Annotated in this window: 30 protein-coding genes; 20 read left to right on the top strand and 10 right to left on the bottom strand. The window is 49.7% G+C overall.

Features of this window, described 5'->3' with window-relative positions; all coding sequences use genetic code 11:
• The first annotated feature begins 1,189 nt into the window (after positions 1-1,189).
• From ACU52_RS11815 to ACU52_RS11805, 3 genes are all read left to right on the top strand, one after another.
• Positions 1,190-2,719: a hypothetical protein gene (locus ACU52_RS11815; RefSeq protein WP_147630862.1), complete on the top strand. Its 1,530-nt coding sequence runs from the start codon at positions 1,190-1,192 to the stop codon at positions 2,717-2,719.
• 201 nt (positions 2,720-2,920) lie between these two features.
• Positions 2,921-4,855 (top strand): Omp28-related outer membrane protein, encoded by a 1,935-nt coding sequence (locus ACU52_RS11810; RefSeq protein ID WP_053398924.1) that lies wholly within the window; start codon positions 2,921-2,923, stop codon positions 4,853-4,855.
• Positions 4,856-5,649: 794 nt separating this feature from the next.
• On the top strand, positions 5,650-7,977 hold the full coding sequence (locus tag ACU52_RS11805; RefSeq protein WP_082335273.1) for a T9SS type A sorting domain-containing protein: 2,328 nt from the start codon (positions 5,650-5,652) through the stop codon (positions 7,975-7,977).
• A 405-nt stretch (positions 7,978-8,382) separates the two neighbouring features.
• On the opposite strand, the gene ACU52_RS11800 is transcribed toward ACU52_RS11805, so the two are convergent.
• Positions 8,383-10,146 carry a tetratricopeptide repeat protein gene (locus ACU52_RS11800; protein ID WP_162207772.1) on the bottom strand — a complete coding sequence of 588 codons (1,764 nt, stop codon included), beginning with the start codon at positions 10,144-10,146 and terminating at the stop codon, positions 8,383-8,385.
• Positions 10,147-10,725: 579 nt separating this feature from the next.
• On the opposite strand from ACU52_RS11800, the gene ychF reads away from it, so the two are divergent.
• The 3 genes from ychF to ACU52_RS11785 all read left to right on the top strand — a co-directional run bounded on the left by ychF (position 10,726) and on the right by ACU52_RS11785 (position 14,361).
• Positions 10,726-11,826, top strand: a complete 1,101-nt coding sequence (gene ychF, locus ACU52_RS11795; protein WP_021962971.1) for a redox-regulated ATPase YchF — start codon at positions 10,726-10,728, stop codon at positions 11,824-11,826.
• Between the two features lie 229 nt (positions 11,827-12,055).
• Positions 12,056-12,904, top strand: a complete 849-nt coding sequence (lgt, locus tag ACU52_RS11790; RefSeq protein ID WP_053398921.1) for a prolipoprotein diacylglyceryl transferase — start codon at positions 12,056-12,058, stop codon at positions 12,902-12,904.
• 134 nt (positions 12,905-13,038) lie between these two features.
• On the top strand, positions 13,039-14,361 hold the full coding sequence (locus ACU52_RS11785; RefSeq protein WP_053398920.1) for a Fic family protein: 1,323 nt from the start codon (positions 13,039-13,041) through the stop codon (positions 14,359-14,361).
• 284 nt (positions 14,362-14,645) lie between these two features.
• Here the strand turns inward: ACU52_RS11785 and ACU52_RS11780 are convergent, their stop codons facing one another.
• The 5 genes from ACU52_RS11780 to ACU52_RS11760 all read right to left on the bottom strand — a co-directional run bounded on the left by ACU52_RS11780 (position 14,646) and on the right by ACU52_RS11760 (position 23,212).
• Positions 14,646-15,131 (bottom strand): GNAT family N-acetyltransferase, encoded by a 486-nt coding sequence (locus ACU52_RS11780; RefSeq protein WP_053398927.1) that lies wholly within the window; start codon positions 15,129-15,131, stop codon positions 14,646-14,648.
• A gap of 186 nt (positions 15,132-15,317) precedes the next feature.
• Positions 15,318-17,180, bottom strand: a complete 1,863-nt coding sequence (locus ACU52_RS11775) for a leucine-rich repeat domain-containing protein (RefSeq protein WP_082335271.1) — start codon at positions 17,178-17,180, stop codon at positions 15,318-15,320.
• A gap of 438 nt (positions 17,181-17,618) precedes the next feature.
• On the bottom strand, positions 17,619-18,956 hold the full coding sequence (locus ACU52_RS11770) for a cytidylate kinase family protein (protein ID WP_053398918.1): 1,338 nt from the start codon (positions 18,954-18,956) through the stop codon (positions 17,619-17,621).
• A 596-nt stretch (positions 18,957-19,552) separates the two neighbouring features.
• A complete protein-coding gene (gene mutS / locus ACU52_RS11765; protein WP_053398917.1) occupies positions 19,553-22,180 on the bottom strand; it encodes a DNA mismatch repair protein MutS in 2,628 nt (875 codons plus the stop codon).
• 216 nt (positions 22,181-22,396) lie between these two features.
• Positions 22,397-23,212, bottom strand: a complete 816-nt coding sequence (locus tag ACU52_RS11760; protein ID WP_147630860.1) for a hypothetical protein — start codon at positions 23,210-23,212, stop codon at positions 22,397-22,399.
• A gap of 407 nt (positions 23,213-23,619) precedes the next feature.
• Between ACU52_RS11760 and ACU52_RS11755 the strand changes: the two genes are divergently transcribed.
• Positions 23,620-24,045: a hypothetical protein gene (locus ACU52_RS11755; RefSeq protein ID WP_053398915.1), complete on the top strand. Its 426-nt coding sequence runs from the start codon at positions 23,620-23,622 to the stop codon at positions 24,043-24,045.
• A 61-nt stretch (positions 24,046-24,106) separates the two neighbouring features.
• Complete coding sequence (locus tag ACU52_RS11750; protein WP_053398914.1) at positions 24,107-24,556, top strand: D-Ala-D-Ala carboxypeptidase family metallohydrolase; 450 nt, start codon at positions 24,107-24,109, stop codon at positions 24,554-24,556.
• A 405-nt stretch (positions 24,557-24,961) separates the two neighbouring features.
• Here ACU52_RS11750 and ACU52_RS11745 read toward each other — a convergent pair whose 3' ends face one another.
• Entirely contained in the window at positions 24,962-25,744 is a 783-nt protein-coding gene (locus ACU52_RS11745) for a phosphatase PAP2 family protein (protein ID WP_053398913.1), read from the bottom strand.
• 355 nt (positions 25,745-26,099) lie between these two features.
• Between ACU52_RS11745 and ACU52_RS11740 the strand changes: the two genes are divergently transcribed.
• The 12 genes from ACU52_RS11740 to ACU52_RS11685 all read left to right on the top strand — a co-directional run bounded on the left by ACU52_RS11740 (position 26,100) and on the right by ACU52_RS11685 (position 40,406).
• Positions 26,100-26,336 carry a hypothetical protein gene (locus tag ACU52_RS11740; protein ID WP_147630859.1) on the top strand — a complete coding sequence of 79 codons (237 nt, stop codon included), beginning with the start codon at positions 26,100-26,102 and terminating at the stop codon, positions 26,334-26,336.
• A complete protein-coding gene (locus tag ACU52_RS11735; RefSeq protein WP_053398911.1) occupies positions 26,320-26,766 on the top strand; it encodes an HU family DNA-binding protein in 447 nt (148 codons plus the stop codon). The genes ACU52_RS11740 and ACU52_RS11735 overlap by 17 nt, the downstream gene beginning before the upstream one ends.
• A gap of 273 nt (positions 26,767-27,039) precedes the next feature.
• A complete protein-coding gene (locus tag ACU52_RS15170) occupies positions 27,040-27,141 on the top strand; it encodes a smalltalk protein (RefSeq protein WP_021855817.1) in 102 nt (33 codons plus the stop codon).
• Positions 27,142-27,485: 344 nt separating this feature from the next.
• Positions 27,486-28,592, top strand: a complete 1,107-nt coding sequence (locus ACU52_RS11730; RefSeq protein ID WP_053398910.1) for a BACON domain-containing protein — start codon at positions 27,486-27,488, stop codon at positions 28,590-28,592.
• Positions 28,593-28,863: 271 nt separating this feature from the next.
• Positions 28,864-30,669 carry an RNA-binding domain-containing protein gene (locus ACU52_RS11725; protein WP_053398909.1) on the top strand — a complete coding sequence of 602 codons (1,806 nt, stop codon included), beginning with the start codon at positions 28,864-28,866 and terminating at the stop codon, positions 30,667-30,669.
• 21 nt (positions 30,670-30,690) lie between these two features.
• A complete protein-coding gene (leuS, locus tag ACU52_RS11720; RefSeq protein ID WP_053398908.1) occupies positions 30,691-33,546 on the top strand; it encodes a leucine--tRNA ligase in 2,856 nt (951 codons plus the stop codon).
• A gap of 193 nt (positions 33,547-33,739) precedes the next feature.
• Complete coding sequence (locus ACU52_RS11715) at positions 33,740-34,684, top strand: YitT family protein (RefSeq protein ID WP_021855820.1); 945 nt, start codon at positions 33,740-33,742, stop codon at positions 34,682-34,684.
• Positions 34,685-34,730: 46 nt separating this feature from the next.
• Positions 34,731-35,330, top strand: a complete 600-nt coding sequence (locus ACU52_RS11710; RefSeq protein ID WP_021855821.1) for a non-canonical purine NTP diphosphatase — start codon at positions 34,731-34,733, stop codon at positions 35,328-35,330.
• Between the two features lie 170 nt (positions 35,331-35,500).
• Positions 35,501-37,624, top strand: a complete 2,124-nt coding sequence (porZ, locus tag ACU52_RS11700) for a type IX secretion system anionic LPS delivery protein PorZ (protein ID WP_239684921.1) — start codon at positions 35,501-35,503, stop codon at positions 37,622-37,624.
• 75 nt (positions 37,625-37,699) lie between these two features.
• On the top strand, positions 37,700-38,410 hold the full coding sequence (locus tag ACU52_RS11695) for a glycosyltransferase family 2 protein (RefSeq protein ID WP_053398905.1): 711 nt from the start codon (positions 37,700-37,702) through the stop codon (positions 38,408-38,410).
• Positions 38,407-39,318 (top strand): glycosyltransferase family 2 protein, encoded by a 912-nt coding sequence (locus tag ACU52_RS11690; RefSeq protein ID WP_053398904.1) that lies wholly within the window; start codon positions 38,407-38,409, stop codon positions 39,316-39,318. Before ACU52_RS11695 ends, ACU52_RS11690 begins: the two co-directional genes overlap by 4 nt.
• Positions 39,315-40,406 carry a glycosyltransferase family 4 protein gene (locus ACU52_RS11685; protein ID WP_053398903.1) on the top strand — a complete coding sequence of 364 codons (1,092 nt, stop codon included), beginning with the start codon at positions 39,315-39,317 and terminating at the stop codon, positions 40,404-40,406. Before ACU52_RS11690 ends, ACU52_RS11685 begins: the two co-directional genes overlap by 4 nt.
• A 204-nt stretch (positions 40,407-40,610) precedes the next feature.
• Here the strand turns inward: ACU52_RS11685 and ACU52_RS11680 are convergent, their stop codons facing one another.
• From ACU52_RS11680 to ACU52_RS11665, 3 genes are all read right to left on the bottom strand, one after another.
• Positions 40,611-41,741 (bottom strand): glycosyltransferase, encoded by a 1,131-nt coding sequence (locus ACU52_RS11680; protein WP_147630858.1) that lies wholly within the window; start codon positions 41,739-41,741, stop codon positions 40,611-40,613.
• Positions 41,742-41,946: 205 nt separating this feature from the next.
• Positions 41,947-42,936 (bottom strand): quinolinate synthase NadA, encoded by a 990-nt coding sequence (nadA, locus tag ACU52_RS11675; protein ID WP_053398926.1) that lies wholly within the window; start codon positions 42,934-42,936, stop codon positions 41,947-41,949.
• Between the two features lie 786 nt (positions 42,937-43,722).
• Positions 43,723-45,216: an oligosaccharide flippase family protein gene (locus ACU52_RS11665; RefSeq protein ID WP_053398900.1), complete on the bottom strand. Its 1,494-nt coding sequence runs from the start codon at positions 45,214-45,216 to the stop codon at positions 43,723-43,725.
• Positions 45,217-45,254: the final 38 nt, after the last annotated feature.

Genomic DNA, 45,254 nt, shown 5'->3' with positions numbered 1-45,254 from the left:
TATACATCATGCTATCGTTGAATAGAAAAAGGAAGATAGCGGATTGAAAATCCTGATACTTATTTCCGGCGGAGCGCAGATCCGCCGGCACATTTGCATTGTAGATTTATATAGTTGATTGCTAAATGTGTAGACATTGAATGGCTGAGTCAGCGCCAACAAGTTGGCCGGAACAACAAGACTATTGTTCTGTCGGATATGCACGAGTTGTTGAGCAAAGCGAAAAATTCGACAGCATAGAATATAAGAACCGAAGGTCAGCGCAGCTAATTTGTGATCCGAAAAGCATTCCGATTTTTTCCATAATCAGCCTGCACCGAGATCCGAAAAACATTCAGATTTGTTTTCTACACATCTATCTGCATCATGCTATAGTTGAATAGAAAAAGGAAGATAGCGGATTGAAAATCCTGATATTTATTTCCGGCGGAGCGCAGATCCGCCGGCACATTTGCATTGTAGATTTATATCGTTGGCTGACAAAGGTGGAGACATTGGACGGCTGAGTTAACACCAACAAGTTGGACAGAAACAACAAGGCTATTGTTCTGTCGGATATGCTATCCGACAGCATAGAATATAAGGATCTGTGATCCGAAAAACATTCCTTCTTAATTCAAACTATTAACCTGCTGTTTGCCGATAAAAAACGGGCCACTTTCGATGCAAAAGTGGGCCGTTTACGACTCGAAAACGATAGGTTAACAGTCTGAAAGCAGCAGACAAGGTTTTGCTTACTGTTTATGTCGCACGACGCCATACCGAGACTGCACGTTAAGCAAAGCAGGGCGTTTTGCTTACAGATTTTTGCCATAAATCTGTCCCGCGGCTTTTCCATGCCGGCAGCAACCTACAAAAAGCGAACGCGTAACAGCTGGCGCTGCCATCTCAAACATCAGCGCGACAATATGAATTTTATCGCCCACATCATGCATGATTCAGGCTAAAAACATGATTTTAGACATAAAAACAGGCATAAATCAAGAAAAATCGAGGATTGTCAGGGCTTTGTCAGGGTAGAAAAGCTTGGAAGTGATATGTGAATTAAATAATTTTGCGATGTGAATAACGCCTGAATCAAAATCGGGCAACACAACAAAACAATGAAATTTATACAAAAAAACACCCATAGTCCGGATAGGGTAAAAATCAGTAACAAACCTACATGAACCTTAAAAAAAGAACGATTATGAAGAAATTATTATTCCTAGCAATGACGATGCTGAGCACATGTTTCATGTCAGCACAGATAATGAAGGAAATTCCAGGATTACGCTATCACGCAATGAGCGAGAACGGCAAATGGATGTTATCCGTAGATAATGGCTACATAGGAATACTAAATACTGAGACCGACGAACTGCAGGAATACTGCGACGGAGTAACAGGCTACACCCTCGGAATGGGCAACATGGTAACCAATGACGGATTTTTAGTTGGTAATATTGACGGCGCGCCTTCAATATTAGACATTGAGAAAAAAGAATGGAAACAGCTACCTGTAAAAAAAGGCGACACATATTCATCAGCCAACGCCATAACAAACTCACGGAAATATATAGTGGGATACATTGGCAACAGCAACGGATTCGGAAATACTACTATTGAACCCGTTATATGGACAATGAACAGCGACGGTACATATGCAGATTACGAAAAATTGCCTTATCCGGAGAAAGACTTCACTGGAGTTGCACCACAATACATTCTGCCAAACTGCATTTCAGAAGACGGCACTGTAATCGGTGCGCAGCTTGTAAGACAAGACAACGAATGTCTGCCGATGATATACAAAAAAGCTGAAGACGGCACATGGACCTATGAAGTGTATGACAAAGGCTTATGCGAAGAGGGTACAGAATTTCCTGAGTTTCCGACAGAAGAACCTATCGTACCAAGTTATTACGATTATTTGAGCCAAGAAGAAGCCGGAGCATACAAACAGGACTCAACAGAATACGCCGACTCGTTGTGGGCCTACACCATTGGCGAATCAACCCAAAGGCCGACATATTATCCCGACCCAAAATATTACATGACAGAAGAAAACCTTAATATGTATAACGAAGCATGGGATAGCTATTTGACACTTAGCGATGAATATTCACAAAAACTCATGAACTTCCGAAGCTTCTACTACGAACATGTAACACCTAACTTCTACACAATGAATGGTGTATGGCTGTCAACAAACGGAAAATATTATGCCACGACTTGTAAGAAAGGATGGGAAGGGACTATTGGAGACGCAGCACTGCTGACAGTTGGCAAAACTTCTGAACTATATGACTATAAAGACGGTTTGTCAGGCTACTGTGTAACCAATGACGGAGACTTCTTCGTATCCGACGCTGGCACGGCATATGTCTATCCTGCCAACAGCAAAGAAAAAGTTACTCTAATTGACTGGCTTAGGTCCAAAGGTGAAACAGAAGCTGCCGACTGGCTATCTGACAAAGAAACTGGTATAGCTATATGCAGTGGCGACGGTCGTGTAATATCAGGATATTTTGGTGCGGCAGGCATATACGACAGTTGGTTGATCAAGCTCGACGGAACGCCTACAGGCATAACCGGCATTGAGCAGGATGGCAACAGCCACGTTAAGGCATACGACATGCAGGGACGCATCGTGGCAGAAGGCGAGTACAACGAGGTAAGAAACAATCTGAAAAGGGGTATATATATTATCAACGGCCGAAAGGTTGTAGTAAAATGAGAGTAGAAGAGCATGCGCCGCAGCAAAATTACAGCTGCGGTGCATGTCTGTAAACATCTGATTATCAGGGGATAAACATTATTTAACATCATTGTCCACCTTTTTATCCCCTATTTTATGCACCAAAAGTCAATAAAGAATGCTATCTTTGGAAGTCTGAAACGGCAAATTATCAAAATCATTAACCATAATCATCACGTTATGAGAAAAACATTTTTTACACTGATTGCACTGCTGCTGTCGCTCACGACAGTCAACGCACAGATGCTCACACCAGACGGAAGCATCACAGTAACAAGACAACACACAGCCGTAATTAACAAGCACATGGCTCCGGCAATGGGTCCCAACCGCATAGCGATGGACGCAGACGAGAGAATAATGGGCTACTATGACTCAGACGAGATGGGCACAAACGCCCTCGGACTGAACGGCAGCGGCCAGTTTAAAGCCGGCGTTGAGTTCACCAAGGCACAGATAGGCCACTTCGTTGGCGGACAGATAACCAAAGTGCGCTTCGCTCTCGGCGAGCTCATCGGAGCATCTAAAGTAAGCGTATACAAGGTTGCGCTCGAAAGCGGTGAGATGACACTCATGTCGGAAGAGGCCGTAGCCAGCACCCAGAAGGGATGGAACGACGTTACGCTCACAACACCTGTAGCCGTAGAAGACGGTGTGGACTATCTCATCTGCTACGACTTCACATCAGTGCCTGGAAAATATCCGCTGGTAGTAGACCAGGACGTAAACCCGGGCGGAGCTGTTGACGGCGGATGCCTCATGTACGGAAACCTCGGAGAGGGCGGCGAAGGATGGTACAACTTCGGCACACAGTACGGCAACTTCTGCATACAGGCCGTTGTTAAGGGCGGAAGCTTCCCCGACGAAGACATCACCATAAGCTCATTCACATCATCAAAATTCGTGCAGGCAGGACAGAATATAGCCTACAGCTACAGAATAAAGAACAACGGAAACAACATCCCGTCTGCATACACCATCGACGTGATGCTTGACAACAACGTGATAGCTACAGCCGAAACACCCGTTGCGCTGACAAACAGCCCGCAGACCGTGAACGGCAACGCCACAATACCTGCAGACGCTGCATCAGGCAAGCACACACTGGCCGTTAAGGTGACAAAGATAAACGGACAGGCTCCTACAGAGTACACCGAGGACGACATTGCCGGCATGGACGTCAGCGTATATGCCGAAAGCATGCTGAGACAGAAGAACCTCGTTGAGCAGTTCACTTCAACAAAATGTACATACTGCCCGCTGGCAGACCCCGTTCTCCAGAAGCTTTCAGACATGCGCGGCGACATCATCATCGTGGCACACCACAACAAGATACCTGCAGCCGGCGACCCGATGATCTGCGACGATGCACTTGCCATATCAGACATGTTCAACATGAGCGGCAACCCGTCAGGAATGTTCAACAGATACTATGAGCCCAGCATGGAGCTGAACGCTGATCAGACACTGACTCTCGGACTCGGATACAACTCACAGTATGTAGACCTGGCTGCCGAGATGCTCAATCAGGTGGTTGAAAACTCTAACAGCGTGCCGGCATTCGCAAACATCAACATCAAGACTGAATACAACGAAAGCACAAGAGAACTGAGCGTTGAGGTTTACGGTAGTGGCGTCAGCGAGTTTAAAGACTACGTAGGCGAAGACGCAGCTCTGTCAGTGTTCCTCACAGAAGACGGCATACAGGCAGCCCAGACAGGCGGCAGCAGAGACGAAATACACGACAACGTTATGCGCAAGGCTTTGTCAGATGCATTCGGCAGCGCCATCAACTGGGACGGCAACACATACAGCAACAAGTACACTATCACTCTCGACAGCTCATGGAAGCCCGAAAACATGCACGTAGTGGCATTCATCAACCGTCCGGTAACAGATAATTCAGCCATGAGCGACGTATGGATCAACAACGCCGAGACATGTAAGCTTGGCGAAAGCATCACAGCCGGCATCGAAGCCCCGATAACAGACAAGGGCACTGGCGTAGAGGTTGAGCGCTACACTGTAGACGGCCGCAAGATAAGCAAGCCTGTGAAGGGTCTGAACATCGTAAAGATGTCTGACGGCAGAACAATAAAAGTTATCGTTAAGTAATTTTCTTCAAAAGCACATCAGGCAGCTGACGGGACAAAAGCCTCAGGCAGCTGCCGCCATAACAAAGCCCCCTATGCGCACAACGCGGCGCATAGGGGCTTTGTCATATAATAGCGTCAGCAGAGCCGTCAGGCTGCATAATGCAGGCATCAGATCATGAGTCTTGCCGCAGCACGCAGACTGCCTTCAGCAGCTACGGGAGGCGCTTTCTGTACGTCTTCACTCTAACAAGATATCAAAAGGTACGATGCTCTATCCCAAGCCACGTTAGGATTCATTTATATTGAACGTATAGCCCTTTATACAATCATAACAAAAAATAATAGAAAACATATAAACTGACGAAAACAAAAATCTTCTTTCTAAATTAAATCATACGCTGACCAACTTTCTCCAAATTCACAGAGTAAAACTATTTTTGATGTTAATACAAATCATCAGATATCCTTCCATAGGAACAGACATAGCCAATAACACACCATAAAACAGGAGAAGAATGGCACAAAACCCGCAAATCCAAAATATTCTACATAAAACCAAGCATAAATGACTCCTCATAGATAGATAAGCAGCAAAGAGAATCAAAAAATAACAAAAACACATGTTTTTCTATAAAAAAGCCACATTTAAACATGAAAACAGCCTAAAATAAGAAAAAATCATAAGTTGTCAGGGCTTTGTCAGGGTAGAAAAACTTGACATTTATGCTTGATTTCGATAATTTTGCGGTGTAAATCATGATTTAACATATGTATTAAACAAGAAGAGTATTAACCCTTTAATAATTACGAACTATGAAAAAGCAAGTACTTTTCGCTGCAGTTGCAACATTATTAGCTTCTGCCCCGTCGTTTGCTCAGATTAAAATGCAAAAAAACAACTTCACACCGTTAAGCATTTCCAACGACGGAACAGTAAGCGGAACCTACGGACAGGCCATGCCATATTATTTATGGTCATCACAGGACGGAAACATGACAGAGATCGGTAGTACTTCAAACGGCCCCGGATCATCAGGAAACGGAATAATATCTGCTGACGGAAATTATGTTTCCGGTATAGTCAGAACAACTATAAAACCTATAACAGAACTTCAACGAAAGTCATATGTAGATAAATACACATTTACGGATATCGTAAACATAAACGGAGGATACATTGCCGTTGGCAAAACCGAAGACAATAAGGGTATTGTCATCAGAAACACAGGATTCAATACAAGATGGAATCCTACTAATATGGATTCACCTATAAATACAATATGTTTCCTTAACGATTATGTTGGAATAATTGCAGGTGACAACGGATTTTATCAAACTACTATTAGCTCTGGCTCATGGTGGGCTGATGAATATGAGCATCCGGGCAAGGACGACGATGTAGACAAGTTTGTGGCTGTAGACTTCAGCGGCGAGTTCTATGGTGCAGCAGCAGCAGTTCTGGCTGACGGCAGCGGAGCGCTTTACTATTCGGAGAATGGCGCAGAGACGTGGAGCGCGGCTACAGGCTGGGAAGGACATCCCACAGCTATATGCCATGCATCAGACAAGAAGTTCTACATGGTTACCGAGGAGGGACGCATATACACATCTGAAGGCGCAGGCGAATGGACACAGTGCGGCGACCTTGGCAAGGCGCTAAAGGCTGTAAGTTTCGCTGACACGGAGAAAGGAATAGTAGTAGGCGACAATATCATAGCCGTAACAACAGACGGCGGAACCACATGGACTGAAATTGAAGCCTATGCAAGCGGCACATGGCTCTCTGCCGTATGGAACGGCGACGATGTCTACGTGACAGGCAAGGGCGAGGCCATAATATATTCAGCCGACAACGGCAAGACATGGGAGCAGATAAACACTGACCTGGCCGACACTGAAGGAACAGTAAACAGCATCATATATAACGGTAAAGAATTATATACATGCGGTACTTCGAGCACATTCTATTTCCGTCAGTCAGAGGCTACGGAAACACAAATCCGCGAAATGGCACGCTATGACAGAAACGCCGACGAATGGACTCCTCTCGGTTTTTTCTCACCAATGGGTGAAAGTGGAAGTAGTGGATATTGTGTATCTGGAGACGGAAAAAGTGTTGGAGGAAACGCTTACGTAATAAGAAATGCTGACTCGTTCAAATTCAAAAACGTAGCAGCCGCTGCAGTATGGAACGAAGAAGACGGCAAACTGATTGAATTGCCCGGACTATATCAGGAAAAAGCATCAAACGCACGTGTTGATGCACTGAACGCAGACGGCACAGTAGCCGTAGGCTATCAGGACATTGACGGCATGTGGACATCATCTGTATGGAAGAAGGAAAACGGAGTTTGGGGTGACGGCATTATATTGTTCAAGGACAAGGAAGTCGGCCTTGCTGACTACAAGAACATAATGCAGATGTGCTCATGCGTTTCTCCCAACGGCAAATGGGTTGGCGGATATGGCAATGATGCTTCATATTACGAGACAGCTGAAGATCAAAAAATGGCAGAACCTTATATCTGGAGCGAAGAAACAGGCGTGATGAGATTAGGTATACTCGAAAACACACCGGCTAAAGAGGGTTATTATGGTTATGTAAGCAGCATATCTAACGACGGATCGATGGCCTTCGGTACGTTCCAGACCACAATGCCCGGCATAGAGATATGGGGTGTGCCGTTCATCTGGACCAAAGAAGACGGCATGCGCGACCTCAACGACTGGATAACAGAGAAATATAACACAGACTTAGAGGGGTATAGAATTTACGGAGTTTCAGATTTATCTGATAACGGACAATATCTGCTTTGTTATATCCGCAAGGACTATGATTTCGGCGCTTGTGTCATCGACCTTAATGCTGAAGGCACAGACATCAGCCTCGGCGAGACAGCAGCCGACAACAGCGTGAGGATATATCCTAACCCGGTATCAGACATGATACACATCGACCTCAACTCGGCAGAAAACGTGAAGATTAGCCTCTACGGACTGACGGGCAACGTGGTCAAGACAGCTGCAGAGAGCGGCACAACAGCCACAATGAACGTAACCGACGTGCCCGAGGGCATGTATATCCTCGTGGTAGATAACGGAAAGAACAAGACAGTAAGAAAAATGCACATCACTCACTGATTAGTGTGCCGTGCTTAATCTGAATCACGTATGGGCACGGCATTATTGAATGGGGCGCCGGCATGACATAACTGTTGTGAAACATCAAGGCCGGCGCCCCGTCTTTTTATGACACGGCTTCATAGCATAAAAAATATTATCTTAACAGCCGTCACCGCCACAAAGATGCACAGCCTGCAGGCAGCTATCCCGGCAAGGCATTTACCCCTGAATGTTTAACCCCATACGCCACACCGGGAAAATATTTGCCGGACACTTCTGCCATACCTACAGTCACACATAAAGACACCGGCAGCCGGCAGCATGCGCATCGGAGTGACGCGTGGCGGCTGTTGATATGATGATGCCGGGGTTGGATAAAGAATAAGGATAAATATATATCAGGCATCCTATTGCCCATATATATCATGACGCGCTGTCTTGCCCGTCGTCAATTATCGACTGCAGATATCCGCGTATCGACACGTCGCTGCCGAGGCTTATCTTCTTTCTTAGCCTGTTGCGGCTCTTCTCTACCGACTCAACCTCGCGGAACGTTATCTGCGATATCTCCTTCGAGGTCAGTCCCATGTATATGTAGGCACACAGGCGGCAGTCGTTCAGCGTAAGGTTAGGGTGAGCCTCCTTGAGCTTGGCGTCGAAGAGCGGCGACACCTCGTTGAAGTATGTCTTGAAGCCCTCGTTGAGCCTATTGGCGGTCTGCTGGCGCAGCTTCAGCGATATGCCGTTGACGCGCTTGCGCGTGTCTTCCTCGGCTATGTCCTTGCTCAGCTCGGCCAGCTCCTCGCAGATGTTCTTGTGCAGATTGTCTATCGACGAAAGGTCTATCGAGAATGTCGTCAGCTCGCGGCTCTTCTTTCCTATTTCGCTCTCCATTCTCTTTTTCTCCCATTCGTGCTCTTTCTGCTCAAGCATCCTCAGCTTCTTTTCCTGCTCGAGTATTATAGCGCTCTGCCTCTGCTCGTTCTTGCGTTTCTTTATGCTGACAACCACGAGCACCGACAGCAACACGGCCACGAGTATGGTGGCCACAACTATTATCATACTGTTGCGCAGCTTGATGTTGGCAAAATCATACTTCATCTTCAGCTCCATGTTGTCGTTGCGCAGCTGTGCTATGTCATACCATGTCATCATCTGGAAGAGCTGCCTCTTCTGGTTGTCAAAGTTGAGCGAGTCGTTGAGTTTCATGCTCTCCTGCAGGCATCTCGACGCCCTTTCGTAATAGTTGAGCTTCATGTAGAGAGTGGCTATCTCCTTGAGATACTTGCCCTTTATGGCGTCCGACTGCTTCGGCATCACCTTCTCCTCGATATATTCAATCTCGCTGAGAGCCTTATGCTTCTGCCCCATGGCTATATAAAGCTGCACGAAGTTGAGCCTTATCATCAGCTCTGACACCATAAATTTTTCGCCCGGCAGCGTCTTCTCTGCCATCATAAGAGCCTTCTCAGCCTCTTTATATTTACCCATCTCGGTGAGTAGTCCGCCCTTGTTGATATAAACGCGCGACAGCAAATCTCTGTTGCCGGCGGCACACTGTATCGCACTGTCGAGGCAGGCAATGGCCGTGGGCATGTCCTTCTGTCCGCAGTAGACCAGCGCCATGTTGTTATACAGTATGCTGCTTGCCCCTGCCAGGCTCTTCAGACTTATCAGCATCCTCAGAGCCTTGGCATAGTCACCCGTATCATAATATAATTGTGCCTGATTAGTATATATCTGCGACAATAGATTCCTAAAACCGTACTTACGGGCTATGGCAGAACCCCGGTCGAACATCTTGCGGCCTTCCTCATGAAATCCGAGCATCGTGTAGCCTATTCCGGCCGAGTTGGCATACTTTGCCATTATCAGGAAGTCGGTCTTCTTTGAAGCCGTCTTCTTCACCTCGTTGAACACCATCCTGGCAAAGAGCACCTCAGCCAGAAAGTCGCCCTTCTCGGTGAACATCATGCACATTGGATAATAGCTTGCTGCCAGCTGCGCAGGCTTCAGCGAGTCGGCATTGCTGCGGTTAATCTTGTTGATCTCGTTCATATAAAATTTGCTGGATGGAGTATTCTGCACATACTCTTTCAGATATGCCGTCCACCGCTCCTTCAGCGCATTCTTTTCTGCCCTGCCTGCCACCGCAGGACACACACACGACAACAGCAATGCTGCCACAGCGGCGCGTAGAGCCACGCAACGCACACCGCGGCATGCCGCAGAGCAACATTCAATGACACAGGCTAAAAGGAAAGGCAGACATAAGGCAGGTCTGCCGTATTGGGTATACATCAAGCGCATAACAGATAAAATTAATTTCAGCGGCAAAACATCACTCAGAAATACCGCCCATGTCAGCATCACGCTGCATGACGGCAGGCCATGGCGTAAGACTTGTATGCATAGAGAGCCGCAATACTCGAAGCATAATATCAGACAAGGCCGGTTTCAAAGGTACGAATTATTAATCAAAACGTGGCCACTTTATCCGCTATTTTTGTCTTTTTGCCGTAAATTAAGCCCTATCCTGCCGCCTTAACAAGGCCTTAACGACGTATGACATTGCGCCGTACGGCGTATGCTTTTTCTGCCTGTGCGGCGGGCCATGCCGGAGATAATGCAGCCAGAACGGCGGCAACATAAAGCCGGAGGCAGACAGCCACGCAACAAATCATAACATTAATTATGCCGCCACAATGACAGTTATATCACTTTTTTGTTATAACTTTGCGCCCGGAATATAAACGTTTATAAGACATGTCATTAAAATGTGGTATAGTAGGACTGCCTAATGTGGGCAAGTCTACGATTTTCAACTGCCTGTCGAGCGCAAAGGCACAGGCAGCCAACTTTCCTTTTTGCACCATCGAACCTAACGTCGGCGTGATAACCGTGCCCGACGAACGCCTGACAAAGCTCGCCGAGATAGTTCATCCGGGACGCATCGTGCCCGCAACCTGCGAGATTGTGGACATTGCCGGACTCGTAAAGGGTGCCAGCAAGGGCGAAGGTCTGGGCAACAAGTTCCTCGGAAACATACGCGAAACCGACGCCATCATACACGTGCTGCGCTGCTTCGACGACGACAACATCACTCACGTTGACGGCAGCATAGACCCCATACGCGACAAGGAAATCATTGACACCGAGCTGCAGCTGAAGGACCTCGAGACCATAGAGGGACGCCTGAGCAGGCAGCAGAAGGTGGCAGCCGCCGGAAACAAGGAGGCAAAAATAGAAGTAGGGGTGCTCGAGGCATACAAAGAAGTGCTCGAACAGGGCAAGAACGCACGCGTGGTTGAGTTTGACAGCAAGGAAGAGCAGGACGCCGCACGCAACCTGTTCCTGCTGACGGCTAAGCCCGTGCTGTATGTTTGCAACGTCGACGAGGCATCTGCCAAGACCGGCAACGACTACAGCCGCCGCGTTGAGGAGGTGGCAAAGGCCGAAGGCGCCGAGGTGCTCGTGATAGCAGGCAAGACAGAGGAAGACATAGCAAGCCTTGAGACATACGAAGACAAGCAGATGTTCCTCGACGAGCTGGGCCTTGAAGAGAGCGGCGTAAACCGTCTGATAAAGAAAGCCTACGCCCTGCTTAACCTCGAGACATTCATCACCGCAGGCGAGATGGAGGTCAAGGCATGGACATATCACAAGGGCTGGAAGGCTCCTCAGTGTGCCGGTGTAATCCACACCGACTTCGAGAAGGGCTTTATCCGCGCCGAGGTGATAAAGTATGACGACTACATCAAATACGGCTCTGAGGCTGCAGTGCGCGAAGCCGGCAAACTGGGCATCGAGGGCAAAGACTATGTTGTGCAGGACGGCGACATCATGCACTTCAGGTTTAATGTATAAATTTTAAGAGCAAAAGAGGCTTGAAAGAGTAGTTAAAGGAGTTAAAGCAGTTACCGCTCCCTATGGTCGCTCAGGAGTTAAAGTCAAATGCCTTTAAACCTGCATACCATAAGAACGTTAACTGCACAGGCTCTGCTCAACAGGCAAGGCTAATGACTTTAACTACCGGCAGGCCCAAGCCTGCGATAACTCCTTTAACTACTCTAACTACATAAATATTACCTATAAAATGAACAACCTACTCTACATCCTGTGGAACCCCAACCTGGTGGCATTTCATCTCGGGCCGATGTCCATACGCTGGTATTCGCTGTGCTGGCTCCTGGGCCTTGCGTCGGCATATTTCATCGTGAAGAGGCTCTACAAGGAGCAGAAGATAAAGCCGGAGCTGTTCGATCCGCTGTTCATCTACTGCTTCGTGGGCATACTGATAGGCGCCCGTCTGGGCCACTGTCTGTTTTATGAGCCCGACTATTTTCTGTCGAGCGGCAAGCATATAGTGGAGATGATACTGCCAATACACTTCATGGCCGACGGCTCGTGGAAGTTCACCGGATATGAAGGACTGGCAAGCCACGGCGGAACCATCGGACTTATCATCGCCCTTTGGCTCTACGTGCGCCGCACAAAGGTCAACATCTGGCGAGTGCTCGACAACGTGGCGATAGCAACTCCCGTAACGGCATGCTTTATCCGACTGGGCAACCTCATGAACTCTGAAATCATAGGCAAGACAACCGACGTGCCCTGGGCATTCATCTTCGAGCGCGTCGACATGACTCCGCGCCATCCGGGACAGCTCTACGAGGCTATAGCCTACGCCATTTTCTTCTTCGTAGGATGGTATTTCTACCGCAAGAAGCCGCAGCGTGTGGGCACAGGATTCTTCTTCGGACTCTGCATAACGCTCATCTTCACGGCACGATTCTTCATCGAGTTCACAAAGGACATACAGGAAGAGTTTGAGGCTTCGATGCTGCTCAACATGGGACAGCTGCTCAGCATACCGTTCGTAATCGTCGGACTGCTCTGCATGAAGGGCGGAAAATGGATGCAGAAACTGGGCATTGAGAAATAGACCGATATCCTACGGCTTAACGGCCGGAAAGGAAACAAATAGAGGAAAATAGGGGAAATTTGCGGAAAATTTCCCCTATTTTTATGTATTTATGCGAAATTAATCATATATTTGCGCAAAAGATAACGACGCAAATGATTGAGAAAACACCCGAAATTACCCAAAACGACCTGACGGAAGCCATGAAGCTGCTTACCGACAAGAGCCACATGCCGCTGCTGAAAAAGATCAGCAACGGGTATGATTATTGGGACAAGGTGAAATATCTCGCGCCAAAAGGCATCAGCAGCAAGGCGCTGTGGCATGCCGTAAAACTGCAGCGGATGCTCAACTCAAAGCAGATAAGCTTCGGACGCTACACGTTCAGCTTCACCGTTACAGAACACATGCTCGCCATGATGCACGAGTTTGACATGAACATAGGCGGCAACCTCGGCACCGACAGCATAATACCCGAGAGCGACAAGAACTTCTATCTCGTAAGCTCCGTTATGGAAGAGGCTATAGCGTCGAGCCAGATGGAGGGAGCGTCGACCACACGCAAGGTGGCGAAAGAGATGCTGCGGAAGAAACAGAAACCGCGCGACAAGAGTCAGAAGATGATTGTCAACAACTATGCCACGATAAACTATCTTGCCGAACACAGGCACGACGACTTCTCGCTCGAAAGGATTCTCGAGATACACAGATACATATCTGCCGACACTCTCGACAACGGCGGATATGAAGGAAGCCTTAGGCAGACCGACGACATAGTGGTGATGAACGGCATAACGGGCGAGATAGCCCACACACCGCCGCCGCACGACGAGGTGGAAAGCATGCTGAGGGAGCTGTGCGACTTTGCCAACACTGACGCCCCCGACAACTTTATACATCCGATTATCAAGGGAATAATAATCCACTTCATGCTTGCCTTCATACATCCCTTTGTAGACGGCAACGGGCGCACGGCGCGCTCGCTGGTCTACTGGTACATGATGAAGAAGGGCTACTGGCTCACGGAGTATCTCTCAATATCGAGAATTATCTACCGGAACAAGGCACAATACGAAAAGGCGTTCCTATACACCGAGGCCGACGGCAACGACCTGTCTTACTTCATACAGTATAATCTGATAACGATGAAGAAAGCATACGAGGAACTTAAACTCTACCTGCAGCGCAAGATAAGCGAGCGCGAAAGCATGACAGCCCTAAGCGGCATGAACGGCATAAACCTAAGACAGGCAAGGATAATAAAGGAGCTGTATAAAAACGGCGACAACATAATAACCGCCAAGGAGATAGCAACGCAGTTTGCCGTAACCGACAAGACGGCAAGAACAGACCTCCAGGCTCTTGTACAAATGGGAATAATGAGCGAGATTAAGCTCAACAACAGAATGACGGGATATGTCAGAGCCGACAACTTTGAGGAGAGAATAAATGAATTAAGTAAGGGAAATACAGAGTAAAACAAGGGAAATTAGGGGAAATTTGCGGAAAATTTCCCCTAATTTCTTTTTTATTGCCCATTACGTTCAAGCCAAGAAACATAACAAAAGGGATTTTCTGCCGGACATAAAATCCGTTCTGACGCGTTTTTTTTGTGTTCGGTGTGAAGATGTAGGGATGTGAATGAGAAAACGGCTCACGCGGGCTTAAAATGGCGTTATAAAAGAATGTCAGCATGACTTCATGATGCTGACGCGCAACAATGATGCCATGCTGACATATAATGCATATAAACAGCCAAGGATTAATCAAGTTTCAGCTCAAAGTCCACCACGTCGAGCCAGCGCCCCAGCTTGTAGCCTACATCGTGAAAATGCGACGCCTGACTGAAGCCCAGCTTGCGGTGAAGCTCTATGCTCGCCTCGTTGCAGCCAGTTATGCAGGCTATCAGCACCTTGTATCCGCGCCGGCGGCACTCGTCTATCAGGCGGTGCATCAGGGCGGTGCCGAGGCCGCGGCGGGTGAAGTCGGGCGAGAGATATATCGTCGTCTCGTAAGTGTTGCAGTAGGCGGCGCGCTCCTTCCACGGATGGGCATAGCATATTCCTGCCACGCGGCCGTCTTCCTCAGCCACGAGATAAGGGCAGCTTGCCGATATGTGCCCCACCCTTTCGGCCATCTGCTCTTCGGTGAGCGTCTCGGTCTCAAATGTCTCAACGCCCTCTACGATGTATCTGTTGTAGAGCGCGGTTATCTCCTGAATGTCATTTTCCTCAACGTAACGTATCATTTCTGTATAATTTATGTTTGCTTTATCTCTTTTTCCTCTACGTGCCGCTGCCTGCCATGCGCTGACAGATGCCGCAGGCGCCCTTGCATACATGCAACACAATCGAAGCCTGACGCCTGACATGCGCCTGACCTCGATTGCAGTATGAATAATCCGAGCACAGGCCGTGCCAGGCCTGACGTGGCTTTACTGTCTGTTCACGCTGATCTTAATGCTGCGGTCGGCTATCTTCACCAGCACGACGCCGTCCGTGCGGCCTGCGCTGAGCGTTATGCTGCCTGCCGACGCCTTGCCTGCCGAGAGCATCATGCCGCCCACGCTGTAGAGCGCAACCTGCTCGCCGTCGGCAAGTCCGCTTACGGTGATGCTGCCGCCATGCGAGCTTACCACTACGCCGCGGCGCTCGCCAAGGTTTATTCCGGCAGTGTTCAGCGTGGCGTCGATGAAGCACAGCACAGCCTTTGCCTCCTCGCTGTTAAGATAGCCGTGTGCCGATGCATACACGGTTATGTCGTATGCCGCGCCGAGAGCCACCTTGCCGTCGGCCGAGTAGGCTCCTTCAACGGCGTCAGACGCGCTTATCGTGTAATGATATTCCGCCCCTTCGGTGGCGCATCCGAACGTCAGCGAGTTGTCGGCATAGGCTATTGTCGGCGTGGCGCACCTAACGGGGTCAACCACCTGTCCGTCTTCCTCTATGATAAACTTAAACCCGCTCCACGGCTCCTTGACCTTATAGAGCGCCGTGGTGCCTGTAGGTACGTGCAGGCGGCACTCTGTATATATGTCGCCGAACACGAAATTGCTCGTGCTCACCTCGTCAGGGTCGTCCCACTGGCAGGTTACGTCGGCAAGATAGGTGCAGTCCGAGAAGCTGCCGCTGCCCAGCGTCTCTACGCTCCTTGGCAGCAGTATCGAGGTCAGTCCGCTGCAATTGCGGAAGCATCCGGCGCCAATGTTCTTAAGTCCGGCAGGCAGAGTGATTCCGCTGAGCGAGGTGCAGTTGCTGAAGCAGTATTCATACAGCTTCTCGATACTCTCCGGCAGGGTTACCGAAGCCAGCTTTGAGCAGTAGCTGAAACATTCTTCGTAGAGCCTCGTTACGCCGCTCGGCACGACTATCGACTCTAAAGCGGAGCAGCTCTCGAAGCATCTGCTCTCTATGTTGTCTATGCTGTTGGGCAATGTTATTGCCTGAAGTGCGGTGCAGCCTGAGAAGCAACTGCTCCTTAAGTCGGTGATGCCGTCGGGCAGACTGACCGACGTGAGCGAAGTGCAGCCCGAGAAACACTCCTCGCCAAGCTCCCTCACACCCTGCGGGATGTCTATCGACTCGAGCGAAGTGCAATGATAGAAGCATCTCTTCTTCAGCTCCGTCAGGCTTCCCTCAAACTTCACCGATCCAAGCGACGAGCAGCTGTGGAAGCAGCTCTCGCCCATAGTGGTCAGACTTGCCGGCAGAATTACCGACGTGAGGCTCTTGCAGGCGTAGAAGCACTGATAGCCAAGCTCCGTGATGCCCTTGGGCAGACTGATTGTCTTAAGCCTGTCGCAGCCTGAGAAACATGCGCTGCCCAGCGATGTAACTCCTGCCGGCAGCTCAATCGCCTCAAGCATGTAGCAACGCTCAAAGCACATATCGCCGAGCGATACGAGATTTTCGGGCAGGTCTACCGACTTAAGAGAGTAACAGAAAGAGAAGCTGCTGCCACCCAGCGAAGTTATGTTGTCGGGCAGATCTGCCGATACAAGCTTAGAACACGACGAGAAGCACGACGAGCCCATCACGGTAACAGTGTTGGGAAGCACAACTCCCGTAATGTCGTTTCCGCTGAAGGCGTTGCTCTGCACGGTAGTAACGGTATAGACATCCCCTTCGTACCACACTGTCTCAGGTATCACGATGTCGCCCGTGAGTCCCTTCTGCTGCATAACAGACGCCTTGTCGCCGTCAAGCAGATAAGTTATTCCGTCGATTGTAGCCGTCTCCTGTGCGCTGCCTGCCAGGGTCATCGCCGCCGCCAGACATGTAAGGATAATTTTCTTCATAAATAGTTTTTTTAATGTTCAAGAAATGTATGTGTTCACTTGTTTTATTTGTAAAAATAGCCGATCGTTTCTCCGTGCAAAAATAAGAAAAAAACAACAAACCGAAAGGCCCTGCCCGAAAAAACAGCATTTTGTGTCGACCAACGCCTTGTATGGCATCAACCCACCCTTAATGCCGGCGGCAGGTTTTGGGGATATTTTGCGGAAATAAAACACCTGCTACGAACCGCCAAAAAACGATATGTGCCCTTTCGCACGGCAAAAGCATATCTTCTGCACGGCAAAAGAGCACATATCAGAGGCCGAAAGACGGCCTTTTATAATACATTGAAACTCAATGCGTTATACAATACAGGGCGACGCACGCCAGCGTCGGCGGCAGACTGATGCATACCATGCCGCCGACGGGCACGCCATAGGGTATGAGCCACGGCAGCGTCAGGCCTCAGTACGGCCTGCCACGGCAGCCTTCATACCTGCCTTGGCGTTGGCATACATGCGCACGATGATGTCGCACGCCTGGTCTAACGTCATCGAGCCTGTGTTTATCATCAGGTCGTAGTTGCGCGGATCGTCCCAGCGCTGACCCGTGTAATATTCATAGTGAGTGCCGCGGGCCTTATTGAGCCTCTTTATCTCGGCCTCCGCCTTAACTTTGTCCAGGCCGTATTCAGACGTGCATCGGTCGATGGCCGTGTCACGGTCGCAATAGCAGAACACGCGCACCACGCCCGGACGGCCCTTCAGCACAAAGTCGGCGCAGCGCCCCACGATTACGCACGGCTCCTTGTCGGCCAGCTGCTGCACTATCTTGCTCTCGGCAAGGAAGAGCACGTCGTCGTCAGACAGTCCCCTGCCCGCCTGCGTGCCGTAGCCCTGCGACAGTATGCACTTCAGCCAGAACGACGGTATGGTCTGCTCGTTGCGCCTTATGTAGTCTTCGTTGATGCCGCTGCTCTTTGCCGCCATCTTTATGAACTCGCGGTCGTAGAGCCTTACGCCGAGTCTCGACGCCAGCATCTCGCCCAGCATGTGGCCGCCGCTGCCAAACTCGCGGGCTATGGTAACCACCACGTCGGCAGGCGCTGCGGCAGCCTTGCCTTCGGTCTGCTCAGAGTAGCCCAGCACGCCGTTGAGCACGCGGCAGAACGGTGTGAGGAAGTGAACTATCGGCCCCACGAGCAGCGCCGCAGCCACCGTGCCCTCGCGCACGCCGTGTATGCCGCCTATGAAGAGCATCGAGAACACGCAGGCAAGGATGACGTTGCCCACGTCGAAGCCCAGTTTGACGTAGCCGAAGTCGCCGCCTATGCGCCTTGCCAGCACCCTGACGAAGAACTCGCCCGCCACCATTGCCACGTCGGCCTTAACCTCGAGCGTTATGCCGCACGCCAGAATGACGCATCCGGCGAGCATGCTGAGCAGCTGCATGGGATATGCCTCGGGCTGAAGCCACGACAGCGACGACATGGATATGTCGATAAACGTGCCGAAACAGAGCGTAACGGGTATCTGTATGAGATACATGCGGAGGTCGGCGCGCAGCTGTGAGCGGCTCATCATGAGCGGCTCTGTGGCCACGAAAAGAAGGTTTACGATGATGGTCCACTGGCCCATGGTAAGTGGCGTGAACATACTCAGCACGTAGTTGACGCTCGTTATGGGCGACGTGCCCAGCAGAGCCTTTGTGATGAAGGCAATGCCGTAGGCGTTGATAAACACCGAAATGATAAAAAGGATGTAACGCCTTGTTAGAAATATTGTCTTTTTCTGCATAATATTTTGACTTGAAAACAAATCTGTTCTAATGGAGAATTGAGAATGGAGAATGGAGAAACGAAGTTCGGCGTCAGCCAATTTTGATTTGACTTGAGGGGTATGTGGACGCCTGATGTTGAGCTTATTGCCGGTGTGTCGGGTGTTCTGTGGCCGGTGTATTTTGTCCGCTGTAACCAATTGTATTATGTCTTCTGCCGGCATATTTTGTCTTTTACGGCTGTAGTGCTGTCCCCTGCAACTATTCTGTTCTCCTTTCTGATTATGCTATCCTTTCTTTTGTCTTTATTCTCCACGGAGAAATGTTCTCCTTTGTATTGTATTCTGATTTAAATCACGGCGCAGAACTTATTATCAGTGTGCGTATATGTTGATGACTTACGACATTCATTCATGCCGACAGTCATAGACTTAAAATGTCTGATGGGCTGCCATGCGGCGCCTTGTCTTTAACCCAAATCGGCTATTATGATTCGGTATGAAAGCCTGAATGCACAAAAGTGATAAAACCATGTGCTGTATGATGACCTGTTGGGGGTTAGTTTTCTGCCGCCACGACAGCTCGCACCGCGCCACGGCGGCAGCCCTGCCCTGCCCTATTTGCCTGTAACTATGCGCTTTATGTCGTTCAGTTTGTTGAGCGCCTCCACGGGCGTCAGGTTGTTGATGTCGAGCCCCAGTATCTCGTCGCGCACCTGGCACAGCACTGGATCGTCGAGCTGGAAGAAGCTGAGCTGCATGCCCTGCCGGCTCATGTTTATCTTCTCTGCCGACGGCTTGCCCACTCCGCCCACCTGGGCGTTGTCGGCCTCAAGCTCCTTCAGTATGGTCTCTGCCCTCTTCACGATGCTCTTTGGCATGCCGGCTATCTGCGCCACGTGTATACCGAACGAGTGCTCTGAGCCGCCCGGCTCGAGCTTTCTCAGGAAGATAACCTTGCCGCCCGACTCTCTTACACTTACGTTGAAGTTCTTTATGCGGGCAAAGTTTTTCTCCATCTCGTTGAGTTCGTGATAGTGAGTGGCAAAGAGCGTGCGCGCCTGAGCCTTGGGATGCTCGTGGAGATACTCCACAATGGCCCACGCTATGCTTATTCCGTCGTATGTGGACGTGCCTCGGCCAAGCTCGTCGAAGAGCACCAGCGAGCGCGGAGTAACGTTGTTGAGGATGTTGGCTGCCTCGGTCATCTCAACCATGAAGGTCGACTCGCCCAGCGATATGTTGTCCGACGCTCCCACACGTGTGAATATCTTGTCCACCAGGCCTATCCTCGCGCTCTCTGCCGGCACGAAACATCCTATCTGGGCCAGCAGCACTATCAGTGCCGTCTGACGCAGCAGAGCCGACTTTCCGGCCATGTTCGGACCTGTGATTATTATTATCTGCTGCTTCTTGTCGTCGAGATATATGTCGTTGGGCACGTAGCTCTCGCCCACGGGCAGCTGCGTCTCTATCACCGGGTGGCGTCCCTGATGTATGTCGAGCACAATGTTGTCGGCATCAATGGCAGGTCGGATGTAGCCGTGCTCGGCGGCAGTCTTGGCGAAAGACAGCAGACAGTCGATACGGGCTATGAGCGAGGCGTCGGTCTGTATGGCGGGGATATACTCCTGCATCGACAGCACCAGCTCGGAGAACAACTTACTCTCGAGCTGCAATATCTTGTCTTCGGCACCCAGAATCTTCTCCTCATATTCCTTCAACTCCTGCGTTATATAGCGCTCGGCGTTGGCAAGCGTCTGCTTTCTCACCCACTCCTCCGGCACCTTGTCCTTGTAGATGTTGCGCACCTCGAGGTAATAGCCGAACACGTTGTTGTAGCCTATCTTCAGCGACGATATGCCCGTAAGCTCGGTTTCGCGCTCCTGTATCTTCAGCAGATAGTCTTTGCCGCTGTAGGCTATGTTGCGCAGTTCGTCGAGTTCGCTGCTTACGCCGTTCTTTATCACGCCGCCCTTGCTGACGAGCTGCGGCGAATCTTCGTTCACCTCGCGCTCAATGCGGTCGCGCAGGCCCTCGCACAGCGCCATCTGGTCGCCTATGCGGCGCAGCACGGCGTTGTCTGCCTCAAGACATGCACGCCTTACGGGCACCAGGGCCTGCAGGGCTGTCTTGAGCTGCACCACCTCGCGCGGCGACACACGGCCCACGGCAACCTTTGATATGATGCGCTCAAGGTCGCCAATGCGGTGGAGCTGACTGTCGAGAAGGTCTTTAAATTCGGGATGGCGGAAGAAATATTCAACCACGTCGAGCCTGTCTTCTATCACGCGGGCATCTCTCAGGGGGAACACCACCCAGCGCTTCAGCATGCGGGCGCCCATCGGCGACACGGTGCGGTCTATCACGTCGAGCAGCGACGAGCCGTCGTCCTGCATGGGGTGCAGCAGCTCGAGCGAGCGTATGGTGAACTTGTCGAGCCTTACGTAGCGCTCTTCCTCAATGCGCGAGAGCGACGTTATGTGGCCAATGTGCGTGTGCTGCGTCATCTCGAGATACTGAAGTATGGCTCCGCTCGCCACCACTCCACTCCTGAGATGCTCCACGCCGAAGCCCTTGAGCGACTTTACGTCGAAGTGGCTCAGCAGCTTCTGGTTGGCCGACTGCTCGGTGAAAACCCAGTCGTCGAGCTCGAAGGTGAAGAACTTGTTGCCGAACCAGCGTTCAAACTCTGCCCTGCGGCCGCGCTCAAAGAGCACTTCCTTAGGTGAGAAGTTTACGAGCAGCTTCTCTACATAGTCGTAGGAGCCTTCGCCCGTGAGGAATTCGCCGGTAGATATGTCGAGAAACGCCACTCCGCAGGCCGTCTTGCCGAAGTTGACGGCTGCCAGAAAGTTGTTTTCCTTGTAGTTAAGCACGTTGTCGGTCATGGCCACTCCGGGCGTAACCAGTTCGGTTATGCCTCGCTTAACGAGCTTCTTGGTGAGCTTGGGGTCCTCCAGCTGGTCGCATATGGCCACTCTCCTGCCCGCCCTTACGAGCTTTGGCAGATACGTGTCGAGCGCATGATGCGGAAATCCGGCCATCTCCGTAGGGTCTTTCGAGCCTCCGTTGTTGCGCCTGGTGAGCGTTATGCCCAGTATCTTGCTGGCGTCTACGGCGTCCTGAAGGTATGTCTCATAAAAGTCTCCGCAACGAAACAGCAGCAGCGCGTCGGGGTGCTTTGCCTTCAGCGACATAAACTGCTTCATCATCGGGGTTAGTTCGTTGTCTTTCTTTGCCATGATCTGTTGTGGATAGCCTGCCTGTTCTGGTCTGTAAGTCAGGCACTATGGGTTATTTTCAAGCTGCAAACTTACTAATTTTTTTCCAATTTCTGACTGACAGAAAAGGAAAAACAGCTGAAAACTGAGAATTGAAAGACAATTAAGCGGCTGTTCTTAATCTCTTCCAATTCCCAGTTTTCAAATCCCAATTTTCTATTTCTTATAAGTTTGTTGTCATCTTTTTCCGCTGAAGCCCTTTGTCGGAGTGGTTTTCTGCGTTGTTGTCGATGGCTTGCTTCCTGTGCTTCTTACGGGCTTTGTACCGCTGAACGAGCCTGAAGGCTTTACAGTTGTGCTGCCCGATGTGCCCGTACCTCTCGACGGACGGCTCGTAGCGGGCTTGCCGGCTGAGGTTGTAGGCTTCTTGTTAGTAGTGGGACGGCCGTGCGACGCGGTGCCCGTAGAAGGCTTGGGGGCCGTAACCGTGTGGCCCTGATTAGTCGGTTTAGAGGGCTTCGGGGTTGTCGTCACGCTGTGGCCCGAGTGGTTTGTGGTGCCCGTCCTTACCGGCGTCAGCTTGTGAGCGCTGCTGTATGTGCGGCCCTTATACCAGCTCTTGCCGCCGTTGCTGCGCCAGCTGTGGCCTCCGCGGTAGGTGGTGTAGACGCTTGGGCGGCTGTAATAATAGTAAGAGCGGTCGGTGTAGCGTGTGTAGATGCTGTATCTGAAGCCCGAGCTCCAATAGACCGGACGGTAGAAATATGTCCTTGACATATACAGGTTATACTGTGCCGCGGTGAGCACATAGCTCAGGTCGAGGTTGCGGCGCGTCCAGCACGTAGAGTAAAGGTCGTCCTGATAGTTGAGCGCCATGAGATAGTCGAGATTTATTTCATACACGGCGTCATACTGGCTCTCATAAAGTCCCAGTTCGTATGCCATCTTGTCTGTCAGGAACAGGGCCTCCTCACGGGCCTGCGTATATGTCATTGCCTGCAACGTAACCGTGGTTATCATCATTATGATGAAGGATGTAAGTAATCGTTTCATAACCGTCAATTTTTAAAATGTTAGACAATCAGCAGTATCAAACAAATGTTCTGAGAACAAAGATAGTGAAATTTGGGCTAAAATGCAAGCAGTTTACCCTACAACAGCATCGGATTTTCCCTACAATTGAGCGGGATTTGCCCACGCACACGGCACGGACGGGCACGACTGCCGTGCCTGAAGGGCAGGGCAGAGGAGGCAGGAAATAAAACTTTTTTAATGTTTTTATATCGCATTGCGAACATATATTGCACAAAAGCGGCATAATTTTGCCCCCGGAACAGGACCTTAGCCCGACAAGGAGAGATTGTTTCATGAGATAACACAGGCCCGGCGCCGCCACGCAAGCTACCGCGGGGCAGGGCAGAGGGCACATATACAACAGACCTTTAAAACTGATTTTAGAAATGATTGTAAGTATTAACCTGAACGAAGAGAGACAGAAAGACTTTGCCGACATGCTGAGCAAGGAACAGCGCGACAGCGCAAGGCGCATAATGGCGCAGCAGCTGGGCCAGCTGCTGACACGCAACCCGGCCGAAAACCTGTACTGGACGGAGAGCAAGACCGACCTGATGGAGCTGGTCTACGACGTCTACATGGCCGAAAGCCCCGTAGACAGGCTGGGCCGCCCCTACAGCTTCAGCGAGATGGCGCGCAGGGCATGCACCGTGCTGCACGTGCCCATGCCGAAGAATCCCTACGCCATGGTGTATAACGCAAGGGAGAGGAAGGGCGTGAAGCAGAAGTCGTTCTTCAGCCGCTACTGCTGGCTGATGTACTGCAGGCACTCGCGCAACCCGCTCTACGCAATGATAAGATGCATGCGCTGAACAGACAACGCAACGGCAAGGTAACCATGAAAAACATTAACAGACCATAAAACACAAGACAATGGACAAGAACACACAGACAAGACTGTCGGAACACTTCACGCTGGAGGAGATGTGCCGCTCGGGCGCGGCAGTAAGACACCGCATAGACAATACGCCCGACAGAGAACAGACCGAACGCCTCAGGCAGCTCTGCCTGAACGTGCTGGAGCCGCTGCGCAGGCGATTCGGCGTGATACGCATAACGAGCGGATTCCGCTCCGAGCGACTCAACGCCATAGTGGGCGGGGCAGACACCTCGCAGCACATGAGGGGCGAGGCTGCCGACATACACATATCGGGCATGGAGACGGGGCGCAAGATGTATGCCTACATAACCGCCAACCTCGACTTCGACCAGCTGCTCTTTGAACACTCGATGAGCAACGGGGCATGCTGGCTGCACGTATCCTACAAGGCCGGCAAGGGCCAAAACCGCCGCCAGGCCATACCTTTCTACAAGGCGGCATGAGCCCACGCAACGCGCTGACACCCAGCACATTGCAAAAGGCAGCCTTTCGTGCTGCAAAAAGTTATCTTTCATCCTGCAAAAGGCCGTCTTTCACGCTCCGAAAGGCGGCCTTTCTGTTATGCACGGCATAGCGTATATTTATAAAAGATTTGGTGGATATCGACATTTCGCGCAGAAAAAATTTGGTGGAAGGCGGAATTATGGGCACCTATGTGTGAAATACACCAAGGATTATCGCCGGGAAAACGGCATCAACTATCTGCCTGTATACATGACCATGTTATTATAATCAACATACGCATACGAGGCAAATATATGCCGCAAAACGAACATGGCAAACACGGGAAACAGAAAGGAAAAACACTGCAAATGCCATGAACGTAATGCGGCCGGATAGGTATGAAACTAAAACGTCATGTTCATGCTCACGCCAACGCTGCGGCCGTCGTAGTAGGGCAGGGCGGCAAGAGCCGTGGAGCGGCGGCAGGACGACTTGCGGAACAGCAGGGGATAGAGCCTGTAGGCCAGTTTGGTGCTTACGATGCCTATGCACGCACCCGCCACAACGTCGTTTATCCAGTGGCGGTCGTTGTAGACGCGCAGATAGGCCGTGAGCGGAGCCACCACAAAACCCGACCAGGCTATAAGGGGCGACACCGACTTGTATTCTTCATAAAGAAACTGCGCGCCCATGAAGGCCGTGGCGGTGTGTCCCGACGGAAAAGAGTTGCGCGTGCTTACGTCGGGGCGTCGCTCGCTTATGGCCAGCTTCATGGTGTTGACGATGATGCCCATCGTGGCATACGACATGGCAAGCATGATGGTGCGGTCCTTGAACGAGTGGCGGCCGCGCACGCCTGCAAGGTTGAGTCCGTAGACAGCCACCACGGGCGAATACTGCACATAGTCGTCAGCATGCATCTTGCGCCTGTCCTTCGGCAAGAGGGCGTATCTCACGGCACGCTTCTGCCTGACCATCCATCCGTTCTCGATATACAGCGCCGACACGCCGACGAGGGCGGCAGGCACCACTATGTCGACAGCCCTGAGCCTGTGGCCGTCGTCGAAGGTGCAACGCCGCTGCACATCGCAGCTAAGGCTGTCGGCAGCACTGACGCCTGAAGCAGCACAGAGCAGCAGCATAATGAGGATGATTCTGAAGTTGAACGTTTCTTTACTTTTCATCATTTTGTTAATTTTTCCGGTGTGTCAAGCAATGTCATGGCCGATGGCATAAACCGGCAAAGATATCACACGGAAATGCTGAAAACCACCTATCGGGAAACTGTTTTTTTAATGTATTTTTCAATATACGCATATCCCGAAAACTTATTTTAACCAAACAGCAAGCATCAACACAAGCTGTAGCGCAAAGCACGGCCTACGACGGCAATCAGCCAAGGCACGAACAGCCCGGCGAGCCGAAAGCATCATAAGCACGAAGGGTAGCCTTGCGGGCGTAAGCGCCTGACTGTCAGCAGGAAACGAAGCATCGAAACTGATCATGAAAACATACTAACAGCAGTTGAGCATACAGTCTATCGTGGTAAAACTTGACATCGCTGATCAGAAAGTGTATCTTTGCAAACGTGAACGACATGAAGCCGCAGGCACCTCTAAGGACTGCATGGACAGCCGGCAACCATCAGTCGCCGAAACGGCGCCGGGCAGCATGAAAGACACAACCGACACAAAGAAGCTTCTTAATGCAGAGAGAAACACACACAGATTATTAACCATTAAAAAAGAAAGGAAAAAAGATTATGGCAGTTTTTTATAAGTTGTATCAGGAAAACAGAGAAGGTTCGGCTAACAAGGGCAAGTGGTATGCACGCGCCGTGCACACGGGCACAGTTACAATAGACGACCTGGCAGACGAGATGCAGGCCAACTGTACGGTGAAGAGAGCCGACATCGTGGCCGTACTGAGCGAGCTGGTGGAGACGATGCAGAAGCATCTGCAGATGTCGCACCGCGTGAAGCTCGACCGCCTCGGCACATTCAAGATAGGCATGCACACCAGTCCGGCCGACACCGTGAAGGACTTTACGGCAAGCGGCAACGTCAAGTCGGTGCACGTGCTGTTTCAGCCCGAGACCAAGATTGACAAGAACAAGACCCGCACCCGCGCACTGCTTACGGGCTGCAAGGTGCAGGAGCTGCCCAAGAACGCTGTGAGCGACGCCCTCGACGACGTGGAAGCCGTGTAGCAGCAGGGCATGAATGAATGCAGACGATGAACGTAACACACATAAATTAAACCCAAAACGGTCATTAGGATTCGGTCGGGACTTAGCTTTATATTGAGCGGATTTTCGTTATATTTTTAGCAGGCATAGCGGGCTATGTCAAGAAAAATCTGACAAAAAGACGCCAATAGAAACAAAAAGACTGACTGAAAGCATCAATGCACAAAATTGATAAAGTAATATGCGATCTGATGACCGATTTGGATTAAAAAACTTACAAAAACAAAACAGACAATGGGAACAAAAGACAAGAACAACATTTCGATAATTCTGAAGGTGATAGTGGCAGTGGCAACAGCCATCCTGGGCGTGTTCGGAGTGAACGCGGCAATCTGAAAATGATGCAGTTAATCAAAATCAACCAACCGGTCCGGCAGGCATTTCAGTCTGCCGGATTTTATGTTTATTCAATATATATACATAAAATATGTGTACTTTTTATCACAAAAGCCACATAATGTAAAAATAAATCGCTATATTTGCCAAATATAAGAGGCGGCTCGGCAATACAAACTCAAAAGAGTGTTTTTGTTTTGCATTGCACTCGTCTTTCATTATATTTGGCAAATTAAACTCAAACATATAACACATAAACCTTGATGCCTATGGGAAAATGATGGACGCCAAAATCTAAGAGACAAAAATCATTACACAAAATTAACCTGTTAAACTTATCGCTTATGAAAAAACTGATATTTATGCTCATGGCAGTAATCTGTTTCACGGCATGCTCAAACGACGACAACGACCCCCAAAAGCCTATTAATCCGGAACAGACCAGAACCGTGGAGCTGAACGATACCACCCTGACATTTGAACTGAATGCAGACACTGCAACTGTAAACATAGGCAGCAGCGAAGGCTGGTGGATAGAAGAGATTACGACAGAGGAAGACACACTGAAACCTACTGCCGAGGAGAAGCAGCTGATGGCAGGAGGCGGAGCATATGAAGCGCGATGCCAGTGGGTCAGCATGAAACGCAACGGCAGTAGCATCGAAGTGGCTGTAGACGATAACGTATATAAAGAACGCACATTCAAGATTGTCCTTGCCACAGCCGACAGCACGGCCACCATCACGGGCGTGCAGGAAGAAATGATTACAGGCTGGTGGGACGACATTATAGGCCTGTCGACCAAGACCGTAACGCTCAACGGGGCAGGAGACCCTGCTACTGTAACTACCGAAGGAAAACACTGGTGGATAACATCAATAGAGGTTGACGGAGAGACGCTGTATAATTCCTACTACGACAACACAGAGAACAGAAACATGTATCAGACGGGCAAGTTCAACAAAAAGTGCGACTGGCTCAACGTAAGCGTGGACGACTGGACGCTGAACATATCGGCAGACATGAACTACGGAGAAGAAAGAACCTTCAAGATTTATGTTCAGGCAGGCGACTACCACGACTGCATAGAAGGCACGCAGGAAGAACTGATGACAGGAGGAGGCACCCCCATAAACCTAAAGCCAAAACAAGTTACGATACCGGCAGAAGGCGGCACACAGACATGCACGACAGACAAAGACATTGCATGGATAATACACTGCACTTACATTAACGATAATATCTATTATGCCACATTGGATGAAAAAGAAAACTGCGCAGACACGGGCAAATTTGAAAAAACTTACGAATGGCTGACCGTGAAGCGCGACGGCGAAAATCTGTATGTAACGGCACAACCAAACAATACAGGAAAGGAAAGAACCTTCAAAGTGGTGATTACGGCAGGCGACGCAGGAGACACTCTATACGGCACGCAGCCGGCACAATGACGCCGCAGGCAACACGCACAACGCAGACACTACAGGACGCAACGGCGGCTGAACACACATCATCCGTCCCATATATCCCTTTACGAGAAGGATATGGGGCGGATGATGTTCAATTTGCAACATAGTTTACAAAATATAATAAAAACAATTTTATTTCGTACAATCGAATTTTTGCATTATCTTTGCATATTATAATTATGTGTCATGCCTGACAGCAAATCCAATATGACGTGATATTGCTAAGCAGGAATATCTTTTTATATATAAAAATATGGATTTCGATTTATTTATCTCTTCACTGCTTGACGAAAAAGAAAGCTACGATCTGGAATATAAAAGCGCAGAGGGTGGTTTTCCTGGCAGTTTTTGGGATACATATTCATCCTTTGCCAATACACAAGGTGGAACCATTGTACTTGGCGTAAAGGAGAAAAAAGGAAAATTCATATTCGACGGACTGACAGACGAAAAGATACGTCAGTATATAAAAATATTCTGGGACTGCGCAAATAACAAGACACACGTAAGCGCAAGTCTTCTAAAAGAAGATGACATTAAGATAGAGAAATATAAAGGCAACAGCATTATTCTCTTCCATATACCTCGGGCTGCAAGAACACAAAGACCTGTGTACAGAACAACCAACCCATATAACGGAACATTTAAAAGAAATGACGAAGGCGACTATAAATGTACCGAGCAGGAGGTAAGGAGAATGTTTGCCGATGCCGACGATTCATCGCCAAGAGACAGCAAAATTCTAAAAGGATTCACAATCGACGATATTGACAACAATTCCGTCAGACAATACAGAAATTTGTTTGGAACGATAAATCCTACACACCCATGGCTTACACTTGACGACATGGATCTCCTGAAAAAGTTAGGAGCATACCGTAAGGACAGAGTGACAGGTGAAGAAGGGTTCACACTTGCAGGACTTCTTATGTTCGGTAAATATGACAGTATAACAGATAATGAATGTGCACCAAACTTTTTTCCTGACTATAGGAATATCCCTGACAACTCTACAATAATGAGATGGACAGACAGAATATGTCCTGACGGAACATGGGAAGCCAATCTATTTCAATTTTATAGAAAGGTAATGCCAAAGCTGACAGAAGACCTGCCAAGACCTTTCAAATTGAAAAATAATGTAAGAGTAGAAGACTCTCCTACAAAAGTAGCCATAAGGGAAGCCTTGACCAATGCACTTGTCCATTCTGACTATTCAGAAGAGGGAAGTATCATCATTGAAAAAAGAAAGAACATGTTTGTGTTTTCAAACCCAGGCAACATGCTAATTTCAATCACTCAATATTATGATGGAGGAGAAAGCGTTTGCAGGAACAAGTCAATACAAAAGATGTTCATGCTCATTGGATCAGCAGAAAAAGCAGGAAGTGGAGTTGATAAAATTCTTACAGGCTGGAAAGAAGAAAACTGGAAGAAGCCATATATTACAGAAAAACAGCGACCTGATAAAGTATTGCTGTTACTTCCAATGGAAAGTCTTCTGCCCGAACAGAACATAAAAGAACTTAAAAACATCTTCGGCAGTGATATAGAACATATTGGATATGACAAACTTTTGACTTTATCAACTTGCTTGACAGAAAATGTAATAACAAATGACAGGCTTAAAGAATTGCTCACCCTACATCGTACAGATATAACAAAGTTACTTAAAGATTTATGTAACAATAAACTTTTAATATCTGAAGGAAACGGCAGGGGAACAAAATATTATATTAATAAAAAGGTTGACACCTCAGAAGAAAAGGTTGACACCTCAGAAGAAAAGGTTGACACCTCAGAAGAAAAGGTTGACACCCCGGAAGAAAAGGTTGACAATACTAATACACATCTAAAAAGAGATGAACTTGAGCGGTTAATAACAGAAAAAGCAAAAGAATACATTTCTTTGGAAGAAATAGCTTTAAGAACTGGGAAAAAATCCAGTTATCTTAAAAATAAGATAATACCGGAAATGATTAGGAAAAATAAGTTGAAAAGACTTTATGCACAGACACCTAACCATCCCGAACAAAAATATAAAGCAACAGAAGAATAAAAAAAACAACGATACGGAACAATGGAATACAATTTCAGAGAGATTGAGAAGAAATGGCAGAAACAGTGGGCCGAGATGAAGACCTACCAGGTTACTGAAGACAAGAGCAGAGAGAAATTCTATGTGCTCAACATGTTTCCTTATCCATCGGGAGCAGGACTGCACGTGGGACATCCGCTGGGATACATAGCCAGCGACATCTACGCCCGCTACAAGAGGCTGATGGGATATAACGTGCTCAACCCCATGGGATACGACGCCTACGGACTGCCCGCCGAGCAGTATGCCATACAAACAGGACAGCATCCGGCCATAACTACGGCCGAAAACATAAGCAGATACCGCAGCCAGCTGGACAAGATAGGATTCTCGTTCGACTGGAACCGCGAGGTGCGCACCTGCGAGCCTAAATATTACAAATGGACACAGTGGGCATTCCAGAAGATGTTCAACTCGTTCTACTGCAACACTTGCCAGAAGGCACAGCCTATAGAGAAGCTCATAGAGCACTTCAGCCAGAAGGGCACCGAGGGACTCGACGTGGCACAGAGCGAGGAGATGAGCTTCACGGCAGCCGAATGGAACGCCATGAGCGAGAAGGAGCAGCAGCAAGTGCTGATGAACTACCGCATAGCCTATCTGGGCGAGACGATGGTTAACTGGTGTGCCGGACTGGGCACCGTGCTTGCCAACGACGAGGTGGTAGACGGCGTGAGCGTGCGCGGCGGATATCCCGTTGTTCAGAAGAAGATGATGCAGTGGTGTCTGCGCGTAAGCGCCTATGCACAGCGCCTGCTCGACGGACTCGACACTGTAGACTGGACAGAGTCGCTGAAGGAGACTCAGCGCAACTGGATCGGCCGTTCTGAAGGAACAGAGATGCAGTTTAAGGTGGCAGGACAGGACTGGGACTTCACCATCTTCACCACACGTGCCGACACAATATTCGGCGTAACGTTCATGGTGCTGGCACCTGAAAGCGAACTCGTAGAGAAACTTACCACACCTGAGCAGAAAGCTGAGGTGGACGCATATATAGAACGCACAAAGAAGCGCACCGAGCGCGAGCGCATCAGCGACCGCTCTGTTACGGGCGTGTTCTCAGGCTCTTACGCCATCAATCCGTTCACGGGCGAGAACATTCCTATCTGGATTTCTGACTATGTGCTGGCAGGATACGGCACAGGAGCCATCATGGCTGTGCCTGCGCACGACTCGCGCGACTATGCCTTCGCCAAGCATTTCGGACTGGAGATACGTCCGCTCATAGAGGGATGCGACGTAAGCGAGGAGAGCTTCGACGCCAAGGAGGGCACCGTATGCAACTCGCCTAAGAGCGGAGTGGAGACTCTCGACGGATTCTCGCTCAACGGCCTGAGCGTAAAGGAGGCTATAAAGAAGACCAAGGAGTTTGTAACTTCTCACAACATGGGCCGCGTGAAGGTGAACTACCGTCTGCGCGACGCCATCTTCTCACGCCAGCGCTACTGGGGCGAGCCGTTCCCGGTTTACTATAAGGACGGCATGCCTTACATGATTTCAGAAGACAAGCTGCCGCTCGAGCTGCCCGAGATTGACCAGTATAAGCCTACAGAGACAGGCGAGCCGCCGCTCGGACACGCTAAGAAATGGGCTTGGGACACAGAGAAGAACGAGGTTGTGGACAAGAGTCTGATAGACAACAAGACAATATTCCCGCTCGAGCTCAACACCATGCCGGGCTTTGCAGGCTCATCAGCCTACTATCTGCGCTACATGGACCCGCACAACGACAACGCCCTCGTGGGCGAGGAGGCCGACCACTACTGGCAGAACGTTGACCTGTATGTGGGCGGAACAGAGCACGCCACGGGCCACCTGATATACTCACGCTTCTGGAACAAGTTCCTGTTCGACCTCGGAGTGTCGTGCCAGGAGGAGCCTTACAAGAAGCTCGTCAACCAGGGTATGATTCAGGGACGCTCTAACTTCGTTTACCGCGTAAACAGCGACGACCACTCTAAGAAGCCGCTCTTCGTGAGTCTCGGACTGAAAGACAAGTATGACGTAACGCCTATACACGTTGACGTAAACATCGTTCACGGCGACGTGCTCGACACAGAGGCATTCAAGGCATGGCGCCCCGAATACAACGACGCCGAATTCATACTCGAAGACGGCAAGTATGTGTGCGGATGGGCTATAGAGAAGATGTCAAAGTCGATGTTCAACGTTGTCAACCCCGACATGATTGTCGACAAATACGGAGCCGACACGCTGCGTCTCTATGAGATGTTCCTCGGTCCGGTAGAGCAGAGCAAGCCTTGGGACACCAACGGAATAGACGGCTGCCACCGCTTCCTGAAGAAGTTCTGGGCACTGTTCTACGATCAGCGCACGGGCGAGTTCCTGCCCGACCAGAGCGAGCCTACGCCGGAGCAGTATAAGTCTGTCCACAAGCTCATCAAGAAGGTTACGCAAGACATCGAGCAGTTCAGCTACAACACCAGCATATCTGCCTTCATGATTTGCGTCAACGAGCTGCATCAGCTCAAATGCCACAACCAGGCATTGCTGACCGACGTGGTAGGCCTGATAGCTCCGTTTGCTCCGCACATAGCCGAAGAGCTGTGGCAAGCACTGGGCAACAGCGGCAGCATATTCGACGCATGCTGGCCCGAATACAACGAGAAATACCTCGTTGAGAGCACCGTTCAGATGGGTATAGCCTTCAACGGCAAGCGCCGCTTCGAGATGCAGTTTGCAGCCGACGCCGACAACGCAGCCATAGAGCAGGCTGTGATGGCCGACCCGAGAACGGCAAAATACATCGACGGCAAGCAGATAGTAAAGGTTATCATCGTGCCGAAGAGAATGGTCAACGTGGTTGTTAAATAACAGCCGCACCCATATCACTAAGGCAAACAGCAAAATAACAGGACACACACAGGCGGCAAAGGCCGGGCAACACAGCAGAGCCCGGCTCCTGAGCCGGCCTGACTCACTCACAGGAGCCGACGCGCTCATGATAAAACCGTTATGTCAACATAATTAAAAAGAAACACACTTTCACCTTAAAAAATCACAAGCCATGCAGAAGCAAATATTAATTCGTGAAGCCAAAGACTACTTCAACATCACCCTCGGGCTGATGCTCTACACGTTCGCCTTCACGGTGTTCCTCCTGCCTTACGAGATAGTTACGGGAGGTATAGCGGGAATCGGCGCCGTGGTGTTCTACGCCACGAAGTTCCCCGTTCAGTACACATTCTTCATAATCAACGCCGTGCTCATCGTGGCCGCGCTGAAGATACTGGGCTGGCGTTTCCTGATGAAGACCATCTACGCCACGTTCATGCTGACGTTCCTGCTCGACGTGGCCCAGAGAGTTGTCATCCAGCCCGACGGCACGTTCTACAAGCTGCTGGGCGACGGCAACGACTTCATGTCGCTCGTCATCGGATGTATGATGACCGGCACGGCCCTGGCCATAGTGTTCCTCAACAACGGCTCTACGGGCGGCACCGACATCATAGCGGCCTCGGTCAACAAGTACCGCAACATATCGCTCGGCCGCGTAATCCTGCTAATCGACGTGTGCATCATAGGCAGCTGTCTGTTTATCGACACGTTCGGTCCCGTGCAGTTACGCTGCCAGAAGGTGGTGTTCGGCTTCTGCACCATGTTCATCGAGTGCACCATGCTCGACTACGTGATGAACTGGCAGCGCCAGTCGGTGCAGTTCATGATATTCTCAAAGAAATATCAGGAGATAGCCAACGCCATAGCCACCACCACCGACCACACGATAACCATACTCGACGGTCACGGATGGTATACGGGCAAGGAGACCAAGGTGCTCTGTCTGCTGGCAAAGAAGAACGAGAGCGTGACGATATTCCGACTGATAAAGGTAATCGACCCCAACGCCTTTGTGAGCCAGAGCTCCGTGATAGGCGTATACGGCGAGGGCTTCGACCAAATAAAGGTGAAAGTGCCCAAGAAGATGAAAGACAATACGCTAAACGGCAAGTGACGGCAAAAGGCCGCTGCCGGGCGCACAGAGAAACAATAAAGAAAAGATGAAAATAGTTTTCGCAACAAACAACAAGAACAAGCTGGCCGAGATAAGAGACATGCTCGGCGACAAGATAGAAGTGATGTCGCTGGCCGACATCAACTGCCACGAGGACATACCCGAGACGGCAGACACGCTGGAGGGAAACGCCCTGCAGAAAGCCCGCTACGTGTTTGACAAATACGGCATGAGCTGCTTTGCCGACGACACCGGACTCGAGGTGGACGCGCTGGGCGGAGAGCCGGGAGTCTACTCGGCACGATATGCCGGCGGCGAAGGTCACGACAGCGAGGCAAACATGGCAAAACTGATGCAGAAGCTCGGCGACAACGACAACCGCAAGGCGCGCTTCCGCACGGTGATAGCCCTGATAACGGGCAGCGGCGACGACGGCGTGAAGCTGTTTGAAGGCGTGGCAGAAGGCGACATAATACGCGAGAAGAGGGGAGGAGAGGGCTTCGGCTACGACCCCATATTCCGCCCCGAAGGCTACGACAAGACATTTGCCGAACTGGGCCACGAGATAAAGAACAAGATATCTCACCGCGCCAGGGCCGTGCAGAAACTTGTAGAATATCTTAAACAGGCAAGCGGCAACAGATAGCCGCCTGCCTTTATATTATCATCACCGCCGCCGGAAAGCGCTGCGCAAAGCGCTCTGGCGGCGCAACGGCAATGCCGCTGAACGAAGAATTTTGGCATTTTATAAAACAAATCTTACCTGCCGGCGTTATATCATTGAGCAACAAGCCACAAGCTGTAAACAAAACAATTATGCGAAAAATAAACACCCATATCCTCAGACATATCATGTCATGCTGTCTGCCGTGCCTTTTTCTGCTATTATCAGTGCCGGCCAATGCAATAAGCGGCGGCAGCACAGACGGCTGGACCCTCTATCCAAGCTACGGCAACATAACAGAAATAGAGCCCACGGGCAAGGAGGTGTACGTGCTGGCATCCAACAGTCTGTTTTCGTATAACCCCGCAGACGGACTTGTTGCCACCTACGACAAGACAAATATGCTGTCGGACATCGAGATATCGCACATAGCATGGTCAAAATCGGCCGGCAGACTTATCGTTACCTACACAAACTCTAACATCGACCTGCTTTCAAGAAACGGCAATGTGATCAACGTGCCCGACCTCTACATGAAGGAAGCTACCTACGACAAGACAATAAACAACATTTATATATATAACCAATACGCCTATCTGTCGACAGCCTTCGGCATAGTGAAGATGAACGTCAGCAACGGAAGCATTGCCGACTCGTATCAGCTCGGATTCCAGGTTGACTACTGCTACATCGAGGGCAACTACATCTATGCTGCATCGAGCACGCAGGGCATCTACCGCGGCAACATGCAGGACAACCTGCTCGACAAAGGCAACTGGAGCCGCACGGGCGACTATGTGGCGCAGAACATAGACCGCACAAAGGTGTACGACCAGACCGACGGCACATGGTGGACCAAGACCGAAGACGGAAAGCTAACAGGATATAAGATAAACAGCGACAACGTGCCCGTGTATGTAACCGAAGGCGTTGCACCCGACGGCCCCGCATCCAACAACTTCTACCGCATATACATCAACAACGGAAGCCTCTACGGCGTGGGCGGCCTGTGGTCGCAGGAGACCGACGGCAACCGACCGGGCGAAGTTCACGTGTGGAACGGCGACAGCTGGTCGGAGTTTGAAAAGGTTACAACCGACAAGATAGGCCACAGCTACGTTGACGTGCTGTGCCTCGACTTCGACCCAACAATAAGCGGACACGTCATGGTGGGCGCCAAGAGCGGCATGTATGAGTTTCAGGACGGCAAGTTCGTGAAGCACTACAATTATGACAACAGCGACTTAAAATCAGCTGTAAATCCGGTGTCAAAAGATTACACAATTGTAAGTTCAGTTAAATATGATGCTGCCGGTAATCTGTGGATACTCAACTCCCAAGTTGGAAACAGTATTAAAAGCATTTCCAAGACAGACGGCAAATGGACAACATACCAACATTCAGAATTTTCACCAGAAAATAGTTTTGACCTTGAAAAAGCCTTTATCAGCAATACCAACGGCAAGATGTGGTTTGTCAACAACTATTACAACAACACCATACTTTACTCATACGACTATGCCAACGACGTGCTGACAAAATACGGACCGAGCATAATAAACCAAGACGGAACAAGCCTCGGCGCAAACTACATATTCAGTCCGGTTGAAGACAGGGAAGGAAACGTATGGGTAGGCACCAACGCCGGACCTGTTTATCTCTCGGCAAGCGCCATACAGAACGGCTCCACTTACTTCACGCAACATAAAGTGCCGCGCAACGACGGCACCAACTATGCCGACTATCTGCTATCGGGCATCGACGTGCGCGCCATAGCCATCGACGGCGGCAACCGCAAATGGATAGGCACCAACTCTAACGGAGTGTTCCTCATCAGCGACGACAACAACACGCAGATAAGCCACTTCACCACGGACAACTCGCCGCTGCCGTCAAACCTTGTGCAGGACATAGCCATCGACGGCAACACGGGCCGCGTGTATTTCGCCACAGACAAGGGCTTATGCTCTTATCAGAGCGACGCAACAGAGCCGACAGACGAGATGACCAAGGACAACGTCTACGCATATCCCAATCCCGTGAGACCCGACTACACGGGCCTGATAACCATCACAGGCCTTACCTACGACGCCGACGTGAAGATAGTAACGTCGAGCGGAGCACTGGTAAACAAGGGAAGAAGCACGGGCGGATCATACACATGGGACGGCTGCGACCTCAACGGCAAGCGTGTGGCATCGGGCGTGTATATGGTTCAGACGGCCACATCGTCGGGCGACAAGGGCACCGTGTGCAAGATTGCCATAGTGAACTGACGGATGTATAAAACAAAAACAGATAAACGTTTTCATTATAAAACATAATAATAAAGATAATTTTTGTCGCATAAAATGATTTCAGTCTGCATAGCCACATACAACGGTGAGAGATTTATCAGAGAGCAAATCAGCTCGATAATAAATCAACTCGGTAACGAAGACGAAATCATTATATCTGACAACGAATCTACCGATTCAACCATAGACATTATAAAAGAAATCGACGACAAAAGGATAAAGCTGATTAAAGGTCCTGAAAAAAAATCACCCACATCAAACTTTGAAAACGCATTGATGCATGCCAAAGGCGGATATATATTTCTATCAGATCAAGACGATGTCTGGAAAGATAATAAAATAAGCATTTGCATGCAGTATCTCAAACATTACGACTGCGTGATAAGTGATGCAGAAATGGTAGACGAGAATCTCAACATTATTGAAAAATCATATTATAAAGTACACAACACCAAGCAGTCACGCATTTATAACACCCTTATTAAAAACGGTTATATGGGCTGCTGCATGGCCTTTACAAAGAGGGTGCTCAAGGCATCTCTACCATTTCCGAAAGACATACCTATGCACGACATCTGGATAGGCAACATTGCCGCCTACAGATTCAATGTAAAGTTTATCCCAAACAAACTTATTCAGTTTCGTTGTCACGGCAGAAACAGTTCATTCACAGCATCAGTAAAGAGCGGAAATTCATTATTCCGGATGCTGATGATAAGATGGACGGTGATAAAATGTCTGTCTTTTAAATTCATTTTTTCATGAAATTAAGCATTATTATTCCGGTATATAACGTAGAAAAGACATTCCGGCGCTGCATCGACAGCGTGCTGTCACAGGGCATCGACAATTATGAAATACTTATAATTGACGACGGCTCGACCGACAACAGCGGAAATCTGGCTGACAAGGCAGCATCACTAAACAATAACATAAAAGTTTTTCATAAACCTAACGGAGGACTTTCTGACGCGCGCAACTATGGAATAAGCCGGTCAACGGGAGATTACATAACATTTGTCGACAGCGACGATTTTGTAGAAAATAATACTTATGCCAAACTTATGCCTATATTAGACGGACATAAGGAATACGACATATTGGAATATCCTGTGCTGCAAAATCCCGGATGCAAAAACGAACGGATGTTTAATCCCGGTACTACTGTATACGACAATGCCCTTGACTGGCTGTCGACAAATGGCCTTGAACACTGCTGGGCATGGAACAAGATATACAGGAAAGAGCTTTTCAGCAATGTGCGTTTCCCAAAAGGAAAAATTTATGAAGACGTATATAACATTGCAAGCCTTATAAAGCTCAACCCCGTTATAGCCACAACAGACAAAGGCATGTACAACTATTGCTGGAACAAAAGCGGAATAGCTGCCAAAGAAGCCCTCAACGGACTTACGTCTCTGCTTGAAGCGCAAATAAGCCTGACAAAGGAATTAAACCTCAACACACGGGAAAAGCGCTGGCACAGGCTTTATCTCAACATGCTGACATCGCAACTTTACTCTTACAGAAAAACAGGAAAAATATTACTCTGGCCACAACGGATACAGATTAAAAGTTATGCAGGAAACAAGGACTGGATAAAAGCCGTAATGCTAAATTTATTTGGTCTGAAACTATCTTGTAAAATTTTCAAACTAATTTCAAGACAATGAAAATAGCATATATTATTGAAGATTTCTATATAGGTGGCGGTGTTGAGCGCATAATATCCGAGAAGGCAAACATAATGTCGGAAGAATGGGGAAACGAAGTAACCATCGTTTCTATATATCGCGACACACCACGCCAAACATATAACCTCAACAAGAACGTCAGGCTGCTGTTTCTTGATGTTCCGATGGCAAAGAAAAGTAATAACACTATAACAAGAACCGTTAATCGAATAAAGACATTAGCTGATGCGGCAATAAAGTTAAACAGCACACTTTCAGAACTTAACCCTGACATAATATTCTTTGCAACCACGCTTAGCGCACTGCTTTTGCCGCTTTGCAATATAAAGTCAAAAAAGATATTTGAGTCGCACTCGGCACGCAGGTTCACGCCTTACAGCCGTATGTTCGGGCTAATGGAGCGAAAGGCCGACGCCGTGGTGTGCCTTACAGCCGACGACGCACGCGAATATAAGGCGGCAAAGAGGGTGGAGGTGATACCAAACTTTGTGAACACGCCCGACAAATATGTGGCCGACTATGGCGTGAAAAAGGCGATAGCCGTGGGCAGACTCGAACACGTTAAGGGCTTCGACCTGCTGATAGACTGCTGGAAGAATGTGGCCAAGGCATGCCCCGACTGGCAACTCGACATCTACGGCGAAGGCTCGCTGCACGACGAACTGCAACGACAGATAACAAGGTGCGGACTCGACGATAGGGTGGTGCTGCGCGGAAGGTGCGAAGACATGAACGAGGCTTACGCAAGCCACAGCATGCAGATTGTAACCTCGCGATACGAAGGGCTGTCGCTCGTGCTTGCCGAAGGACAGTCCTGCGGACTGCCCTGCGTGACGGTTGACTATATCTACGGCGCGAGAGACATCGCAGAAGACGGCTACAACGGCATTATAGTGCCTCAGAACGACTCAGAGGCTCTCACGCGGGCAATTATCCGCATGGCTGGCGACGAGGCTCTCAGGGCAAAATATGGGGCAAATGCGAGGCTCACAATCAACAAGTTTGACCGAGACAACATCATGAACAAATGGAAAGAGCTGATTGGCTCGCTTTGCGACAAGAAATAAGACGCTTTTAGGCAAGAAATAAGGCATAAATAATGACAAGCCGATTTAATCTGAACAAAAGAATATTATTTACAGACACAGGATATAAACAAAAATAAGCTGACAGACAACAACACGGTTCTGTCAGCTTATTTTTTATTATTTATCCCAAATCCGGCTGAAAACCTCAGTCTGTGTGCATTGGTTTGGGCTTGATGTATCTTTTTAATAGATATCAAATTCTCCGGCAAGCAGCCGTTCATACAGATGCTCATACTGTCGCGCCACTTTGCGGTAGTCGTGATACTTCTTTACGAAATCAATGCTCTGCTGCGACATCTTCTCCAGCAACTTGCGGTCGGTCAGCGTCCGGCGCAGCGTGTTCAGATTGTCTTCGTCGCGCCCCGGCCTTACATTTATTATAGGCCGCAGCTCGTCCTCGCCGATAAACTTATAGAACTCTTCCTCGCCGCCGCCTATCACCACTGTTCCACGCGCCATGGCAGCCAGCGAATTCATCGACGGCGTGTAGCTGTAGAGCTGATCCACCAGCACGTCGGTCTCACTGAGCATACGGCAATATTCGTCGTAGGGCACGCCCTCAACCGTATTAACCTCAATCAGTCCGTCGTTCTCCTTTGCCACCTGCTCAACCAGCCGCCCTATATAAGCGGCACCTTTAAGATAGTCGCGCTTGGGCTGTATGCCCACAAGCACCTTCAGCTTACGGCCGTCGGCGATATGCTTTGCGCGTGCTCCCTCAGGAATCTCTATGGGCAGAGGTATATAGTGCAGCTTGCCGTGGCTGAGCCATGAGCGGTAGCACAGATAATATTCGTAAAGGCACGCCACAAGAGCGTCAGACTCGCGGTTGGCAAAGCCGCTGCAATGGCGCACCGGCACCATATTCATCTCGGCTGTGCGCTCCTTGTTAAGCTCAACGTTCTGCGGCCGTCCGTCCCAGTATGTATCCGAATATTCGGGTACTCCTTCAGCCTGACTGTCTAATACCACGGGGTCGTCGCCGAAGCAGCCCTTGACCATATACCTGTTATGCCGTTTAAGAAAGCTGATAAGATGTCTGTTCCACCCCATCTTCAGCGGCACAAACTGATAGTTGTGTATCTGCACGATGTCGTTGCCCACAAGACATTTATAATGCCTCAAGAGCTGCCACAGCACTTTCAGTCCGCTCAGCTTTCCCCAGCGCATGTCTCTTTTCAGGTCGATGTCCCTCGGAGAGTTGTGCCAGTTGTTACCGTCAGACATCAGCACCACCTGATGACCGTCTTCAATAAGTCCCTTCTTCAAAGTGTTGTGCAGATAGCTTGCCTCACCAATTAATAATATACGCACGGATTTTTTGGAATTAAAAATTAAAAAGTAAAAATTAAAAAATTAAGGAGCAAAAATTAAAAGGCGGGAAAGAACGGAATGTCAGGAAACTAACGGCTTTGCGGCTTGCATGAAATAGCCGGCTAAAGTTTTCCGCTTTTTATTATCCCTTCATTCTTCCCAGCCTTTTAATTTTTACTTTTTAATTTTTAATTATGAACAGTCTCTAGCTCATCTCCAGCATGCGGTTTATCGGCTTCACTGCCTCGACTGCTATGTCGGCAGGAACGTCTACGCTGGGCCATTCATATTTAAGGGCGTTGTAAACTTTGAGCAGAGTGTTCATCTTCATGTATTCACACTCGTTGCAAGAGCAGCCTGCGGAGCCTTCGCTCACTTCGGGAGGCACGGGCAGGAACACCGTGTCGGGGCACTGGCGCTGCATCTCGAACAGTATGCCCGGCTCTGTTGCCACGATATACTCCTTGTCGGGATGTGCCACGGCATAGTCGAGCAGCACTGCCGTTGAGCCTACCACGTCGGCAAGCTTCACTACGGGACCCTTGCACTCGGGGTGAACCAGCACGATGGCGTCGGGGTGTTCCTTCTTCATCTCAACGATGGCCTGAGGCGAGAAGCGCTCATGCACATGGCATCCGCCGTTCCAGAGCAGCATCTCGCGGCCCGTAACGGCGTTGATGTAGCTGCCCAGGTTGTGGTCGGGTCCGAAGATAATCTTCTCGTCCTTCGGCAGCTGGTCTACTATCTTCTTCGCGTTGCCGCTCGTAACCACCACGTCGGTCAGCGCCTTCACGGCAGCCGTAGTGTTGACATAGCTCACCACGGTGTAGCCCGGGTGCTCCTGCTTAAACTTCTTGAGGTCTTCGGCGCGGCATGAGTCGGCCAGCGAGCATCCGGCGTTGAGGTCAGGACAGATCACCAGCTTTTCGGGGCAAAGTATCTTGCACGTCTCTGCCATGAAGTGAACGCCGCACATCACGATAATCTTGGCGTCGGTCTTGGCAGCCTTGCGCGCCAGGGCCAGCGAGTCGCCAATGAAGTCGGCCACCTTCTGCACCGATCCGTCGGTGTAGTAATGGGCCAGTATTATGGCGTCTTTCTCCTTGCACATTCTTCTTATCTCGGCGGCCAGGTCGGTGCCGTTGTCAGCAGGCTCATCTATGTAGCCCTTCTCTGTCCATTCTTCTTTAACCATAGTGTTTGTTTCTTTTGCCGTGTGTGCTTGTCCTGCTTTCAGGTTACCCTCAGGTTTCCACACCCACATAATTATTCTTATCCTTTGTTTTCCTTTTTTAAAAAAGAGAATGAGTTGTATGATATGCCGTTGATTTGTTCAAAACTTTAGGGCTGAAAGTTTGCTTATTTCGTTATCAACCCGTGGTTATGTGTTTTCAACATGTGCCATTAATATCTTCTGTCTGACTGTCAGGCGTTAAGGCATCTTATCCACAATTCTCCTGTCAGACTGCAAATTTAATAAGTTTATATCTTTTTTCGCCATTTATCTGTTGAAAACTTGCTTATTTTGTCTGTATAAAGGTGTTGATATACACGTGTATAATGTCGTGCCTGCGTGGCGTGTTGATATCCACATATTTTTCCAACGGTTTTCCACATGGTTATCAACAGGGTTTTCAACAGTGTCTCGGTGTTCTTTGTCCGCTGTGGCGTTTGTGCTTGTTTTCATGGCGTTTTCTGCGTTGTTTTCGGTCTGTGGCGTGGCTTTATCCCGGTTTTGGTGTTGCTTTATGCGTTTTTCGTGTTGTGATATGCCGTCTTTTGCCTTGCAACAGGTGGCTTTTTGCATTGCGATATGTGGCTTTTCGTGTGCTGAAAGATGTGCTTTCGGCTTGTTGATAAATGGTATTTATTTTGTTGATAAGTTTTGTAACGGCCTTAGGCTCACGCTTTTATGATATGTTGAAATCTTGTTGAAAAGTGCCGTTATGCTTATTCTTTTCGGTGTGTTTTTCTGATGTGCCTATCTCTTGTGAAGTTTTTTCAGCCGTTCCTTCAAGCTGTTCCAAAGCGACGTCTTTTTATATATGATAAAGAGCGAGGCGGCTGTGCTGACCATGGTGAGCATTATGCCGAGGCAGGCGCTCAGCAGAGTGTTGCCGATAAGTGTTGAAAGATATGCCGCTATGCCTATCGGCAGATGTATGGCGGCATAGGTGCATACGCCTTTCGAGGGGCGGTAGGCGTAGCGTGTGTGGGCATAGGTGTATATCAGCGTCAGCTCGAAGAGATACGATACGAGCAGTCCGGCGCCCGTGCCCGTCAGTCCCATCAGGCGGTATCCGCCCATCACGGCTGCCACCTGCATGGCTGCCGACAGCGTTTCGAGCACGAAGAAGGCCTTAGAGTGGCTCTTGGCGAGCGTCATGTAGGCTATGGGCAGCGTTATGGCCCTGAGGTACATCGACATGACGGCTATCTGAGCCATGGGCACCACGGGCGTAAACTTGCTGCTGTAGAGCATCGGCACCACCAGCGGCAGAGCCACGATGAGCAGCGTGAGCATCGGTGCCACGATGAGCAGCGACACCTCTATCTGTCGGTTGGCCGTGAGCTTCATGGCCTGGTTGTCGTGGTTGACGGCCGACAGGCGCGGAAAGTAGTCGGTCTCCATCGCCGAGAACACCATGCCCGAGTAGGTTATCGTAAGCACGAATCCCGCGTTGTATAGTCCCACTATGTCGAGGTCGGCTTCGGCGTTGAGCAGCGCGCGCAGCAGCATCTCGGCTCCGCTTGCCATTATGCCCGACATGATGAAGGCTATGCCCAGCCTTACCATCTCCATGCCTTCGCCCAGCAGGCCCTTGGTTCCGCTGAGCCGCAGCGGATAAGCCCTGTAAGAATACACCACCGTTATTATCATCGTGGCAAGCGCCATGAGTATTATCACGGGCACGATGCCGGTCCATCTGAACATCCAGTATATGGGCACGGATATCAGCAGCGAGGCTATGACCGACCATATCTGCACCACGGCGAGCGCCCTTAGCCGTCGTGTGGCCTTCAGTATGGCCGTCTCGCCGCCCGTTATGGCCATCAGCGCCACGGCAGGCGAGAGCAGCATGAAGTGGAGCGTGTGGTCGCCCCACGAGAAGGCGAGGCTGTTGAGCAGCGGTCCGGCGGCTATGCACACGAGCATGCCGAGCAGTGCAGCCACGAGGCTCCATGCCCTGACAATCCTGATGAAGCGCTCCATGCCTTCTGTGTCGCCCTGATCGTAGAGTTCTGATATGTGCTTTATCGCACTGAAGGATATTCCGAGGTTGGTGGCCTGCGAGATAAAGTTGACCGAAGAGTTGAGCAGCGACGCCAGTCCCATGCCGGCAGGGCCGAGCAGCAGGGCCGTAATCTTGTTGCGTACAAGGCCGATGATGATGTTGAGTCCCTGTACGCCGCCGAATATTCCAGTATATTTCAGCACATGTCCGTAGCTGTCTTTACTTTCGTCTTTATCCATTTAAGATATAGAACGGCGGAATTGGGGAAATATTGTTT

Source organism: Xylanibacter rarus, assembly GCF_001275135.1.
Taxonomy (GTDB): Bacteria; Bacteroidota; Bacteroidia; order Bacteroidales; family Bacteroidaceae; genus Prevotella; species Prevotella rara.
This window is presented reverse-complemented; position numbering and strand designations above follow the sequence as displayed.

Excerpts from the sequence above, each read along its gene's own strand:
- ACU52_RS11715 (WP_021855820.1), top strand. The coding sequence starts at position 33,740 with ATGCAGAAGCAAATATTAATTCGTGAAGCCAAAGACTACTTCAACATC.
- ACU52_RS11725 (WP_053398909.1), top strand. The coding sequence starts at position 28,864 with ATGGATTTCGATTTATTTATCTCTTCACTGCTTGACGAAAAAGAAAGC.
- mutS (WP_053398917.1), bottom strand. The coding sequence starts at position 22,180 with ATGGCAAAGAAAGACAACGAACTAACCCCGATGATGAAGCAGTTTATG.
- ACU52_RS11770 (WP_053398918.1), bottom strand. The coding sequence starts at position 18,956 with ATGCAGAAAAAGACAATATTTCTAACAAGGCGTTACATCCTTTTTATC.
- porZ (WP_239684921.1), top strand. The coding sequence starts at position 35,501 with ATGCGAAAAATAAACACCCATATCCTCAGACATATCATGTCATGCTGT.
- ACU52_RS11695 (WP_053398905.1), top strand. The coding sequence starts at position 37,700 with ATGATTTCAGTCTGCATAGCCACATACAACGGTGAGAGATTTATCAGA.
- ACU52_RS11710 (WP_021855821.1), top strand. The coding sequence starts at position 34,731 with ATGAAAATAGTTTTCGCAACAAACAACAAGAACAAGCTGGCCGAGATA.
- ychF (WP_021962971.1), top strand. The coding sequence starts at position 10,726 with ATGTCATTAAAATGTGGTATAGTAGGACTGCCTAATGTGGGCAAGTCT.
- ACU52_RS11775 (WP_082335271.1), bottom strand. The coding sequence starts at position 17,180 with ATGAAGAAAATTATCCTTACATGTCTGGCGGCGGCGATGACCCTGGCA.
- nadA (WP_053398926.1), bottom strand. The coding sequence starts at position 42,936 with ATGGTTAAAGAAGAATGGACAGAGAAGGGCTACATAGATGAGCCTGCT.
- ACU52_RS11750 (WP_053398914.1), top strand. The coding sequence starts at position 24,107 with ATGGACAAGAACACACAGACAAGACTGTCGGAACACTTCACGCTGGAG.
- ACU52_RS11745 (WP_053398913.1), bottom strand. The coding sequence starts at position 25,744 with ATGATGAAAAGTAAAGAAACGTTCAACTTCAGAATCATCCTCATTATG.
- leuS (WP_053398908.1), top strand. The coding sequence starts at position 30,691 with ATGGAATACAATTTCAGAGAGATTGAGAAGAAATGGCAGAAACAGTGG.
- ACU52_RS11690 (WP_053398904.1), top strand. The coding sequence starts at position 38,407 with ATGAAATTAAGCATTATTATTCCGGTATATAACGTAGAAAAGACATTC.
- ACU52_RS11810 (WP_053398924.1), top strand. The coding sequence starts at position 2,921 with ATGAGAAAAACATTTTTTACACTGATTGCACTGCTGCTGTCGCTCACG.
- ACU52_RS15170 (WP_021855817.1), top strand. The coding sequence starts at position 27,040 with ATGGGAACAAAAGACAAGAACAACATTTCGATAATTCTGAAGGTGATA.
- ACU52_RS11735 (WP_053398911.1), top strand. The coding sequence starts at position 26,320 with ATGGCAGTTTTTTATAAGTTGTATCAGGAAAACAGAGAAGGTTCGGCT.
- lgt (WP_053398921.1), top strand. The coding sequence starts at position 12,056 with ATGAACAACCTACTCTACATCCTGTGGAACCCCAACCTGGTGGCATTT.
- ACU52_RS11665 (WP_053398900.1), bottom strand. The coding sequence starts at position 45,216 with ATGGATAAAGACGAAAGTAAAGACAGCTACGGACATGTGCTGAAATAT.
- ACU52_RS11730 (WP_053398910.1), top strand. The coding sequence starts at position 27,486 with ATGAAAAAACTGATATTTATGCTCATGGCAGTAATCTGTTTCACGGCA.
- ACU52_RS11780 (WP_053398927.1), bottom strand. The coding sequence starts at position 15,131 with ATGATACGTTACGTTGAGGAAAATGACATTCAGGAGATAACCGCGCTC.
- ACU52_RS11815 (WP_147630862.1), top strand. The coding sequence starts at position 1,190 with ATGAAGAAATTATTATTCCTAGCAATGACGATGCTGAGCACATGTTTC.
- ACU52_RS11805 (WP_082335273.1), top strand. The coding sequence starts at position 5,650 with ATGAAAAAGCAAGTACTTTTCGCTGCAGTTGCAACATTATTAGCTTCT.
- ACU52_RS11685 (WP_053398903.1), top strand. The coding sequence starts at position 39,315 with ATGAAAATAGCATATATTATTGAAGATTTCTATATAGGTGGCGGTGTT.
- ACU52_RS11785 (WP_053398920.1), top strand. The coding sequence starts at position 13,039 with ATGATTGAGAAAACACCCGAAATTACCCAAAACGACCTGACGGAAGCC.
- ACU52_RS11755 (WP_053398915.1), top strand. The coding sequence starts at position 23,620 with ATGATTGTAAGTATTAACCTGAACGAAGAGAGACAGAAAGACTTTGCC.
- ACU52_RS11760 (WP_147630860.1), bottom strand. The coding sequence starts at position 23,212 with ATGAAACGATTACTTACATCCTTCATCATAATGATGATAACCACGGTT.